33 protein-coding genes and 2 tRNA genes (2 of these 35 running past the window's edge) are annotated in these 57,671 nt (G+C 39.5%); 19 read left to right on the top strand and 16 right to left on the bottom strand.

Going from position 1 to position 57,671, the window contains the following annotated elements; genetic code table 11:
- Positions 1 to 351 carry the end of a translation elongation factor 4 gene (lepA, locus tag GJ691_RS09315; RefSeq protein WP_154366152.1) on the top strand. 1,446 nt of this gene lie to the left of the window's left edge, so the window shows 351 of its 1,797 coding nt (coding positions 1,447-1,797); the start codon falls outside the window, past its left edge; it ends in the stop codon at positions 349 to 351.
- 62 nt (positions 352 to 413) lie between these two features.
- Here lepA and GJ691_RS09310 read toward each other — a convergent pair whose 3' ends face one another.
- Entirely contained in the window at positions 414 to 785 is a 372-nt protein-coding gene (locus GJ691_RS09310) for a lipocalin family protein (protein WP_154366150.1), read from the bottom strand.
- Positions 786 to 1,089: 304 nt separating this feature from the next.
- Here GJ691_RS09310 and GJ691_RS09305 point away from each other — a divergent pair, with 304 nt between their 5' ends.
- Entirely contained in the window at positions 1,090 to 1,323 is a 234-nt protein-coding gene (locus tag GJ691_RS09305; RefSeq protein WP_154366148.1) for a GTP-binding protein LepA, read from the top strand.
- A 78-nt stretch (positions 1,324 to 1,401) separates the two neighbouring features.
- Here GJ691_RS09305 and GJ691_RS09300 read toward each other — a convergent pair whose 3' ends face one another.
- Entirely contained in the window at positions 1,402 to 3,261 is a 1,860-nt protein-coding gene (locus GJ691_RS09300; protein ID WP_154366146.1) for a cation:proton antiporter, read from the bottom strand.
- A 107-nt stretch (positions 3,262 to 3,368) separates the two neighbouring features.
- On the opposite strand from GJ691_RS09300, the gene GJ691_RS09295 reads away from it, so the two are divergent.
- The 5 genes from GJ691_RS09295 to GJ691_RS09275 all read left to right on the top strand — a co-directional run bounded on the left by GJ691_RS09295 (position 3,369) and on the right by GJ691_RS09275 (position 10,988).
- Positions 3,369 to 4,226, top strand: coding sequence for a universal stress protein (locus GJ691_RS09295; protein ID WP_154366144.1), 858 nt, complete (start codon positions 3,369 to 3,371; stop codon positions 4,224 to 4,226).
- Positions 4,227 to 4,229: 3 nt separating this feature from the next.
- Positions 4,230 to 6,455, top strand: a complete 2,226-nt coding sequence (locus GJ691_RS09290) for a SulP family inorganic anion transporter (protein WP_154366142.1) — start codon at positions 4,230 to 4,232, stop codon at positions 6,453 to 6,455.
- Between the two features lie 88 nt (positions 6,456 to 6,543).
- Positions 6,544 to 7,404, top strand: a complete 861-nt coding sequence (locus tag GJ691_RS09285; protein ID WP_154366140.1) for an MBL fold metallo-hydrolase — start codon at positions 6,544 to 6,546, stop codon at positions 7,402 to 7,404.
- 80 nt (positions 7,405 to 7,484) lie between these two features.
- A complete protein-coding gene (locus GJ691_RS09280; protein WP_154366137.1) occupies positions 7,485 to 9,107 on the top strand; it encodes a S8 family peptidase in 1,623 nt (540 codons plus the stop codon).
- A gap of 21 nt (positions 9,108 to 9,128) precedes the next feature.
- The gene (locus GJ691_RS09275; RefSeq protein WP_154366135.1) at positions 9,129 to 10,988 is read left to right on the top strand and encodes a M1 family metallopeptidase; all 1,860 of its coding nucleotides are present in this window, start codon (positions 9,129 to 9,131) and stop codon (positions 10,986 to 10,988) included.
- Between the two features lie 12 nt (positions 10,989 to 11,000).
- Here GJ691_RS09275 and GJ691_RS09270 read toward each other — a convergent pair whose 3' ends face one another.
- Together GJ691_RS09270 and GJ691_RS09265 are read right to left on the bottom strand one after the other, a co-directional pair.
- Positions 11,001 to 12,221, bottom strand: a complete 1,221-nt coding sequence (locus GJ691_RS09270; protein ID WP_154366133.1) for a M14 family metallopeptidase — start codon at positions 12,219 to 12,221, stop codon at positions 11,001 to 11,003.
- Positions 12,222 to 12,224: 3 nt separating this feature from the next.
- Positions 12,225 to 14,075, bottom strand: coding sequence for a glutamate-cysteine ligase family protein (locus GJ691_RS09265; RefSeq protein WP_154366131.1), 1,851 nt, complete (start codon positions 14,073 to 14,075; stop codon positions 12,225 to 12,227).
- A 197-nt stretch (positions 14,076 to 14,272) separates the two neighbouring features.
- On the opposite strand from GJ691_RS09265, the gene rnpA reads away from it, so the two are divergent.
- The 4 genes from rnpA (at position 14,273) to GJ691_RS09245 (ending at position 18,975) form a co-directional block, all read left to right on the top strand.
- Entirely contained in the window at positions 14,273 to 14,683 is a 411-nt protein-coding gene (gene rnpA / locus GJ691_RS09260; protein WP_343033472.1) for a ribonuclease P protein component, read from the top strand.
- Positions 14,667 to 16,295, top strand: coding sequence for a S41 family peptidase (locus tag GJ691_RS09255; RefSeq protein WP_154366128.1), 1,629 nt, complete (start codon positions 14,667 to 14,669; stop codon positions 16,293 to 16,295). The genes rnpA and GJ691_RS09255 overlap by 17 nt, the downstream gene beginning before the upstream one ends.
- 258 nt (positions 16,296 to 16,553) lie before the next feature.
- Positions 16,554 to 18,062: a S10 family peptidase gene (locus GJ691_RS09250; protein ID WP_154366126.1), complete on the top strand. Its 1,509-nt coding sequence runs from the start codon at positions 16,554 to 16,556 to the stop codon at positions 18,060 to 18,062.
- 43 nt (positions 18,063 to 18,105) lie between these two features.
- On the top strand, positions 18,106 to 18,975 hold the full coding sequence (locus tag GJ691_RS09245; RefSeq protein ID WP_154366124.1) for a fructosamine kinase family protein: 870 nt from the start codon (positions 18,106 to 18,108) through the stop codon (positions 18,973 to 18,975).
- Here GJ691_RS09245 and GJ691_RS09240 read toward each other — a convergent pair.
- Positions 18,972 to 20,165 (bottom strand): C40 family peptidase, encoded by a 1,194-nt coding sequence (locus GJ691_RS09240; RefSeq protein WP_154366122.1) that lies wholly within the window; start codon positions 20,163 to 20,165, stop codon positions 18,972 to 18,974. The two genes, GJ691_RS09245 and GJ691_RS09240, sit on opposite strands and share 4 nt — an antisense overlap.
- 95 nt (positions 20,166 to 20,260) lie before the next feature.
- On the opposite strand from GJ691_RS09240, the gene dcm reads away from it, so the two are divergent.
- From dcm to GJ691_RS09220, 4 genes are all read left to right on the top strand, one after another.
- A complete protein-coding gene (gene dcm, locus GJ691_RS09235) occupies positions 20,261 to 21,487 on the top strand; it encodes a DNA (cytosine-5-)-methyltransferase (protein WP_154366120.1) in 1,227 nt (408 codons plus the stop codon).
- 3 nt (positions 21,488 to 21,490) lie between these two features.
- Complete coding sequence (locus GJ691_RS09230) at positions 21,491 to 22,102, top strand: hypothetical protein (protein WP_218944428.1); 612 nt, start codon at positions 21,491 to 21,493, stop codon at positions 22,100 to 22,102.
- Between the two features lie 240 nt (positions 22,103 to 22,342).
- On the top strand, positions 22,343 to 24,610 hold the full coding sequence (locus GJ691_RS09225) for a glycoside hydrolase family 3 N-terminal domain-containing protein (RefSeq protein ID WP_179955072.1): 2,268 nt from the start codon (positions 22,343 to 22,345) through the stop codon (positions 24,608 to 24,610).
- A 125-nt stretch (positions 24,611 to 24,735) separates the two neighbouring features.
- Entirely contained in the window at positions 24,736 to 25,110 is a 375-nt protein-coding gene (locus GJ691_RS09220) for a hypothetical protein (protein ID WP_154366116.1), read from the top strand.
- Between the two features lie 11 nt (positions 25,111 to 25,121).
- Here GJ691_RS09220 and GJ691_RS09215 read toward each other — a convergent pair whose 3' ends face one another.
- From GJ691_RS09215 to rpiB, 3 genes are all read right to left on the bottom strand, one after another.
- Positions 25,122 to 25,562 (bottom strand): GNAT family N-acetyltransferase, encoded by a 441-nt coding sequence (locus tag GJ691_RS09215; RefSeq protein ID WP_154366114.1) that lies wholly within the window; start codon positions 25,560 to 25,562, stop codon positions 25,122 to 25,124.
- A gap of 2 nt (positions 25,563 to 25,564) precedes the next feature.
- Positions 25,565 to 26,473 carry a cation diffusion facilitator family transporter gene (locus GJ691_RS09210; RefSeq protein ID WP_154366112.1) on the bottom strand — a complete coding sequence of 303 codons (909 nt, stop codon included), beginning with the start codon at positions 26,471 to 26,473 and terminating at the stop codon, positions 25,565 to 25,567.
- Between the two features lie 63 nt (positions 26,474 to 26,536).
- Complete coding sequence (gene rpiB, locus GJ691_RS09205; RefSeq protein WP_154366110.1) at positions 26,537 to 26,968, bottom strand: ribose 5-phosphate isomerase B; 432 nt, start codon at positions 26,966 to 26,968, stop codon at positions 26,537 to 26,539.
- Positions 26,969 to 27,582: 614 nt separating this feature from the next.
- On the opposite strand from rpiB, the gene rnr reads away from it, so the two are divergent.
- From rnr to GJ691_RS09190, 3 genes are read left to right on the top strand one after another with little or no spacing between them, the layout of a single operon-like run.
- Positions 27,583 to 29,772, top strand: a complete 2,190-nt coding sequence (gene rnr / locus GJ691_RS09200) for a ribonuclease R (RefSeq protein ID WP_154366108.1) — start codon at positions 27,583 to 27,585, stop codon at positions 29,770 to 29,772.
- A gap of 60 nt (positions 29,773 to 29,832) precedes the next feature.
- The gene (locus GJ691_RS09195) at positions 29,833 to 30,513 is read left to right on the top strand and encodes a head GIN domain-containing protein (RefSeq protein ID WP_154366106.1); all 681 of its coding nucleotides are present in this window, start codon (positions 29,833 to 29,835) and stop codon (positions 30,511 to 30,513) included.
- Between the two features lie 8 nt (positions 30,514 to 30,521).
- Positions 30,522 to 31,196, top strand: coding sequence for a LysE family translocator (locus GJ691_RS09190; RefSeq protein ID WP_154366104.1), 675 nt, complete (start codon positions 30,522 to 30,524; stop codon positions 31,194 to 31,196).
- 41 nt (positions 31,197 to 31,237) lie between these two features.
- Here the strand turns inward: GJ691_RS09190 and GJ691_RS09185 are convergent.
- The 7 genes from GJ691_RS09185 to GJ691_RS09155 form a co-directional block, all read right to left on the bottom strand.
- Positions 31,238 to 31,308: transfer RNA gene (locus GJ691_RS09185), tRNA-Cys, on the bottom strand.
- A 75-nt stretch (positions 31,309 to 31,383) separates the two neighbouring features.
- Positions 31,384 to 31,454, bottom strand: a tRNA-Cys gene (locus tag GJ691_RS09180).
- Positions 31,455 to 31,511: 57 nt separating this feature from the next.
- Positions 31,512 to 31,871, bottom strand: a complete 360-nt coding sequence (folB, locus tag GJ691_RS09175; protein ID WP_154366102.1) for a dihydroneopterin aldolase — start codon at positions 31,869 to 31,871, stop codon at positions 31,512 to 31,514.
- A gap of 127 nt (positions 31,872 to 31,998) precedes the next feature.
- Positions 31,999 to 32,943 (bottom strand): PorP/SprF family type IX secretion system membrane protein, encoded by a 945-nt coding sequence (locus GJ691_RS09170; protein ID WP_154366100.1) that lies wholly within the window; start codon positions 32,941 to 32,943, stop codon positions 31,999 to 32,001.
- 18 nt (positions 32,944 to 32,961) lie between these two features.
- Positions 32,962 to 50,106: a T9SS type B sorting domain-containing protein gene (locus GJ691_RS09165; protein WP_154366098.1), complete on the bottom strand. Its 17,145-nt coding sequence runs from the start codon at positions 50,104 to 50,106 to the stop codon at positions 32,962 to 32,964.
- A 431-nt stretch (positions 50,107 to 50,537) separates the two neighbouring features.
- Positions 50,538 to 52,724 carry a PorP/SprF family type IX secretion system membrane protein gene (locus GJ691_RS09160; RefSeq protein ID WP_154366096.1) on the bottom strand — a complete coding sequence of 729 codons (2,187 nt, stop codon included), beginning with the start codon at positions 52,722 to 52,724 and terminating at the stop codon, positions 50,538 to 50,540.
- 13 nt (positions 52,725 to 52,737) lie between these two features.
- Positions 52,738 to 54,993: a T9SS type B sorting domain-containing protein gene (locus tag GJ691_RS09155; protein WP_246200152.1), complete on the bottom strand. Its 2,256-nt coding sequence runs from the start codon at positions 54,991 to 54,993 to the stop codon at positions 52,738 to 52,740.
- 268 nt (positions 54,994 to 55,261) lie between these two features.
- Between GJ691_RS09155 and GJ691_RS09150 the strand changes: the two genes are divergently transcribed.
- Complete coding sequence (locus GJ691_RS09150; protein ID WP_154366094.1) at positions 55,262 to 56,947, top strand: glutamine--tRNA ligase/YqeY domain fusion protein; 1,686 nt, start codon at positions 55,262 to 55,264, stop codon at positions 56,945 to 56,947.
- Positions 56,948 to 57,197: 250 nt separating this feature from the next.
- Here the strand turns inward: GJ691_RS09150 and GJ691_RS09145 are convergent, their stop codons facing one another.
- Positions 57,198 to 57,671: the 3' portion of an SPFH domain-containing protein gene (locus GJ691_RS09145; RefSeq protein WP_154366092.1), read on the bottom strand. 453 nt of this gene lie beyond the right edge of the window; only the last 474 of its 927 coding nucleotides appear in the window; its start codon lies off the right edge, out of view; it ends in the stop codon at positions 57,198 to 57,200.

The raw sequence follows: 57,671 nt of genomic DNA, 5'->3' as shown, positions 1-57,671 counted from the left end.
GTACGTGTGGATATTCTTTTGAACGCACAACCTGTTGATGCATTGTCCGCCCTTATCCACGCTGATAATGCCACCAATATTGGTAAGAAAATGTGTGAAAAATTACGGGAACTCATCCCAAGACAGCAATTCGACATTCCTATCCAGGCAGCTATTGGATCCAAGATCATATCCAGGGAAACCATAAAGGCGCTCCGAAAAGATGTTACCGCCAAATGTTATGGGGGTGATATTTCCCGTAAACGGAAGCTATTGGAAAAACAGAAAAAAGGTAAGAAAAGAATGCGCCAAGTAGGTAACGTAGAAATACCTCAGCAAGCTTTTATGGCCGTTCTTAAATTGAACGATTAAAAAAAAGTCCACTGAAAATATTCAGTGGACTTTTTTTATTTGAACGTTTGTAAGGTTATAGGTTACTCACGAATTGCAACGGTATATCCTTCTTCATCCTCTAAGGTATCGGTCCCCAAGAGATTTCCTATCGTAAATGAATCTGCCGACATTTCCACATCATCATAGACAACATTGTAAGAATCACCATCTTTGGCCCAAGTAAAAGTACTTTCAAAAATTTGTTGCGAATCTTCAGATTCTGTATAGGTCCCAGTTTCATCACTGTTAAAAACCCATACATCACGACTCGTGCTTGTATAGTCATTAATGGTAAAACTGGACTCCATTACCCAAGTACCAACGATTGCGTTTGATGAATCATCGTCATCTTTTGAACAACTGGTCATAGATAAAGTTCCCGCTACAACAAGGAATAGAAATAGTTTTTTCATACTAAGAATTTTGGTTTAGTTATTAAAATTGAAAAGCTAACGTAAAAAGATGCAAGAATATTCTTTCATGACACGGTTTAAGCCCAAAATTGTTGTGTAGATAGTTTAAATCAAAGAATAGGTGAATTGCAAATTTCCTTTACACATTAGACCCTTGTACATTAAAACCCAGATGAATACCTTATACATCAATATAACGGTCTTCGCACCTACTTTAAAATGAAAATAAATACGCCTACAAGTACTATATACGTGTGGTAAATCCATAAATCTACTTTATATTTGTGCTAAATTTCCTCCATTAATGACACTTTATATTGCACAGTTCACCGCTAAACATCGCCTTATCCAAGTAGAGGAAAATTCAGTATTCATGTGGAGGCAAGAGAGCGGGGACATTGATAATTCAATGCTGGCCGATAAGATAAAGAGAGAATCTTCGATTCATTTTTTCAATATGATAGCCGGTAAGAATTATAATATAGAGCTTGAGGATATTACAGTTACCATTTGGAAAACGGAACCCTTTAACGGGTAATCCAATTCTGGATAACGTATAGTGGTTCTATTCAAGCTATAAGAAATTTACCCTGTAACCTTTCTGTCTAACATTAAACTACTTTTGATCCACTTGGGCCTTAAGTGCGGCATCATCTATGTCGAACATTTTGCCTAAATACACCAATCGACTACCCTTTTTAACATCTTTGAGTTGATCACTGTGCGAAGAAATAATCTTAAGATCTCCATCAGAAGTCTTTAAAAAAATGGGGATAATATCCTTATCTGCCTTGGTAATCTCAATCAGGTTTAGATAGTGTTCCTGACCATTAATGGGAATCTCATGAATGGCCGGGTACCTTCTTGCAGCTTCCATTAACTTGATGAAATCATCGGTATGTGAAAATAGGCCTTCTTTTGGGTTATTGTCCGGATCGCCCATTTCATCGGTATCTACCAGACGAAATGAACCATTTTCACCAAACTGTTTTTCGAATTTTTTTATGGCAAATTTATTGATGTCCGAATTCCCGGTTAATGCCATAAGAAACCCGACATCGTTCAATTCAATATTATCGGTAAGGGAGTCCGAGTAGATATTCGCGGTAAAAGCTTCAAGACCTATTTTTTTGGCCTTATTGATGTTCGTTTCGTTATTGTCTATAAGCACTACATGCCTTCCGTTCTTTTTTAAATAATGCCCAATTAAACGGGAAACCTTAGAGGCACCAATGATAACGATACCTTCTGATTTTGTTAGAAACACACCTACTGCCCTTGAGAATAAACGTGCCGTAGTTGCATTGAGCAAGACCGTACCCAATACGATCATGAATACCAATGGTGTAATATATTCTGCATCGACCTCACCACGTAACATCAGTTTAGATCCAAAAAGCGAAGCGATACCCGCGGCAACTATACCCCGTGGCCCTACCCAACCAATGAACAGTTTTTCATTGAATTTTAAATTAGAACCCGATGCACTCAAGAAAACCCCTAAAGGTCGAATCAAAAACACGACGATTAGGAACAGGATTGCGGTATTCCAGTTATAGATCAACTCTAAGTCGGACATATTGATATTCGCAGACAGCAATATAAAAAGGATCGAAATCAAAAGTACGCTCAAAGATTCTTTAAAATATAAGAGTTCTTTAATGTTCGGTAAGTTCATATTACCCAAAACCATACCCATGACCACAACGGCCAGTAATCCGGATTCATGAGCAAAAATATCCGACTCAACAAAAACCAACAAAACCACCGATAAGGATACCACGTTGAGCAAATAATGGGGAATCAGGCTTTTCTTAATGGCAAAGGCCAATCCGTGTGCAAAAGTAAATCCGAAGGTGAAACCAAAGAGTAAAATCTTACCAAACTCAACAAGGGCGGTCATGGTATAGGCTTCGCCTTCACCTACACTGATAAACTCAAACACCAATACGGCGACCAAGGCACCAATGGGATCAATAAGTATACCCTCCCATTTTAAAACAGCGGAAACATCTTTCTTTAAGGGTATGTTCCTTAAAATCGGCGTTATTACGGTTGGCCCCGTAACTATGATCAAAGAAGAGAATAGAAAGGACATTTGCCATGTAATCCCAAAAATATAATGGGCCGCCAAACCTGCACCAAAAAAAGTAACCACGGAACCTACGGTAATCAATTTGGTAATAACGGGTCCCACGTTACTTACCTCGGAACGCTTAAGGGTCAATCCCCCTTCAAACAAAATAATACTAATGGCCAAAGAAACGAAATAATAAAGCCCTTCCCCTGGAAACAACCCTTTTTTACCGTTCCATATGGGTTCAATCAATTTACTGCCATCCAAGGTAAAAAGTGTAGATACGGGTCCAACCAACAATCCTATCAAAATTAGGGGCAAAATGGCCGGTAATTTTAGCCGCCAAGCCACCCATTGTGCGATGATTCCCAGTATTACGATACCTGCTAATTCAATCATGAATCTAATTTTAATGAAAAATACCCTTTTCTTACCTAATGTACAATTATACTATCTGGATTTTGCTTTATTAATATTATCTTATCTTGGCCCATCAAAGCATATATATGCCAACCCAAATACATCCTTTCAAGACCATTTTATTCGGATTTGCCTTTTCCCCTTCCCTTAAGGTGAACGTATTGGAAACAACCCGTATTGCCACTTTTTTCAATGCTAAATTGATCTTGTTGCATGTTGGGGAAAAAACCGATGGAAAACAAGACATAATAAACGGGATAATCGCAGAGACAAAGTATAACGATTTGCCCATAGAAATTACATGGCAAGAAGGGAAACCCTATAATGTGATTTTGGATACCTGTAACAAACAACATATAGATTTATTGATTCTAGGTGCATTACAGCATGAGAATATGTTCCAATATTATGTTGGGTCCATAGCCCGAAAACTAACAAGAAAGGTAAATTGTTCGGTGCTATTGTTGATAAAACCATCTGCCGTTCGGGTACCATGCAAACATATTGTTGTAAATGGACTTGATGCTCCGGATACTCCCGTTGCCATTACCTATGCCCTCTATGTAGCTTTTACCCTTGGCGCACAGAAATTAACTATTGTAGAAGAGATAAAACAAAAAGAGTTACATGTCACGGTCCAAGATGACCGTTCTTTAAAAAAAGTGAATTTGATGAAAGAACGTCTTAAACACCGGGAAGAATCGCGGGTACGAAAAATAATTGCCGACTTGCCAAGTGACTTGGCCAATAAAGTGAACATAAAAACCCAAAGTATATTCGGCAGGGAAGGCTATTCAATAGGTCATTATGCCGAAGTGGCCCGAGCCGATCTTTTGGTAATGAACGCGCCGACCAAAATTGGCCTATTGGATCGTATATTCCCCCATGATTTAGAACATATTTTGTCCGATTTACCAACCGACTTACTAATTATAAGAAGATAAGCATTGCCAAAAAAAAACGATAATAAAAAGAATTTCATAGCTGCTCTTCCAAAGAATATTTTTTCTGGTTTCGTGGTTTCCCTTATAGCCCTACCCTTGGGATTAGGACTGGCATTGGCCAGTGAAGCACCTCCCATTTCCGGAGTCATAGCAGCAATTATTGGGGGTGTAGTGGCCTCTATACTAGGAGGGGCTAACGTAACCATAACAGGACCTGGCAATGGTCTGGTCATTGTGCTCTTGGGGGCAATAACCACCCTAGGGGAAGGTGATATGTACCAAGGCTACCTGTACACCTTGGCTGCGATTGTGGTTTCAGGTATTTTGATGATTCTACTTGGTTTCATAAAAATGGGAAGGATGTCAGACTTTTTCCCTGCTTCCGCGATAGAGGGCATGTTAGCGGCAATCGGCCTCGGCATTTTGGCGAAGCAGTTTCATATCATGATCGGTCACAATAGTGAATCTGGCAGTATATTGGGGTTATTGGCTCAAATTCCAACCGGGATCTTCAATCTTTTCCAAAATTTTGACCTTCCTACTACCGTAGCAGCGATAATTGGCTTTGTTAGTCTGTTGATCATGATATTTTATTCTAAGATTAGGAACGAATATTTCCAATTGGTACCGGCCCCGATGTGGATCCTCATATTAACAGTGGGGTTGAGCTATCTATTGGGTGCCTTGAACATTCCATACCCCTTAGATGAATCCTTTTTGATCAACATACCGGACAATGTAGTTTCTAACCTGGCATTTCCTGATTTTTCAAAAGTAAGCCAAGGCAATTTTATACAAGCCGTAATCGCTATTACATTGATAGCGAGTATAGAATCGTTGTTAAGTATAAAAGCGGTAGACAAACTAGACCCCCAAAGTAGGCGGTCTAATGTGAACAAGGACTTAAAGGCACTTGGCTTGGCAACGACAATAAGCGGATTTCTAGGTGGATTGAATGTTGTTACGGTAATTGCGAGAAGCTCGGTAAACGTGAACAATGGGGCCACCAATAGATCTTCGAATTTTTTCCATGCTTTGTTTTTGGTCGTATTCATTTTATTGTTCCAAGAGCAATTGCGAAAGATTCCCCTTGCGGCCTTGGCCGCAATATTGGTTTATACCGGCTATAAGCTCGCCACCCCGAAAACCATTACGAAAATTGCCAAAATCGGTAGGGAGCAGATAATTATTTTCTTCGTTACCCTGATGACCACGTTAATAACGAATTTGATTACCGGAATAAGTGCGGGAATTCTTGTCACATTTATCATTCATGCCGTAATCAATAAGGATGTCGGGTTCTTTCTATCTAATTTTCTTAAACCGAACGTGCTCCTGTACAAAGAAAAGGACGTGGGCAACTTTTATGTGAGCGTTAAATACTTTTGCACCTTTATCAACTTTTACAAGCTCAAAGGGAAATTGGATATGGTTCCTGAAAACGAGGACGTGATATTGGACTTCTCACTCTGTAATTTTGTTGACCATACGGTTATGGAGGGGCTGGATAATTATTCCGAAACATTCGCCAAAAAAGGGGGCAATATCGAAATAATCGGTTTAGACCGTCATGAAACCGATTCGCATCATCCATTCGCCATTAGAAAAATACTTCCATTTGATAAGTTTAAACCCATTGAGCGTTATTTCACGAAAAGGCAATCCCTATTAAAGGCGACTGCCGATGATTTTAATTTGACCTATGCCGCCCAGCGAAATACGGATACCGGTTTTTTATGCGACTTCGTGTTTTTCAGAACACGGCAAATACCTTATATCTATAATACCCTTTCCAAAGAAAACAAAAGCTATATGTTGTTCGATGTAGAGTTCACCGAAGGTGAGTTCATCGCAAGGGAAGTAGTGAAAACAACGGCAATGCACATTAACTTGGATTTCGATATTCCTGTATTTACATTAGACAAGGAAGGCTTGCTTGATTTTAAATATGGCCTGGCCGGATTCAAGGATATTGAAATAGCCAACCATCCTGATTTCAACAAACGTTTTTTCCTTAGCGGATCGAACGCTGAGGGGATAACATCTGTCTTTTCAGACGAATTGATCCTCTTTTTGGAAAGCCATCCTTATTACCATATTGAATCTAATGGCTCATCTCTCCTTATACTAAAAAAGGAAAGATTAATGAGTGTTCAAGAGGTTAAGGCCCTATTATATTTCGGAAAACAATTCTATAAATTGGTTCAAATTCAGGAAATACATGTGTGATTTGTTAAAAACTATTAATTAAATAGGGGCTAGGATAAATAAACCCTGCGCTTTTATTAATTTGCAGTTTTTTTATGATTTCCCTCACATGATATTATATCCTATAGAGACTGGTAACTTTAAATTAGATGGTGGAGCTATGTTCGGCGTTGTTCCAAAATCCATCTGGAACAATACCAATCCTGCAGATAGTAATAATATGATAGACATTGCCGCTCGCAGTTTATTGGTCGAGGATGGTGAAAGATTGGTTCTCATAGATACGGGCATGGGTAATAAGCAATCCGATAAATTTTTCGGCTATTACCATCAATGGGGAGATCACTCCTTGGATAAATCATTGGCAAAACACGGTTTTCATCGTAATGACATTACCGATGTCTTTATGACACACCTTCATTTTGACCATTGTGGAGGAAGTATCCAATGGAACAAAGATCGAACAGGTTACGAACCGGCCTTCAAAAATGCACACTTTTGGACCAATAAGGATCATTGGCAATGGGCGATTGAACCCAACGTTAGGGAGAAGGCCTCTTTCTTAAAAGAAAACTTACTCCCCATGCAAGAGAGTGGGCAATTGAAATTCATAAACAGGGGGGAAAGCACTTTTATTGAAAATTCTGAATTAGGTTTTGACATATTGTTCGTAGACGGCCATACCGACAAGCAAATGCTTCCTATTTTACGATATAAAGGCAAAAACCTTGTCTTTGCCGCCGATTTAGTGCCAACGACCGGGCATATTCCCATTCCCTACGTTATGGGATATGATACCCGACCACTATTGACCATGGAAGAAAAAAAAGTGTTCATGGATAATGCCATTTCATCTGAATATCATTTGTTCTTGGAGCATGATGCCCACCATGAAATCTGTTCCCTTAAAAAAACGGAAAGAGGTGTACGTTTAGATAAAGTGCACACTTTTGATGAATTGTTCGGTTAAGACCTAATTTTGGAACTTTTGAAAAATATCTACAGTAAATACTAATCTTTAAACATAGACATTAATTCAATTTTTATACAATGAAACATAATATTTCCAAACCTTTGATCGGGTTTTTTACAGCTAGTATCTTAATGGGTTGCGGTGCAACCACCTTGATTTCTACCCCAGTGGAGAATATCGATTCCTTGCCACTGAAAGTTTCGGAATTGACCGAAAGTGAAAAAAAATCATGGAGCCATGCAGATTTATTGACCGATACCATTCCGGGTATGAGTGTTGATAAAGCATATCGTGAAATCATAGGGAAGAAAAAGGGAACTAAAATTATCGTAGCTGTCCTAGATTCGGGAATGGATCTTGAACATGAAGATTTGGATGATGTTTTATGGACCAATAAGAAAGAAAAACCCGGTAATAACATAGATGATGACAATAATGGCTTTGTAGATGATATTCATGGGTATAATCTCTTAGGTGAATCTTATGATGAGCAATTGGAATTTGCCAGAATCGTTCGTTTAAAAATCGGGGACGCGGAATTACAGGCAAAGGCCAAAGCCGAATTGGATAAAAAATATCCGGAAGCCCTAGCAAACAAACAACAGTACGAGCAGATATACCAAACCGTAAAAGGTGCGGATTCCGCAGTAAAAGAGCATCTAGGGAAATCAGAATATACCAAAAAAGATTTGGCCGCAATAGAGACAGAGGATGAAGCAATGCAAAGAAATGTTGCCGTTTTAACGCAAATGTTGACTTATGCCGATACTATTCCTGAAATATTAGAGCAATTGGAAGGTGGAATAAAACATTTCTCCGATCAGTTGAACTATAATTTAAATGCTGAATTTGACGGAAGAAAAGTCGTTGGTGACGATCCCTATGATATCATGGATACCAAATACGGGAACGGGAACCCCCAGAACAGGGTCGAGGACGAAAGTCACGGTACCCACGTTGCTGGTATTATCGCTGCAGAAAGGAACAACGGTATCGGTGCCAATGGGGTGGCCAATAATGTTGAAATCATGAGTATTCGTGCCGTGCCCAATGGTGATGAATATGACAAGGATATAGCTTTGGGTATACGCTACGCAGTTGATAACGGCGCAAAAATCATTAATTGTAGCTTCGGTAAGTCTTATTCCCCAAATGCAGAGTGGGTTTATGATGCCATTAAATATGCCGCTTCAAAAGATGTATTGATCGTTCATGCCGCCGGTAACGATGGAAAGGACCTAGATGACCCGAACAATCCCAATTTCCCAAATGACCAAATAAACAATGGTCCGGAAATTGCTGATAACGTAATTACTGTTGGGGCATTAGATCCTAAATATGGTTCTGAGATGGTAGCCTCTTATTCGAATTATGGAAAAGTGAACGTTGATATCTTTGCTCCGGGAACTGATATTTATTCCACTATACCTCATAATGAATATGAATTTATGCCTGGTACATCCATGGCCTCACCTGCAGTGGCAGGCGTTGCCGCTTTGGTTTGGTCGCAATACCCTAGTCTAAGTGCTTCCCAAATAAAGAAAATCATTTTGGAGTCTGGCCTTAGCACTGAGACAACTGTTGTTTTAGGGGGGGATTCTTCCAAAACCAATACTATGGATAAAATCAGCAAATCAGGTAAAATGGTAAATGCCTACAACGCATTGATCATGGCCCAACAAATAGCCCGTGGTAAATAAAACTAAACACTTGATTTGAATATGCAGTTAAAAAAAACAGTACTTCTTATAGTTCTTATGGCCTTAGGGGCATTGGGGCAAGCGCAAAACAACACACCATATTGGCAACAACATGTCGATTACACCATGAAGGTCGATATGGATGTTAAAAACTATCAATATGAGGGCACGCAGAAATTGGTTTATACGAACAATTCTCCCGAAGAATTGTCACGTGTATACTATCATTTATATTTCAATGCTTTTCAGCCAGGTAGTGAAATGGATATTCGCTTACAGAATATCGAAGATCCCGATGGCAGAATGATGGAGGAAGGAAAAAGTAGGATAGCTGCTTTAAAACCCGATGAAATTGGATTTTTACATGTTTCCTCCCTATTACAGGAAGGACAAAAAGTTGCGTTTAATGAAGAAGGTACTGTTTTGGTCGTTGAATTGGCCAAACCTATTCCCTCTGGTGGAAAAACCACTTTTGAAATGACCTTTAACGGACAGGTTCCTTTACAGATCCGCCGTTCTGGGCGAAATAACGAAGAGGGAGTTGCTTTATCCATGAGCCAATGGTACCCTAAACTGGCCGAGTATGATTTTGAAGGATGGCATGCCGATCCTTATATTGCCAGGGAATTTCATGGGGTTTGGGGAGATTTCGACGTTGAACTGACCATAGACAAGGGTTATGTTGTCGGTGGCACCGGCTACCTCCAAAATGCGCAAGAAATAGGGCATGGTTATGAGGCTCCTGGAACAAAAGTGAAAAAAGTAAAGGGTAAGACCCTTACCTGGCACTTTAAGGCTCCAATGGTTCATGACTTTATGTGGGCTGCAGACCCAAAATATGTTCATGACACCTTACAGGTAGAAAACGGCCCCCTACTCCATTTTCTATATAAAAACGATCCTGAAATCCGTGATAACTGGAAAAAACTTCAGCCTAAAACCGCTGAAGCCATGAAATTCTACAGTGACAATATCGGTAAATACCCTTATGAGCAATATTCAGTGATCCACGGGGGTGATGGGGGAATGGAGTATGCCATGAGTACCCTTATCACAGGCGGCCGTAAATTCGGTAGTTTGGTGGGGGTAATGACCCACGAAATGGCCCACTCTTGGTTTCAACATGTTTTGGCCACCAATGAATCCAAACATGAGTGGATGGATGAAGGTTTTACCACCTTTATCTCTACGCTCTGTATGAACAAGATCATGGAGCAAAACAAAGAGAATCCTTTTGAAAATACCTACAATGGGTACCGAAGGTTAGCGCTATCAGGTAAAGAGCAGCCCCAGACCACCCATGCCGATCGTTATGACAATAATTTTGCTTATGGGGTATCGGCCTATAGTAAAGGTGCTGTTTTCCTTGCACAATTAGGTTATATCATTGGGCAGGATAAATTAATGGAGACCCTGCATAAATATTATGACGATTTTAAATTCGAACATCCTACTCCCAACGATTTCAAAAGAACGGCAGAGAAAGTATCCGGAATGGAACTGGATTGGTACCTGACTGATTGGACACAGACTACAAATACCATCGATTACGGTGTAAAAGATGTAATAAATGAAGGTTCCAAAACAAAAATAACTTTGGAAAGAATAGGGCTTATGCCAATGCCTTTGGATATTCTGGTAGTATATTCAGATGGTACCCGTGAAACTTTTTACGCACCCCTTCGTATGATGCGTGGGGAAAAGGAAAACCCTTACGGGGATATTCAACGAACCACTTTGCCGGATTGGCCCTGGGCATATCCGACTTTTGATTTTTCTGTAGACAAGCCTATAGAGGATATAACGGCCATAATGATAGATCCTTCACAACTAATGGCCGACGTTGATCCGCAAAACAATTTGTGGCAAGCCAATAATTAGAAAACCGGGGGCTTAAATCGATTTTCGGGTAGTGATCCTATACCACCAGGTATTTCTATACATCCCGTTTTTAGCTGTAAGCTCCCGATTGTTCATTATAAAATGGGTCTTGTCTATAATGCGGTTCCTATAGCCTAAAAGGTGAAAAAATGGCCTTGTGAAGAAAGTAGCGACCCTTGTATTGACCATAAGGGATTCTTTTTCTTTATTGGCCCAAGAAAGACCGGGCAAATAATGTAAAAGGGTGCCAAATCTAATCCTTCTTAAAAAAGCGGATAAGGCGAGTACCCAAAATGGGAGTTTACGTATCAGAAAAAAGCCTTCACCACCTTGTTCCTGATACAAAGGCATAAAGATTATGGTATCTTTCTCCGCTTCTATGAACTCTTCATTTTCTATGGCTATGGGGGTTCCCTCAACCACTTCCTCAAAACTATGGAACCCAGCCATCATTTTAAATTCGCTATTATCATCAAGGGCATGGCGGTGAACTATTTCATAAAAATTGGAGTCGTTCCCAGCGGAATTTTGAAGTTGCCCATAGTACCCTTTAAAGTTATTGATGTTGGATTTGTTTAAAAATCCGCTATACACCATGGCCAACCAAGTAAATGCGATACTGTTCTTGATCGAAGCATCCTCGGTATGTTGACCCGATTCAAAACCTAAGGAAACATAACCCCTTTCATTAATGTAACTCAACAAAGGTCCTTCTAAATACTCCTCGATACCAAGAATTATGGGTACAGGGAATAGTTTTGAGAACCTCCTATTGATCAAAGCATCGTTAATGGTGATAAAAGGCAGTGTTTTACTAGAGGTAGTATGGTAATCGATAAAATAAAAAGGTCCTTTTTCAGTTTCCAAAATACCTTGAACCAGTATAAATATTTCCAGCAACTCCTTCTCTTCGTTCAAAAGATGTTCATAGTCACTGTTCTGAATCCTTTCGATTTCTGTTTTCGTCCAAATTCGGTTCAAATCCTTATCCAGATACCGCTTACCTTTTGATAATGCAGGTAAATTACCTTTAATGGCATAAAGACTACCATGATAACTGAAATCGCCTTTACCCAATTCCTTTAGGACATTTTCGAGGGCAGTAACCCCAGCTTGTTCGTTACCATGTATTCCCCCGAAAAATATCAAAACAGGCCCCGGAGTCTCCCCTTGGATTTGACCAATAAAACGTTTGGTCTTTACATCGATCTTGGGGCTCGGGGTTTCAGTCATCTGTCAAAGATCTTTGGAGGTGACAATACCGATCAACCTATTGTTACGTACTATGGGTAAGCAATTTATCTTATTGCTCTGCATAAGGGCCTGTGCCTCTTCCAATGGTGTAGCGGGATCAACAACTATCAAATCGCGTTGCATGATGTTCTTAATGGTTTCGCCATGGTCTTCGGGACGATCCAAATACTTTACAACATCTGTCCATGTAAGAAGACCTACCAAATCCATATGATCATTAAGAATGGGTACATGGTGAATATCCTTCCAACGCATCATGCTCAACACCAACTCTAAACTGTCATTTTCCTGGGCGGTGATCATTTTGATATTCATACGTTCCCCGATTTTCCTGTTCTCTTTGGGAACCCTGAACTCATCGCCTCTTGGTAATTGCCATGCATCGATCGCATAGCCCTTTTGCTGTCTTTCGTAAATGGTGGCAGTCAATATTTTCAGGGCGTCGGAGGTCTTATATTCTTTTTTTAATTTTCTGAATCCTTCAACCATCCATCGTGAACCATTGGTTGATCGTACACGATGTTTGATCATCCTTAAATAGTTTTCGGCATCCTTGGGGGCTACATTCATACTATATAATCCCCTATAAGCCATGGGTAATAAATGGTCTAGGATAAGATCGTGACTTGAGATCAATTTATTGTCCCAATAAAACTGGGCCGCCATTCCGTATCTAGCTGCATTGAAGAAGTTGCTCTTTATATCCTTGAAATCCATTTTGGTATGGATATTATCGAACTCTTTTGGTCTTCCTTTCATTAACCCCACCCAGAACATCATATTCGCGATCTCATCTGCCGTTGAAGGCCCGGATGGCAAATACCTGTTTTCCAATCGCATATGGGGTTTACCGTTGGTGGTGCCATAACACAGCCTATTCCATTTATAAACCGTACCATTATGCAATTTCAATGCTTTCAATTTAGGAACATTGCCTTCTTCAAGTTCCGTTAAACTATCGGTATCGAAATCAGTGGTCAGCAAGCTCCTGAATCGGATTACGGAATCCTTAAAGAAATCAACGACCGATCCTTCGGCCCAATCATTCCCAAAACCTACCCTAGATTCCCTCTCGTTAAGAATAAAGGTGCTTGCCCTTGTATCTACACTTTGTGCAAAAAGTGCAATACGTGATTCTTCCCAAAGCTCTCGACCCACTAACAAGGGGGAATTGGTGCATATGGATAAAACCGGACCGGCAATGGCCTGGGCCCAATTATAAGTTTCAGCAAAATTATTCGGATCTATTTGCAAATGCGCTTGAAAACTCGTGTTACAGCCTTCATAAAGGATTGAGTCGTGTTTAAGGTTCAACTCATCCACTCCTTTTATATGCAGTTCTATATCGTTTTTACGAACCTCGGTAATTGCTTCGTTCAGTACCTGATACCTCTTTACAGGTGTCATGTACGACAATTTTAAATGCTTTGACCTAATAGTGGGCAAAATACCCGTAAGAACCAATTTGGTATCGAATTCCTCGGCAGCTTTCTGGGCTTGATCCAAAAGTTCTTTCAACTTACCATGCAACTCTGAAAAGCATTCACCTTTGAATTCCACAGGCTCCAAATTAATCTCAAGATTATAAAGCGCCAATTCAGAAGTAAAATACTTTTTATTCAATTTCTCCAATATCTGATCGGCATTTTTCGCAGGTTCCCATTCTTCATTTACCAAACAAAACTCTTGCTCTACCCCTACTCTTGAAACATCTTTCTCGAACATGTCGTTCTCGAGCATCAATTCCAATGCTTTTATATCAGCGATCAGCTGTTTAAGGTACATTCCCTTGTTAGGATTGCCAATTAATTTCTCAACATTCAATTCTCCCATTATCAATTGTATTAAAGTCTGCAAGTTATTGCAAAATAGGCATTATTCCATACAAGATAGAACCTTTTTATGCTGCGTACAAATGACAATTGTCATAAAAACCCATGCAACGAATTTTCTTTACTTTTGCATCATGGTATAAAGAATGTCTTTATGCATATTTAAAATAGGGTTTTACCCCATTAAGTCAGGATTCCATAAAAACGAACAACATAGAAAAACACAACTTTACTTTTCCCAGAAAAGAAAAGTTGAAGAGCAAGAAGTTGATCGAACAACTTTTCAAGGAAGGAAAGCACCTCTCGAGTTTTCCTTATAAACTTATATATTTAAAAATGGACGAACCTATGGAAGTACGGTTTAAAACCGGGGTGGCCGTTCCAAAAAAGAATTTTAAAAGTGCCGTGAAACGAAATCGGATAAAACGATTACTACGAGAGACTTACAGACTTAACAAACATCTGGTTTTTAACAATAGTGAGGGAAACTTTACGTTTCTAATTTTATATCTTGGCAAAGACATGCCCACGTATAAACAGGTTGAAAAAGGCATGCTTGCAATTCTTCAGAAATTTCTAAATAAAATCGATAATGCAAAAGTTGATTAAGAAAAAGGTACTTATCCCGGTATTGGCGATAACTTTTTTACTTGTTGGTAGTAGTTTTAAAAGTGATTTTTTCGAAATAGCGAAACAAATAGAGATTTTTACCACACTTTTTAAGGAACTCAACATGAATTATGTTGATGAGACCAATCCTGCGGAATTGATGGATACTGCCATAAAAAACATGCTCAATGAATTAGATCCCTATACCAAATTCTTGAACGAGCAGGACGTAGAGGCGTTTAAAATAAACAACGCAGGGGAATATTCCGGTATCGGGGCAGTGGTTCGTTCATATAATGACCGATTGTTGGTCATAGAGCCTTATAAAGATTACCCTGCCGACAAAGCGGGATTAAAAGCAGGGGATGAAATAGTCAAAATCGGAAATATCAATGTCGCTGATTTTGATGATAATGCCAGCGAACTTCTTAAAGGTGCGAACAATTCCGAAGTGGAGATAACGTACAAAAGGCAAGGTAAGACGAACACCACAACCATTAAACGTGAATCCATAGAGGTAGATGCCGTACCCTATTATGATATGGTAGATGCGAAGACTGGCTTTATCGTCTTGGCCAAATTCAATGCCAAAGCTTCTGCGCAAACCAAGGATGCCTTGTTGGATCTTAAAGGAAGAGGTGCGGAAAAGATTATTTTGGACCTTCGTGGAAACCCTGGGGGATTACTATCAGAGGCCATTAACGTAACCAATCTTTTTGTTCCAAAAGGGGAGTTGATCGTTACCACCAAATCAAAAGTTAAAAAATTCAATTCGGAATACAGGACCAAACATAAACCCGTTGACACTGAAATTCCCTTGGTGGTTTTGGTTAACGGCAACAGTGCTTCGGCCAGTGAGATCGTTTCCGGAAGTCTTCAAGATTTAGATCGTGCCGTGATCATGGGTGCCCGTAGTTTTGGAAAAGGTCTGGTTCAAAGGCCTATGAAACTTACTTATGGAACGCAATTGAAAGTAACCATTAGCCGATACTACACTTCTTCAGGAAGGTGCATACAATCCTTGGATTATTGGAATAGGGATGAAAATGGCAATGCGGTAAGACAAACACAATTCAATGAATTTAAAACAAGGAATGGACGTAAGGTCCAAGACGGTGGTGGGGTTTTACCCGATATTCTTATTGATGAACTGAATACCAATTCGTTATTGAAGGCATTGGATGAAAACAATATTGTTTTTGATTATGCAACCGATTACTATTACACAAATAGTATTGAAAGTGTAAATGATTTCTCCTTATCTGACACAGACTTCGATACGTTCAAATCTTTTGTCGCCCAAAGTAATTTTGCTTATGAAACAAAGTCTGAAAAAGCCATTAAAGAAGCGATGTCAAGTGAGAACGATGATATTCTGGGTGATTCAGTAAAGGAAAACTATAGATCTTTATTAAATGAGATTGAAAAAAGTAAGTTAATCGCTTTGGACAAATATCATAAAGAGATCAAGAAAAAATTAGAGGATGAAATCATAAAAAGATACTTCTACCGTGAAGGGTTATTTACGTATTATTTGAACCATGACGAGGCTATCTTGGCAGCAAAAGAGTTATTGGCCAACGATAACAAATACAAAGGCATATTGCAATAAATATTACACGAAAACCCTTTTGGTTAAATATTCTTGTTTTCAATTTATAATAGTCACTCCCTATCCTTTTTGGAACTAATCGAGACTTGACATTGTATTTTTAGGTTTTATGAGCTTTATTTCCACAGAATTGGAAGTAAGACCGAGGAATAATGGTCATGATTAAGTACTTTTAATTCACCGAATGCCTTCTAAAGGAAAATCAATATACCAGATAGACATTTTACGGTACAACGAACACATATTCCGACCCAGAAAATGAAAAAACTACTACTTGCCCTTTTTATTGCATCGCATATTTCTTTAATGGCACAAAAAGATAAAGAAGACCCTAAGGTAGAACCCATTCCAAAACCCCAAAGTTTCGTTACTACCCATAAAGGGGTTTTTGGTGGCAAGACCTTAACGTATAAGGCTACAGCCAAGGAAACCTATCTAAAAAATGAAAAAGGAGACTCTATAGCTTCCATATGGTCGGTCGCATATACCCAAGATGGTATGGTAAATAGTGCCCAAAGACCTGTAACGTTTATTTTCAATGGGGGTCCGGGTTCTGCTTCTGTTTGGTTACATATGGGTTTGTTCGGCCCAAAGATCGTAAAGGTCGACTCCGATGCCAAAAAAGATGATGGTGCCGCTCCTTATGACCTAAAAACCAATGAAAATGGTCTTCTTGACCTCACCGATATGGTATTTATAGACCCTGTAGGTACGGGTTATAGCCGGGTTGTTGGCAAGGGTAAAGAAAAAGACTTTTGGGGTTTAAAGGAAGATGCTTCTTCGGTTGCCCAATTCATACGATTATGGATTACCGAGAACAAGCGGTGGTTTTCACCTAAATATATTGCAGGTGAAAGTTACGGAACTACGCGTGCCGCAGCTGTAGGAAAAGCATTGGAAGGGAACGGGCAAAATATGGCCTTGAACGGACTTATACTTATTTCCCAAGCACTGGATTATGACGGTTCAACATCAATACATAACAATATTACCTCTTATGTAACCTATTTGCCCAGTATGGCAGCTACGGCCTGGTACCATAAAAAGGCCGGACAAGGTAAAAACCTAGCGGATTTTATAGAAGAGTGCCGTAAATTCACTTATGATGTTTATACTCCGGCATTATACCGGGGATCTTTATTGACCGATAGTGAAAAAAACTCCATAGCTGAAAAAATGTCCTATTTCATTGGATTGGACAAAGACTATATCCTTAGGTCTGACCTTCGTATTCTAATGCATCGTTTTCAAAAACAATTATTGGCAGATAAGGGACTTTCAATAGGGCGGTTAGATGGGCGTTTCATGGGTGATGAGGCCGATAAGCTTTCAGAAAACCCACATTTGGGAGATGCCTCCAGTTATCAAATAAGCTCGGCGTATACCGCTGCCTTGAACCATTATTATGCTTCTTCATTACATATAGAAATGGACAGGCCTTATCTGACCTCAAATAGCAAAATCGGTAGCAAATGGCGCTGGAGAACCGTACCTGAAGGCAGTTACTGGGAGCCCGCACCTGTAAATGTTTCCAGATCCTTGGGTGAAACTATGAGGCGCAATACCGATATGAAGGTCTTGGTGGCCAGTGGATATTATGATTTGATCACCCCGTTTTTTGATGCCGAATACACTTTTGCCAGAAACGGTATCGTAAAAGAAAGGGTTACCATGACCTATTATGAAGCAGGCCATATGATGTATGTTCATGAACCGGATTTAATAAAATTATCGAAAGACATTCGGGAGTTCCTAACTACTGAATAAATTCAACTACCTTAAATTAGGTAATTAGAAAGGTAAGTAAACTATGCTATCCTCAGGTCTTAAATCCCATTTGGGACAAATTTTGGAAAGTACCATCCAAAAGGTCGAAGTTGTAAGTGGAGGCGATATTTCGAAGGCATATTGTATATATACACCAACACAACGTTTCTTCTGTAAAGTAAACAACAGCGCTTTTGCAATGGAAATGTTCATTGCGGAAAAAGATGGTATAGAGATCATTGGCCATAGTAAAACCATTAGCGTACCGCAAATTTTAGGATGTGGGGAATTTGAAGGAAATTGTTTTTTATTGATGGAATTCATAGAAACCAAAAAACCGACCCAAAAGGATATGGAGACCTTTGGTCATCAATTGGCCCAAATGCATTCTTTCCCTGTTGGTGATTCCTTTGGTTGGAAACAGAACAATTTTATCGGAAGCCTACCACAATCAAATACCTATCATACTGAATGGACATATTTTTATGTACATGAGCGTTTGGTTCCCCAACTTCAAATGGGCTTGGATAAAAAGTTGTTGCACTTCAATGAAGTTCCTACAGAAAAATCACTTTTAGAAGGTTGTAAGGGATTCTTTCCGGAAATTATACCAGCCCTGCTCCATGGTGATCTCTGGAGTGGAAATTATCTCATAAGTAACGAAGGTATCCCTTATTTGATCGATCCAGCAGTGTACTACGGACACGCTGAGGTAGATTTGGCCATGACACGCCTTTTTGGTGGTTTTGGAACTTCATTTTATAACGCTTATGCAGAACATTTCCCTATCACCAAAGGTGTTGGGGAACGAACCGATTTATACCAATTGTATTACCTCTTGGTACATTTGAATTTATTCGGAAGATCTTATTACCCTTCAGTTATGAGGTTGCTCAGAAGATATTTTGATTAATCTTTGAAAATCGGGGTATTCACTAGATTTATCAACCCGTCTTCCTCTTCTTTCAAAATACGTTTGGAACGTAAATATCGATCTCGATTCCACGGATCAAAATTAGGGGCATTCGGATCCATACTACTTATACGCACCATATTCGAAGAATGGATAAATTCATTATTACCGATCCACATACCCACATGCACCACTTTTTCAGCTGTGGAATCTGTTGCCTTACGACCAAAAAACAACAAATCCCCTTTGATCAAGTTCTCAAAGTTTTTGGTAGAATCGATGGGCTTACCGGTATGTACCTGCTGTGAAGCATCACGGGGAATGACCATTCCGTTCAAAAAATAGATGGTTTTTGTGAATCCACTGCAATCCACCCCTTTGGTCGATGTACCTCCCCATAAATAAGGAACTCCCATTAATTTTTTAGAAGTCGCCACCAAGGATTCCGTTGTCGTATTCAGGTGCCCTAACCATTGATCATAATGCTGTGCCTCATCGGTAGCTACAAAAGCCGTTCTCCCATCAGGGTACCTAACTTCAAAAAAATCGGATGCCTTACCTATTGTTTCCAAAACCGCACCTGCCACAATATCTGAGACGACCTGTGATTCTTTATCGCTTTTGGAATAGGTATGTCCATACGTTTTTGTATAAATGATCTTTTCTGATGATTTCCACTCCACTATCGATAAGGAATCCATTAATTGAATACCTCCGGCATCGACCCACGAAAGATATTGGTCGGGGGTTTGTATTAAAAACCAATCCCCTTCTTTTTTATAAACCTTGACCGGTGTGCCCAAAGTAGCTTGTGTTGCCAATTCGGCAGAATGTTTAGGTTGGCTACGTAGATTGGCCACGGAAATGTTAATAACGGCTTGGGTTTCCCCTTTAAGTCCCTTCGAAGGCAACAACTGGACACTATCAATAAAATCGATTTTGTTAGCAGTTAACTTCAATTTTAAGGCATCGACCGCATTGGGTAGGTTGCTTTCCCCTTTTAAGATGTAAGAATCACTACTCCTAATAGCCTCTATATTAAAAAGGGCTACCCGTTTATCCGGTGCGTATTCATTTTTTACATCGGTGATCTGTTGCTGAAAGGGAATGCCGGCATCCTCCTTTACATTACATCCTTCCAACAAGAAAAAGATTATGAATACATACCTGAAAACGCACTTGAAAGTCATATACATCTATTTTTATTCAAAAGTAGATAATGATTTTTATCCTTCCCATTTCAATGTGCTATTCTTTTAACCGTTTTTCGCTAATTTAGCCTCCAATGGAAAAATTAAAGGTCATAGAACTCTTCGCGGGAGTCGGTGGTTTTCGATTAGGGCTTGAAAGCACGGGTGGTTATGAGGTGGTTTGGTCCAATCAATGGGAACCTTCAACAAAAACCCAACATGCATCAATGGTTTATGAGGCCCGGTTTGGTACCAAAAACCATAGCAATGAAGATATTTCTGAAGTTAAAACAGATGACATACCCAATGCCGATATTTTAGTCGGTGGATTTCCGTGCCAGGATTATTCCGTGGCGACGACTTTGCAGAACTCCAAAGGATTAATTGGTAAAAAGGGCGTTTTATGGTGGTCTATACATCGTATTCTTTCAGAAAAAAAGGCACCTCCCAAATATTTATTCCTAGAAAATGTAGACCGTCTGTTAAAATCCCCATCGACGCAACGTGGGCGTGATTTTGCCATAATGCTCAAAAGCTTGGATGATTTAGGATATGCGGTAGAATGGAGGGTAATCAATGCAGCGGATTACGGAATGCCCCAAAGACGTAGACGCATATTTTTTATAGGATACCATAAATCTACCCCGTTATATAAAAGGCTGAACAAAGCGGATAAAAAAGACTGGATTACCACAGATGGTACCATGGCAAGTGCTTTCCCGATAAACAGTACATTGGAACAATTTCACGATTTCACCTTAACCAACGATTTGGTGGAGATTTCAGAGCACTTCAATAAAGGGGAAAAGTTATCCCCTTTTGCCAATAGTGGTGCCTTTATTAATGGAAAAGTGTTTACGGCAAAGACGACTCCAAATTATGACGGAGTACGAACGGTATTAGGTGATGTACTTCAAAATGGAGAAGTTACAAAGGAGTTTTTTGTACCATCGGAAGAATACCCCAAGTGGGAATATTTAAAAGGGGCCAAGAGGGAAATTAGAACGGCAAAAAGCGGTTTTGAATACAACTATAGCGAAGGGGCCATGGTCTTCCCCGATGCTTTGGACAATGCCTCCCGTACCATTATCACCGGGGAAGGTGGTCGTAGTCCATCACGCTTTAAACATGTGGTACAAACCAACAAAGGGTTGCGAAGGTTAACCCCTGTGGAACTGGAACGGTTGAACATGTTCCCGGACAATCATACACGATTGGATGGCATCTCGGATACGAAACGTGCTTTTTTTATGGGCAATGCTTTGGTCGTTGGGGTGGTTGCACAAATAGGAAAAACACTCTTCGGTAAAATCAACAACTAAATTGTGGATGCGAGTAATTTTAAAAGTGATCTACAAAAGGAAACGCAGCTTTCTACGCTTTTAGATCGCCTTTACCATAAACACTTGAGGTTTTATGATTTTGAACGCATTTCGGACCTGAATCTACAGCTTAAGGGTGTGGACTTGATCTTTACGAAAAAAAGTAATCAAAAAGCGTTTTATATTGATGAAAAAGCACAATTGGATTACATAAATGACGATTTACCCACATTCGCTTTTGAGCTGAGTTATCAAAAAAATGGAAGTCTAAGACAAGGCTGGCTGTTTGACCCTAGTAAAAAAACCGATTTCTATGCACTGGTTACCGCCATCTATTCCGATGAACCCCAGCGCTATACGTCCTGTAAAATCACAATGGTTAACCGAGCCAACCTTCTTACCTTTTTAAAAACAAAAAACCTCACCCAAGAAACCCTGGAAAACTATCAAAAAGAAACCAATGGAAAGCACGGGAAGTTTGTATTGAAAGAGCTGCATTCCCATCAGGAAGGATATCTGTATTCATCAACAAAGAACAAAGCCGAAAAACCCTTGAATCTGATATTGAAACTCGATTTTTTGATAGAAAACGGAATTGCCAAACGTTTGATTTAAATGTTTTTATATTTTCATGACCCTTCTAATCAGTTATGTAATCTAGGCTAAAATCCGTCCCAAATCATTACTTTTAAACATCGACTTTGTGTTTGTGCACAACGTACAAAACACCATTTTCATTATTCATTTTTTTAAATGACTTCTATGCGGTTATTCAAATATATTACTACTACCATAGCATGTTTAAGCCTCATAACGGTATGCTATTCTCAAAAGAAGAAGGATAAACTACCCTATATGGATAGTAATCTTGAGGTTGAACTCCGAGTCAATGATCTGTTGGGCCGTATGACATTGGAGGAAAAAATCTCACAGATGCAGATGGTAAGCTTATCTTCCTTAGGATTCGATAAAAATGAAAAAGTAAGTCCGAGTTCTTTGGATAGTTTATTTCAAGGACAAAGCATTGGTTGTCTGGAGAGTCCGTTTATAGGAGTAGACCAAATCGCAAAGCTTTCTGAAGCTGCGGATGACTATCTTCGTAATAATACAAGACTGGGTATACCTGCCATTCAAATTGCAGAATGCCTGCATGGGCAGTTGGCCTTTGGCGCTACCATCTTTCCACAGGCCATTGCGCAAGGAAGTACTTGGAATACCGAACTTGTACAAAGAATGAGTGCCCATATTGCTTACGAAGCGAGCCTTTCTGGTGTTGATCAAGCCTTATCGCCTCTTTTTGATTTGGCGAGGGACCCAAGATATGGTAGGGTTGAAGAATGTTATGGGGAAGACCCCTTTCATGTAGCCGAAATGGGAAAAGCTTTTGTAATCGGTATGCAAGGAAATCCAGAGGTAACAAAAGAACATATACCGGATAATAAACTTATGTGTACGGCTAAACACTTTGTAGCCTATAGCACACCGATTGCAGGTATTAATTTGGGACCTAATAATGTTGGACCAAGGGATTTGAGGGATTTACACTTATATCCTTTCAAAAAGGTAATACAGGAAGCAAACATTTATTCGGTTATGCCTGCCTACAATGAACTTAATGGCATTCCACTACATAGCAATGAATATCTTATGAAAGATATTCTTCGTAATGAATTGGGTTTTAAAGGCTATGTATTTTCTGATTATGAGGCTATTTGGATGTTAGAACATTTTCATAAAGTAACCCATGACAAGAAAGAGACCGCTATTGGAGCAATAAAGGCAGGTATTGATCTTGAAGCACCAAAACCCTATGCATTTTCAGAATTGGAAGAACTTATAAAAGATGGTAAAATAGATATCTCTTTAATCGATCAAGCAGTTACCAACATTCTTACCGCAAAATTCAAAGCAGGTCTTTTTGAAAAACCTTATAACGCCCCTAAAAAGGTTTCGGAAATGGTTCATACACAAGAAGCAAAAAACCTTGCACTTGAAGTAGCCGAGGAATCTATAATACTTCTAAAAAACCAAAATGACCTATTGCCTTTAAAATCTTCCAACCTTAATTCAATCGCTGTTATAGGTCCCAACGCGGATCAGGTTCAATATGGAGATTATAGTGCCACTAAGGACAATGCATCTGGGGTAAACATTTTAGAGGGAATAAAGAATTATGTAAACAATACTATTAAAGTAAATTACGCCCAAGGGTGTACCATTACAGGTCTCGATAATAGTAATATCCCTGCAGCCGTGGCAGCAGCAGAGCAAAGTGATGTTGTTGTTTTGGTGATTGGGGGAACAAGTATGACCTTATCGGGTATTGGATGGGGAAAGGATATTCCCGGTGATTATGCAACTTCGGGAGAAGGTTTTGATAGAACCTCCTTAACACCTCCAGGCATTCAACCAGAATTGATTAAGGCCATATATGATACAGGTAAACCTATAATATTGGTCATGGTTCATGGGCGTGCCTATTCAATTGAATGGGAAAAAGAACATATACCTGCTATTGTCGAGGCATGGTATCCTGGGGAAGAAGGAGGAAATGCCGTTGCGAATATCCTTTTTGGGGAAGTGAATCCGTCAGGAAAATTACCGGTTTCGGTACCAAAAAGTGTAGGGCACGTGCCAACTTTTTATAATACGAAACCCTCAGGTAAGGGTTTTTATTACAAAAGGGGAACAAAAGAAAAACCAGGAAGGGATTATGTATTTTCCTCACCGGATGCCCTATTTCCCTTTGGTCATGGATTAAGTTATACCCAGTTCGAATATTCCGATTTAAAAGTTGAAAATACAAAGCTTGATAGGAAAGAGTCCGTAAACATATCAATGGTTATAAAGAACATTGGTATAAGAAAAGGCAAAGAAGTGATCCAGGTATATATCAACGATAAAGTCAGTTCGGTTACCACTCCTATAAAAGTTTTGAAAGAATTTAGGAAAATTGAGCTGAAACCATCTGAGACCAAGAAGGTTGAATTTTCCATACCGATTGAAGAACTCGGTTTATGGAATAAAAATATGGAATATTCGATAGAATCGGGAGAATTCGACATCATGATAGGCAGTTCCTCTGAAGACATACGCCTTACAAAAACCATAATGATCAACTAGGAAGGGTTCCTATTGTTGAAAATTAGATCCAATTACCTTATTTAATAAAATTTATTTTAACTTAATTCATTGTTAATCAATACTTAAAATTTGTTTTTATAAGAATTTTCCACTACTTTGGAAATATGATCAAAATAGATAAAACAGAGAATTTAGAATTTTTAGAGAAGTCCATTCACCATTTGGAAGCAACTGGTTTTGAAAATATCAAAGCTGATATGGAAGGGTACGAAACCCCAAAATCTTACATTCGAAAAGAAAGCGGTGTTAAAATTACCCCGGACATCGTAGCGCTGAAAAACGGAATCAAATATATTTTTGAAATCAGCCTAAAATCTGAAAAGCCGTTGCTATTGAAATCTAAATGGTTGTTTTTGGATACTTTGAGTCGACTAAAATCGAATCGTTTTCGAATTATCACTACTAAAGGGCATTACAAATTCACCAATAATATGCTTGAAGATATTAACCTTACCAACAAATCACCCATTCGTATTTAGATAGTTTCCAATTACTTTTTTAACATACCTATATGGGGAATACCATCTTCTAGATATTCTTGCCCAATTTCTATAAATCCTAAAGAATTATAGAATTTCTTAAGATACTTCTGTGCTGATATCTTAATGGTGGTTTCTTTGAAATTATCCAGAACAGCTTGTATGGAAGCATTCATAATTTCATAACCATAGCCATATTTTCGTTCTGATTCCTTGACTACCACACGACCTATACTGGCTTCTTTAAAATAATCACCAGGTTTGAATATTCGGGTGTAGGCGACTACTTCGTTGTTTTTCATTCCAAGAACGTGAAGTGCTTTTTGATCTTTTTGATCTATATCTTGGTATACACAGTCCTGTTCAACCACAAAAACTTCGGACCGTAGTCGTAACGTGCTATATAGTTCTTGTATTGAAAGTGCTTCGAATTCTTTTACTACTAGGTCCATTATTAATCTTGTACGATTATCTGTTTGGCGTCGCATTTACCAAATTCAGGCTGAATATTAACATGATTAATTCCAAAGTTATGGTATACCTCTTCCTCTATTTTATCTAAAATAATATCAAACTCGGAAAGTTTTATATCTTTTTGAAAATCTATATGGGCCTCAAGATGAACCTCATCCTCGTTCAATTGCCAAATATGCACATGGTGCACATTTTTTATAGGATCAATTTTACTAATGGCCTCAACGATATTTTGAACATGAATGGTACTTGGTGTAAATAACATGAGTACCCTAGTGGATTCTTTTAAAAGATCGTATCCCATGAATATTAGGTAAACGGCTATAGCCAAGGTCAAAGTTGGATCAACCCAATACATTTGAAAGAATTTCATTAACAACCCCCCTATCAATACGGCAACAGAAGCCAACATATCGGTTAACAGATGTAAATAAGCCGATTTCATATTCATATTATTATCAGCATGTTTTTTCAACAATAAAACACTGAAACCATTGGCTGCAATTCCTAAAAGGGATAACCAAATAACAAGGTTAGATTCAATAGGAATAGGATTCAAAAAACGCTCTATAGCTTCTTTTATCAATATAATGGCAACGATAATCAATGTAGCGGCATTTACGAAAGCTGCAATGATCTCTGCCCTTTTATATCCGAATGTTTTATTGGTACAAGCCTTCTTCTTTGAGAGGATGGTCGCAACATAACTCACGATCAACGAAAGTACATCGCTGAAATTATGGAGTGCATCTGACAATAGGGATAAACTACCTGAAATAAGTCCACCAATAACCTGGGAAACCGTTATAAGAATATTCAGGAATATAGATATAATAAGGTTCTTTCCTTTTAGGTCTGTATGGGCATGTGAATGATGATGATGTGCCATAAGAATAATTAAAAGGTTCGATGAAAAAAATTCATCAAATCGAAATATATAAAAATCTGCTTTTTATGAACAAGGTATCTTTTCAATACGTCTTTCATGCCTTCCGCCCTCAAAATTGGTATTCAAAAATACCTGTACCATTTCCAAGGCTTGGGGTAAAGAAATATATCTTGCCGGTAAACTCAAAATATTCGCATCATTGTGTTCTCGGGCCAATTGCACGATCTCTTTGTTCCAACAAAGGGCACAACGTATTTTTTGGTGTTTATTGGCGGTCATTGACGCACCATTGCCACTGCCACATATTATAATGCCAAAATCCACTTTTTCTTGCTCAACATCTTCTGCAACAGGATGCACAAAATCAGGATAATCTACACTATCACTACCATTGGTACCATAATTAGTGACTTCAATATCCATCGATTTTAATAGACCTATAATTGCTAGTTTATATTCTGTTCCCGCGTGATCGTTACCTATAGAAATTTTCATGATAATAAAATAAGGGTATGTTATATACAAAGGTACAATAACATTGTTATCCACAATAATAAAGAAGCTTTCACGTTAATAGTATATTATAATCAAATTACAATGTTATTATCTCTCCTTTATCATTTGTTAACTTGTTTATAAATAAGTAGAAAATAGTAGTATCTAAATTTTGTTATTACCATTCCTTTTTGTTGTACAAAACAATACTATAAGAAAAGAATTTACTTCTTAGAAAATAATAGGAAGATATTAAATTAATTCTGTTCGTAGTTAACAATAAATCAACTTATACTTATCAATAATTTAATGTTGAAACAGGTTATCAATATGCGTTGATAAAATTTATAATCCCCTGATTCATAAAAGGAATATGAAATGATAAGTTGTCAATAAACTTTTTTAATACTATAAACCTACTTTTTAAACCTTTTTTTATAACCACTATTAACAAGCAATCATAAACATCATTTTGTTTTTTAATTAATAAAAGAAAAATAGATATATATAATATATGTTGATAACATTGATCAATGTAAAATAAAGCTTAAGGTAATATGTATCATATAGGTAATGGATTATAATTTGTAATTTTCCACTCAAATAGAATTTTAATGTCGAAGAAGAAAAAGAAAGCAAGAAACCATAGAATAAACGAAATAACCAAAGGAATTTTTACCGTACTTGAAAAAGACCCTAAAAAAGGTTTCACTTATAAACAAATAGCCGAAAGAATCGGTGTTACTGATGCCAATGAACGCAATCAGCTAATAAAAAAACTTACCCAACTTAAAGAGAAAAAAAGAATTTTGGAAGAGACCAGAGGTCATTTCAAAGCAGTGCCATCCACTAAAACATACCATACGGGTAAAGTAGATATTACAGGTAGAGGCAATGCATATATTATTGTGGAAGGAATGGATGAAGATGTTTTCGTTCCTTTTAATAAATTAAAGAAAGCTTTTCATAAAGATACCGTTGAGGTTTATATTTTCCCGAAAAGGAAAGGAAAAAAATTGGAAGGTGAAATTACCAAGGTCTTAGAAAGAAACAAAACCTCTTTCGTGGGTATCGTGGATATGCAAAAGACCTTTGCTTTTGTAAGACCTTCAGATTTTAGAATGTACACCGATATTTTCGTACCAAAAGAAAAAATAAACGGTGCCCAAGATGGTGATAAGGTAATTGTTGAAATAACGGAATGGCCAGATAATACGGATTCCCCTTTCGGATCCATTACCGATGTTTTAGGTAAACCTGGGGAACACCAGACAGAAATACATTCAATTTTGGCGGAGTATGGTTTACCTTATGAATTTCCTAATGAGGTTGAGCAATATGCCAATAAAATAGATACATCTATAAAACCTGGGGAAATAGCCAAAAGAAGGGATATGAGAAAGGTACTTACCTTTACGATAGACCCTAAAGATGCAAAGGATTTCGATGATGCCCTTTCTTTTGAGATTTTGGATAATGGTAATTATGAAATAGGAATACACATTGCCGATGTATCGCATTATTTAAAACCGGATACTTTATTGGATGATGAGGCCTATAATAGGGCAACCTCGGTTTACCTTGTAGATCGTGTAGTACCCATGTTGCCCGAAGTACTTTCGAATAATGCCTGTTCTTTACGACCAAACGAGGAAAAATATACATTTTCCGCAATTTTTGAATTGAACGGTAAAGCACAGATCCAAAATCAATGGTTCGGTAGAACCGTTATAGATTCCAATGAACGCTTTGCCTATGAAGAAGCGCAGCATATTATTGAGAATGGTAATGGTAGTATACCTGACGAAATATCTATTCGTGGAGGAGCTTACACGGTTTCAGATGATGTTGTAAAGGCTACTTTGATAATGGATAAGTTAGCGAAGATCATGCGGGATAAAAGAATGCAACAAGGCGCTATTTCCTTTGATAAGGTTGAGGTTCGTTTTAATTTGAACGAAAACAATGAACCTGAAAGTGTTTATTTTAAAGAAGCCAAGGATGCCAATAAATTAATTGAGGAATTTATGTTACTTGCCAATCGTAAAGTAGCTGAGTTCATTGGAAAACAGAAGCCAAAGAAAACCTTTGTTTACCGAACACATGCCGATCCCGATGAAGATAAGTTAATTGCCCTGAATTCGATTATTTCAAGGTTCGGACATAAGTTGGACTTTAAAGACAAAAAGTCGATAAGTGCCTCTTTAAACCAGCTTCTCGAGGATGTTAAGGGTAAAAAAGAACAGAATTTGGTAGATACCCTTGCCATTCGAAGTATGAGTAAGGCCATTTATACCACCGATAATATAGGCCATTACGGTTTAGCCTTTGATTATTACACTCATTTTACTTCCCCAATTCGTAGATATCCCGATGTAATGGTACATCGTTTATTACAGCATTATTTAGATAATGGTGCTTCAGCCAAGGAAGAAGTATATGAGGATAAATGTAAACACTCTTCGGATATGGAAAGTTTGGCGGCCAACGCGGAACGTGATTCCATTAAGTACATGCAGATCAAGTTTATGCAGGATCATCAGGACCAAGAATTCGTCGGTGTTATTTCAGGGGTAACCGAATGGGGCATCTATGTCGAGATTATCGAGAATAAGTGCGAAGGCATGGTACGAATACGTGATATAAAAGGGGATTATTTTATCTTTGATGAAAAGGAATACGCCATTGTTGGTGAGCGTACCAAACAATCATATCAATTAGGGGATGAAGTCATAGTAATGGTAAAAAATACAGATCTTATAAAACGCCATCTAGACTTTTCACTCATCGGAAAGAACGAATAAATTCGTTTTTTGGAATAGAATTTGTTTAAGTTAGTATGAAAATACCTAAAAACTGAAACAATGAAAAATTTGGTTTGGCTTGTGGTGCTCTTATTTATTTGTCAAATATCAGTAGCTCAGGACGATAAAATTACCCAGGATCTCCAACCATTTTCAGAGGTGAAAGCTTTTGATGGTTTGTCTATAAATTTAATCAAATCCACTGAAAATAAAGCTGTTATTTCCGGCGTAAATACGGATAATGTTGTGATTGTCAATAATGCTGGCATTTTAAAAATACGAATGCAGATAACTAAAATATTCAGCGGTTATAGAACTTTTATAGATCTGTATTACACGGATAAAATAGTGGTAGTAGATGTAAATGAAGATGCAAGGATTTCTTCTCAAGAAGCCATTACCCAGGATGTTTTGGAACTTAAAGCACAAGAAGGAGGCGAGTTGAATATTAATGCCAATGTAGAGCAATTGTTGATAAAAGCCGTTACGGGTGGGGTTATAAAAAGTTCTGGAACGGCTAAACTACAAGACGTAGCGATTAATACAGGAGGCGTTTATGAAGGAAAAGATTTGATTACAAAGTTTTCTACCATAAATGTCAATGCAGGTTCTAAAGCAGAAATTTATGCTTCTGATTATGTAAAGGCAACCGTAAAAGCCGGTGGAGAGGTTTTAGTATATGGCGACCCCACAAAAATGGATGAAAAAACAGTATTCGGTGGAATAATAACTAGAATGTAGGATTACTAATGTTAGATGATATACAAGCAGCGATTCCGTTGGGCTTTTTACTGAGCTTTATGATCGGTCCGGTGTTTTTCGTGCTTTTGGAAACCAGTGCCGTTAAAGGATTTAGGGCAGCTTTGTCTTTTGATATAGGTGTTATATTGGCCGATATTCTTTTTTTAACGTTAGCTTATTTCAGTAGTTTTCAATTACTCGAGAATTTAAGTAACCAACCTGGTCTGTATGTTTTTGGTGGGGTAATATTATTGGTCTACGGTATTACTACGTATTTTAAAACCGATGTAAAAAAATCGAAACCTTCATTAAGAACTAAAAAGAGCGATTATCTAAGTTTGTTCGTAAAGGGATTTTTATTGAATTTCATCAATATAGGAGTACTTGTGTTCTGGTTGGGTATCATTATCGTAGTAGGGCCTAGTTTAAACAATGACCCCAATCGTATTGTTGTTTTCTTTGCGGCTATGTTGGGAGCTTACTTAACCACCGATATCTTTAAGATATTATTGGCAAAACAATTAAAAAGAAAACTTACCTATAAAAGAATTTCTCGCATTAAAAAAGGTTTGGGAATAATACTTATCATTTGTGGTTTGGTCCTTATTACAAAAGGATTTTTACCAAAAGATAAATTCAATATTGAAAAAGGAATTGAGCAGATTGAACAGATAAGGGAATAGTTTAAAATAAAAAAACTCCTTGAAAAAGGAGGTTTTTTAAGAGGCATCGAATGGAATCGAACCACTGTATAAGCCCTTGCGGGGCCTAGCCTAGCCACTCAGCCACAATGCCATTTTTTAGGGTTGAAATTTTGTAGCTAATCCATCAATTTCAAAAAGACTCTTTAAAAACTTAATGAGATTAAAGAGGCATCGAGCGGATTCGAACCGCTGTACAAGCTTTTGCAGAGCTGTGCCTAGCCACTCGGCCACGATGCCATTTTAGTTTTGGAAGTGCAAAGGTAGCATCTTATTCTTAGGTTTCAAAACTATTGTTTATGATCTTTTAGAACGTAAAATCGTAGTCACCATTTCAACATCACCACCTATTGGGGGATTTATTTTAGAGACGGCTACTTTTATTTTTGAAACAGTCATTAACTCCTTTAATACCCTATCTATGATTCTTTTTGCTACATGTTCGAGTAATTTGGAAGGAATACCCATTTCCTCTTTAACGATGCGGTTTATATGAACATAATCAACGGTATCAATAAGATTATCCGATACGGCGGCTTTCTTTAAATCTGTCTTTACAGAAATATCGACACGATATTCACTGCCGATGATACTTTCCTCTTCCAAACACCCGTGTTGGGCATGTAACCTAATATTCGTTAATTTTATTATCCCCATTGGTTTACTAAAAATTTCTGGCAAAATTAAATCAATCTAATGAGAAAAGGTCTCAAAAATGCCAATTTTAGTTTAGTAATATTCCCTAATTTCATTGAAGCGAATCGGTTTTGTTGCTTGATTCTATTTAGTACGTACACCTACAATTACTGATTCCTTGGAAAAGGTCTACACCTAATGTTACAACATGGGTTCCTGTACTATAGCCAAGTATTTCGTTCAGGATAATCTGATAAGAGTAACCAAAATAAAAATTATTCTTTTTAAGTCCCACGATTGGAGCAATATACAGTGGATCACCAATCTGGTCGTTCAAGAAACGATAAGTTACACCGGCATAATAATAATCCTCAAAATCGTACCATCTGAATTTTACGTTCAAATCGGTCACCGATCTACCATCACTTTCAAAAAGTTGGAAGAAAACCGAAGGTTCTATTTCCATTCTACTGTTCTTGTTCTTGGTATATCTATACCCCGTATATGCATAATAATTACGTAAGGTATTAGGTTCAAATACAGGATTGAATTTGGTAAGATCCTTATTCAAAATATTAGAAGCATTCAAACTGAAGTAAAACTTGTCATAGCGATACATGACCCCAACGTCAAAGTTGTGGTTGGTCGTGGCCCTATCATCGGTTACACTGGGATCCAATGCATCGAAATTTTCAATATCTATTCGAAATTGATTGAAGTTATACGACAATCCGAAAGACAGAAACTCATCATCATAACGATCTAGGGTTAAGTGATGGGCAAATGACAATCGGGCACCTCTTTGTTTGGTTTCACCATTACTATCGTTATATAACAGTGCACCTATTCCCGATCTTTCACCAATACGCATGTCGGCGGCCAATGATTGGGTGTCTGGGGCATCTTCTATACCTACCCATTGTGTAAGTCCGTTTACACGAATTTTTACATGATCACCAATACCTGCATAGGTCGGGGACATTACAAAAGGGTTATCTGCCAAATACTGTGAAAGTTGGGGTATCGTAAGTTCTTGGGCCTTTGCGAAAAAAGCACTTACAAGAAGCAGAACTGTTATAAAATTTGTACGCATTATCGTATTAGGTTAAGTTTAGCGATATAGGGTAAAGTGACCAATAAATTCTCGATCGTCTGATTCTCCTTGTAGTTTAATTATGTACCAGTAATCACCAGTTGGTAGTTCGGCACCATGATATATACCATCCCATCCGTTTTTACTTACTACATTGTCTTCAACTACTCTACCATAACGATCATAAATTTTAATTAGTATCTCTGGATAAGCCTCAATATTATCGGGTATCCATTTATCATTTTCTCCATCACCATTAGGCGTAAAGAAGTTTGGAATTTCAATATCTATGAATTCCATGGCAATATTGGCTATGACCTCACAACCGTTCCCATCAACGACCCTAACTATATAAGTATCAGTTCTATTGATGATGTATGTGTTATCGTCACCATTGTCCTTATCTCCGAAGTAGAACGTGTATTCACCACTTCCTCCCGTGGCAATTGCTGTTATTTCGTTGATATTGTTGTTTTCCAATACCAAGGTCAATGGTTCAAATCCTTGAATTTCAAATTCGACGGTATTTACGCAACCATTACTATGGGCAATGGTCAATGAATGTGTTCCAGGTGCCAAATTGCTATAGTCAGGGGTCAATTGCATATCAGCTGGATCTGTTGAATCCAATGCATATAATATATCACCGGCAATGGAAGGATCTTCCAAGGTTACTACAATATAATTGTTCGGGGTATCACCGGTACATTCATATATAGGTTCAACAGTGGCATGAAGGTTTTCACCTGCGCCAACCTCAACAATGATATTGTCCTCACAACCATTGGCATCCCTAACGAATAGCAAGTAACTACCTGCAGCGACATCTGTAAAATCGAACTGGTCTTGTACAAAGTTCGATTTATCATTTAGACTGGTGCTATATGGGGCAGTACCTCCTGTTATCGATACGGTAATTGTTCCGTTGGCTTCACCTACACAAATCTCTGGAGTTGAAGTGCCTGAAACTTGTAACATTTCCGGTTGGCCTATAGTGTATTCCAAGACTTCGAAACATCCGTTCATATCTTGGGCAATAACCGTATAGTCACCAGGTGCCAAATCGGTAAAGGTGTTTTCCGTGTCGAATTGGTTAAGGTTAGGGGAAATCGCATATTGATATCCACCTGAACCACCCGAAAGGGTAACGGTAATACTACCATTGGTATCACTGAAACAACTGACATCTACAACCTCTTCGGTATAGGTCAACGGTTCTGGTTGGGTAATAATAACTTCCTCTGCCGGAGTGGTACAATCCTCACTGGTTACATTCACGTAATAGGTACCTGCGGAAAGTCCAGTGAACTTACCAGAACCTTGAGGACCGGCTATGCGTGTTGCAATGCTCAAGGATGCATCGGTATACAATTCATACTGATAGTTACCTAAACCACCTGCTGCACTGGCATAGATGATTGCCGTAGCCTCACCATTACAATTGATTACAGCGGCTGACGTGTCTACGGTCAACGCAAGGGGTATAATCGCTGTTTCAGTTATGGCATTGGAACGTACAGATTCACAAGCACCTCCTAGATCACGTACATAGTACTGGTGTGATCCCGAGCCTAGCATACCACTTTCCGGTAAAGGCATTGGATTGCTGGTCATAGGACTAAAAGTAATATTATCCAAGCTGTACTCATAAACACCGCTTCCGCCTGTGGTACTTAATTCGAATTCTACTCCCGTTGCACAGGTCAAAGGATCGGTACGGATCAATGTTGCTTCAATAAGGGTAGGCTCTGTAATGGTAACCTGATTGGTTTCTACATCACAGTTCCATCCATCGGAAACGGTAATACTATAGATACCTGCGCCTAGATTTGTGAAATCACTGTTACTTTGCTGTCCCGAAGTAAATTCAATAGTCGTACCTGAAGCATCGTAATAGTTCAATTGGTATTCATAGTTTCCACTTCCGTTCAATACATTCACAGCGGAAACGCTTCCCGTGGTATCGCCATAGCATGTTAATGCAGTGCTTAACGGAGTGGCATTTGCTGTTACTGGTGTTGGCATATCCAATAAAATCGGATACGCATTTGTTATGGAACAACCTCCTGCATCTACTATGGTAACGCTATAGTCACCAGCAGACAAGCCTGAGAATACTGCACCGGTTACATCATTCAAAGTACCGGAGGAATCTCCTGTTGTGGTATTGGTCAAGGTAATATCATAAGGAGCTATTCCACCTGTTGGGTTCACCCTTACTTCCCCTTGATCATCGGTACATTCAACCCCACTAAGAACAGTTGTTGTCTCGGTCAACGCCATATCGGGCGATGAAATGGTAACAATATTCGTTTCATCAGAACATAAAGGAGCAGCGGTTTCGGTAACCGTTATATAATAGTTACCACCTGAAAGTCCGGTAATCATTCTTGGATTTACACTTGTATCAGTACTTACCGAAGAACCAATAGGGTTATCGTTACTATCAAAGACTTGATAATCGTAAGTTCCTGCATAGCCATCAATAGTTAATTCTATTGAACCATTGCCATCACCAAAACAAATAACCGGATCTATAGAAACTGCGGTTACCTCGATCAAATCATAAGGCGCTATCTCATAAGGCAGTGTATCAACATAACATCCGGTTGTTGTATCCGTAATACGGAACGTATAACTACCTACGGCAGTCAGATCAAACTGTGTTGTTGTATTCAATGCTGTTGCCACTTCAGTGCCGTTAGGGTTTCCTATTGGCAACAATTCATAAGTATATGTATTGGCCACATCACCATTGTCATTCACGGTTATCAACACTTGTTCAGGTCCTGCACAAGAAATATCGGTAATTGTGCTAACCGTAGCAGTAAATGTGTTCAATGGTTCAATGGTCACTAATGCCGTATCCGTACAACCATTATCATCTTTTATGGTTACCGTAATGGTCTGTGTAGAACCAGTATCCAATATGGTAAAAGTATTCGAAGTAAAGAAATTGGTACCATCTATACTGAAGGTATAAGGTGCTGTACCATCAATACCGGTTGCAGTAATAACTGAACTCGATGCCGTATTATTAGGATTACAGGCAAAATCAGTTGCTGTTGCGGTTACATCAACGGCAAGAGGTTCATCAATTACCACCTGTTGTGTATCTGAACATGCTTTGCCGGAACTTACCGTAATATCATAGGTTCCTTGGGGCAAACCAGTGAATAAGTTACTGGTCTGTACCGTTGGTGGGTTCGTTCCATCATCCAAAGTATAGGTATACGGTGGATTATCATTGGAAGGAGCAAGGATTATCTCGATTGATCCGTCAGCACCTCCATTACAGGAAACATCTTCTTTGTTCCAAGTAAATACAACTGGTGTAGGTGTTTCAAGGGTAATTGGGGCTTGTGCATCACAACCTGAAGCACTGGTATCATAAACTAAAGCTGTATAAGTACCAGGGGCAAGTGAGTTAAAGACATTGGATGCCTGTCTAACTCCACCTGTCAGACTTGTACCACCATTATCTAAAAGGTCATATTCATAATTTAGGGACCCGCCAGTTCCTGTAATAGTAATTACACCATCATTAAGGGCACAACTAGGCTGTACTGTTGCAGCAGGTGTTAAACCAAGTGGCGGTAAAATCTCTATGGTATCGGTTCCTGTACATCCGTTGGCATCCCTTACGGTAACGGTATAAGTTCCAGGTGCAGTTACAGTGAATGTATCGCTAGACTGATATCCGTTTCCAATACTGTATTCAAGTGGTGCAATTCCAGCACTACCAATTACGGTAAATGTATAGGATGTTCCGTTGGAGGTACATTGGTCAGTTGCATAAGTAGGTGCCGTTACCGTAGGCATAGGATCCTCTGCAATGACAATATCAATCATATCGGTACAATCCTTGGCATCTTTTACCCAAACATCCCAGTTAAGATTGGATGAAGGGTTAAGGGTAGCACTTGCATTAGTAGTATAGTCTCCAAGGTTTGGAGTTACACCATCCTCCACGAAGGCATAGGTATATGAACCATTTCCTCCGGTTGCTTGTACATTTACTTGGGCACCAATAATACAATTCGCGTTGATATTGCTTAGCTCAACTAGATTAATAGCAGCATCTGGTGATCCTATGGTAATCGTGTTCGATGTAGCCGGACAGAACGGCGTATCGGTTGCAGTAAGAACTACATAGAAGTTTCCTGCGGGCAATCCGGCTATGCTTAAGATACCTGGAGCTACACCCGTATTGGTAATTAAAGTTGATGTTCCATCACTGTTGAAGACCTCATACGAATAGTTTCCATTATAGTTAGTAACATTGATTTCCATAACCCCATCATTGTCCCCGAAGCAAGTCACTGGAGAAACAGGAGTTGCGACAACCTCAATAAGGTCGTAAGGAGCAATAGTATATGGAGCAGTGGTGAAATAACAACCGGTCACATTATCGGTTACCCTGAAGGTATAATCCCCTGGGGTTGTCAACGTAAAGTCGGCAGAATAGTTTCCTGCTCCTGGCGTTTGCACTGGCGCACTACCTGTTGGTAACAATTCAAAAGTGAAATCACCTGAACCACCGGTAACTGTTACTCGTGCAACTTCATCATTGGCACAAGTTATAGCCGTTTGTTGGCTAACGGTTACATCGGTTATGGTTGGTAATGGGTTTATGTTAACCGTATCAAAATTGGAACAGCCATTGGCATCCCTTACGGTGGCAGTTATCGTTTGTGTTGCTCCCGTATCGATTACATTGAAGGTATTTGTTGTAAAGAAATTTGCTCCATCAATGCTATATGTATAAGGAGCAGTTCCCGTAGTTGGTACGTCTATGGTCAGTACTGAAACATTGACCGTGTTATCCGGAGCACAGGCAAAATCCGTGGCACTTGCAGTGACAACCAATTCCGTAGGTTCATCAATGGTAATACTGTCAGTAGCTATACAACCTCTTTCCGAGGTAACTGTAATAGCGTAAGTTCCTTGGTCAATACCTGTGAAACTACCGGTATTATTTGTGATAGCGGGATCTGAACCATTATCTATGGTATAGGAATATGGTGGATTATCATTCACTCCGGTAGATGGGGTCACCAAACTAACCGTAATCGTTCCATTGGCAGCACCGAAACAAGTAATATCTGTTTTCTGGGTGGTGTTCAGGGTAACTGGGGTTGGTTCTTCCAAAGAAATTGGAACATCAACACTACAGTTAGGGGTTCCTAATGTATCATCGGTAACCCTTACGATATAGTCACCAAAAGCAACTCCCGTAAATTGGTTTCCTGTTGCGGCTATTCCGGTCGTGGTTAAATCCGAGCGTAACAATTCAGCGGTAAACGAACCTGAACCACCATTTACAGTAAATTCAATTACACCATCGTTAGTAGTACATGTTGGTTGGGAAACAACCATAGCGCTTGCTGTTAATTCAGCATCAATGGTAATGGTTTCAGTTTCACTACAGTTATTGGCATCCCTGATCTCTATGGAATATACATCTGCGGTGAGACCTGTATAGGTATAAGGGAAACTGGCAATGCTTTGGAAAGCACTTCCATTGATACTCATGGTATATGGTGCTACCCCTGTATTTATGGCATCCAATGAAACGATGATACCGAAATCCCCTTCATCGGCACAAGCATCAACTATGGCTAGTGAAATGTCTGGTGTTGTATCTGTGGCGACGGTTATGGCATAAGGAACTGCAATGACACAACCATTGGCATCTTGGACATATATATCCCAATTTAAACTTGTAGTAGGATCCAATTCCACGGTGTTGTCAAAAGGATAAACACCAGGGTCACCGGCTCCACTTATGGCCGCACCATATGAATATGGAGCGGTACCACCTGTTGCTTGCATAGTAACAATAGCGTTGGTTTCGTTACAATTGGCATTTATATTACCAAGTAAGTTCAACACTAATGGCTCTGGGGCATCGATGGTTACACTATTCGAAGTGGCAACACATTCAGGATAAGCGGTTTCGGTAATCTGTACGGTATAGGTACCTGCGTCTAGCGTTGAGGATGCTGTAAAAGTATATGGGTCTGCAAGGGCAGTATCCGTACCGGAAGCACCAACTACAGGAGCACCGGTATTATCCAATACTTGATAGTTGAACGTTCCTGTGTAACCTGTTAGGGTAACACTTATTTCCCCATCAAAACTATCACTACAAGTAGCATCCGATACCATGGTAGCTGTAACATCGATTAGGTTATAGGGAGCAATGATATGTTCAACGATGACCGAACAGTTTGTTACGGTATCCGTGATTTCGTAAACATAGGTTCCAGGAGCAGTCAATACAATATTTGTGGGATCTGCCACTGGGTTACCACTTGGAAGTTCCGCATACGTATAGGTACCTGAACCATTTGATGGTACAAGTTCTATTATTTCCGCTCCATTGGAACAATCAATAACCTGTGTTTGGTTGATTGAAGCCATAACTTCCTGCATGGCCGGAATAACAACTACTTCAGTATCCAAACAACCATTGGCATCCCTTACGACAACATTTACATCGGGCGATCCAAAAGGTACCTGGTAGGTATTTCCTGCTTGGAAATTAAGACCATTATCAAAGCTATAGACATAAGGTCCTGTTCCCGATGGATTTCCAGGAGTGGCATCATTGATTGTTACGGTAATCGTACTGGCCGTATCATTACAACTAAAGGCTGAAGCCGAAGCGGAAATATCCAATTGGGTAGGTTCATCTACATCAATTGATTTAACATCCTCACAACCTTTGGCTGAGATTACGGTTACATTGTAGGTCCCTTGTGAAAGTCCGGTAAAGACATTGGAAGGCTGTGTCGTTGTGCCTCCATCCAAACTATATTCATAAGGAACATCGATGTTTCCGGCATCCAATGTTACGGTTATGGTACCATTGGTTCCTCCAAAACAACTTACATCGGTAGCGGCCAAAGTAAATGTTGGATTTACAGGAGCTGGTAACGTTATAGTTACTGGGGTAGTACAATGGGTAGTGGTATCCTCCACTTCAAACGTATAAGCGATGGAATGTGTTAGTCCGGTAAATACGCCTGAAACCTGGGTAGGTCCTGCAGGGGTAATTTGGGTGTAACTATAGTTTCCTGAACCTCCATTTGCGGTAATCGTAACCACACCGGAATCGGCAGGGTCACAGTTGTCGGCAGCCGTGATGTTCGCATTTAGATCCAAGGGAGGATAAATAGTGATATCCTTAGTTTCTCCACAACCATTGATATCGGATATGGTGAAGGTATGGTAACCAGAACTCAAATTGGATATCGTCATGGTATCCCCAACCGAACTTAAACTACTTGCTTGGGGCGCAGCACCATCTACACTGATGGTATAAGGAGACATTCCTACCACATCTAATCTAATATCCACCTCAAAGGAACCTTCAGTGGCCGTACATTGGTTAGTGGAAGCTACGCTTATCTCTGGTGATGGATCTTCGGTAATCGTTACCTCCATTTCAGGGGAGATACATCCGTTTGAATCTTGCGCATAAACATCCCAAACCAAACTTGTCGATGGATCAAGTATAAATGTAGACCCTTCTGGGAAAGCTACAGGAATGGCAGCACCAGCAATAACATAAGCATAGTTATACGGTCCTGTACCACCGCTGGCCCTTACGGTTACCTCAGCATCATTATTACAATTGGCGGCAACCTGACTTACGAAATTCAAGGCGACTGGAGTAGGTTCAAGGATCCTGAATGTTTCGGTTGTACTACAAGAAGGTAGTGTTGATTCCTCTACAAAAATTATATAATCTCCCGGTGGCAAATCATTCACCGTTAGGGTTTGTGGTCCACCTGCAGGGCCAGGGCCTATAGTTCCACTATATATACCAGAGCCAACAACGGGTGTATTGGAAACAGCATTTAGTATTGAATAATCGATATTGGTAACACTTGGGTCATAATTGTCCACAGTAAAGGTCATAGTTCCGTCTTCTGCTGTGGCGCAAGTAATATCCGTAGAGTTGTCAATATTTACAGAGATTGATGAAACATCAGGAATAACCACTTCTTGATAACTAGTACAATGGTTTATATTATCTACGGCCTCAATGATATAGGTCTGTCCTGGATTTAAACCAGTGAATGTTGCGACTTCTTCATTAACACCTCCAGGAACCTCAGATGTAGGGGCTGTTCCAATTCCATAAATCTGGAAACTGTAATCACCGGATCCACCAGACGCTGTTATTTGCGCTGTACCTCCTGTAGGACAATCTGGGGGAGGAATAAATGCGGTCATGCTTAAATATGGGTTCGATAGTACACGTACCGATCCTAAGTCACTTTCGCAACCGTTGGCATCGACAACCCGTACATAGTAATCACCAAAATCAACACCATCAAAAGAATGTGTGGTACTGGCAGATGTTGCAGGATTAGGATCTCCACTGGATAGGGTAACAATATTATTAGCACTATCATAAAGTGTATACGTAAAGTTGGCAACACCTCCGGATGTAATGGTAACATCCACGCCACCAGGAACATTGCCTCCACCAGGAACGTTACTACAGGTTACATCCCTAGAAGTTATTCCCGCAATAATTTGGACAGGTTCCCCTATTGTAGCATCACTGGAATACTCACAACCTCTTGCATCCCTCACCACAAAAGGATAAGTAGCTGCAGTAAGTCCGGAATACGTTGTGGTTGAGGTAAATGCACTACCATTAAAACTTATCGTATAAGGAGCGGTTCCGAAATTGGGGTCCACATCGATAAATACAGAGCCGTCAGCCCCTCCAAAACAAGCTACATCGGTTACGACAGGAGTTGCCTGAGGAGTGACTGTTGGGGTAATATTGATTTCATTGGTTTCAACCGTACAATTATTGGCATCGGTGATCAAAAACTGGTAAGTTCCTGCGGCTGCCGCCCCATTATAGGTAAAGGTACTTCCTGCTATGACTGTGGTTGCACCATAGCCACCACCATTGAATTGTACTTGATAGTTTGCGTATGGGGTATACCCACCAGAAATAGTTACATCAATTATTGCATCACTAATACAAAATAAATCCTTAGTCAATGATGCCGTTGCAGCCAATTGAGGCTCGATAAGGATACCGTTAAGCGCATTCGACACACAACCATAGGCATCTGTAACTTGAATATCATATGTGCCTGGAGTAAGGTTCGCTATGGTAAATGGATTACCAACGACAGCCGTTTGTGCCCCACCGTTCATGGTATAGGTGTAAGGAGCGACTCCATCGGTAATACTTACTACCAATGACGCTTGGTCAGTACCATCATAGCAATAATCCGTTGCTGGTTCCAACGCAATTGTCGGGGTTTCAGCAGGGTCTAAGGTAATGGGTTTATCAATGATACATCCACCTGCATCACGTACATAAATATTGTAGGTACCCGCGGGAACATTGTTAAATGTATTTGAACCTTGGTAGGCATACACTATGGTAGGACCAACCGTATTTTCCAATTGATATTCATAACTACCCCATCCATCTGTGGCTGTAACGGTAATACTTCCATTTTGGATACAGGTAACAGGTGTATTGGTAAAGGTGAAATCCAACGCAGCTGGCGGATTTTCGATAACCATGCTGGTCGTTGTGGAACAGTTGGTTGTATCATCCGTAATGGTTACCGTATACGTATCGGCTGGATAACCAGATACTGGAATAGGAGTAATTGTATTCACTGTATTATCCGATAGTATAACAGTGGATGCACTGTTTTCAACCGTATAACTATAGGTAGTTGCAAAATCACTGACCGTAAAGGTAAACGCACCATCAGCCGCACCAAAACAACTTACGTTATTGGTTAATTGGGAAATAGCCGTTACTTGGGGTATATCTACCACGGTATAGCTTTCTTCCAATTCACATCCTTTGGCATCGGTCACCTTGAAGGTATATGTTCCAGGAACCAAACCGATAAACACGCCTGTTGTTGCCCCTGTTACATTGGTAGTTGCAGCAGCGGGAGCCGTGATTTCATAATTAAATGGTGCATTGCCGTCAATAACGGTAATTGTTACATCCGAATTTATGGCAGGACAGGTTGGTGCCGTGGCAACAAATGTCAGATCTGTTGGTGGGTCCAGCGGATCTATTACAACGGCTGGGGTAATTGCTATACATCCATTGGCATCTTTTACGGTAATGGTATAAGTGCCTGCTGTAATTCCTGTATTGAAAGTATCCGATACTTGGAAGTTGACACCATCCAAACTATAGGTGTATCCTGGAGTTCCACCAGAGTAATTTATAACTTGTAAGGTTGCTGAGGTATTGATACATGTATAATCCTGAACAACGTCAATGGTTCCTGGCACGAGGACAGGAGGAGCAATCAAATCTACGCTATTATTGGTTACACAGCCTTTGGCATCGGTAACCGTATAATTGTAGGTGCCTGCAGCCAAACCGGCATAGGTGGTTTGTGTTGAAGGGGCACTACCATCGAATACGATCTGATAAGGTGCTGTACCTCCGGTAATATTTAAGGTTACACTACCATCCGCACTTGTAGTACATAATGGGTTGGCAACTACCTCAACAACGTTAGGCGGATTATTGGCTGTTATCACCACTTGATTTGTGGTCACGGTACAACTTTCCGTATCCGTGATTATAAATTCATAGGTACCGGCCGTTGTGGTGGTATATGAGAACGGATTGGAAGGAACAGCTGTACTGGCTTGTACAGAGCTACCATCCCGTAGTACTTCATAATTGAAGGTTGGGTTTCCACCACTTACTGAAATACTTATTTCAGCATCCGGTGTTGCGCTACAATCAAGATCTTTGACCAAGTTAGCAGAAGCTGCCAAGGTTGGGAATACATCGATAGTGGCTGATGCAGAACAGTTTTTACTATCTATTACTTCAACGGTATGGCTTCCAGGTGCCAAACCAGTAAAATCAGCTTCACTTTGGTACGCTCCGCCATTCAATCTATATTGAAATGGAGCCGTTCCACCTGAAGTAACATTAGCGGTCAATATGAGTCCTGTAGTACTATCATAACATAGACTGTTCGCACTAACGCTTAACACCGGAGCAACAGCTGGATTTAATGTAAAACTATCGGTAATCGTACATCCATTGGCATCGGTAACATTCACCGTATAGGCCGCGGAAGTATCTGTAAGCCCGTTAAGGATTCCTGTGGAATTCGTTGTGTGTACCGAACTTGGGTCAATGAATTCATAAGAATAATTGCCCCATCCTCCCGAAACATTAACGGTAACCGAACCAGAATCCAAACATGTTGGGTCTGTAGGTACAATACTGTCGATGACCAATGCTGATTGTGGATCACTTACCGTGATTGTGGTGGTACTGGTACAATTCGTTGTTTCGTCTGTAACTATAATCGTGTAAACACCCGCGATCAGGCCGGTTTGATTGATTGTTGCAATTGTTTGACCTGTTACCGGTGTACCACCATTAATAGTGTATTGGAACGATGTGGTAAAGCCACTTACGGTAAAGTCTATCGCACCGTCAGCTGCTCCCATACAGGAAACATTGTTGACCAATACCCCTACAACATCAATTGGGGTAACTGGGTCTATCGTATAATTTTCGGTATAGGTACAACCGTTGGCATCAGTGACCAAGAAGGTGTAGGTATCTGGAGCAAGTCCGGCAAATACACCAGTAGTTGCACCTGAAATATTTGTGGTTGCAGCCGCTGGAGCTGTAATTTCATAGGCAATTGCTCCTGTACCCCCTGTTACTGTAAGGGTAACGTCGGAAGTTTCCGTAGGGCAATTTGGAGGTGTGGCAACAAAGGATATATCGGTTGGGGGATCCAATGGCAATATCGTGACCACATTCGTAACGAAGGTACATAAGTTGGCATCCCTTATGGTAATGGTATAGGTACCATCGGTAAGTCCGGTAAAGGTATCCGAAGGCACAAAATTAATACCATCGATACTGTACATGTAACCAGGGGTTCCACCGGAAACGTTTTGGGCTTGAATAGTCCCTGTTTGCAAGCAGGTATAGGGTTGTGTCAATACTGCATCCGCAGTTATCGAATCAGGAGCTGTTAAGGTGACACTTCCGCTGAAAGTACATCCTTTGCTGTCCTGTACAATGTAATTATAGGTGCCTGCAGCCAGTCCTGAGTATAGGGTTTGCGATGAAAGTCCCCCACCATTAAAATCCACCTGATAAGGTGCTGTTCCAATGTTGGAATCGATAACCACTTCAACGCTTCCGTCTGCAAGTCCATTACAAGTTGGATTCACTGGGTTCGTTGTTGCTGTTGGATTTGTAATAGGGTCTACAACAACCGTTGTTTGGGCTGTACAACCTTCGCTATCGGTTATCAAGAAGGTATAGGAACCATCCACAGCAGTTGTATAGGTAAATGTATTACCTGTAACTGGGATGCTTGCGCCACCATTTACTTGATATGAAAAAGTGGAATAACCACCATTTATGGTTATATCTATGACAGCATCCGGTGAGGTCGTGCAATCCAATTCTTTGGTAAGAACTGGGGAAACCGATAATTGTGGTTCTATTATTACCGTATTGGAGGTGGCAGTACATCCATAAGCATCGGTAACTACAACCGTATAAGAGCCCGGTGTCAAGTTATTGAATACATTTCCGGTTTGCGTTGGCCCTCCGTTCAAACTATAAGAATAGGGAGCAACTCCGTTTGTTGTTGTTGCAGTTAGGCTTACTCCACTCGCTGGATCAAAACAAAGGTCCGTAGTGGCGTCAAGTGATATCGTTGGGTTAGTTGGTGTGTCAATGGTAAAAGTATCCGTTACAACGCATCCTCCGGCGTCTGTTACTTGAATGGTATGGATTCCAGTTTGATTGAGTCCAGAAAATATATTACTGGATTGTGGACCAAGGACAACGGCATCGGGTTGTGTAATTTCATAGGAATAGCCTCCCCAACCATCGGTTGCTGTGATGGTTACTGAACCATCTGCCGTACAAGCCAGTGGGGTAACATTAAAAGTAAAAGCCAATGAATCCGTTGGTTCGTTTACGGTTATGGTCTGTGTGTCGGTACAGTTGGTTACCTCATCGGTGACGATAATGGTATAATCGCCTGCAGAAAGCCCCGTAAGGTTAATAGTGTTTGCAGTTTGTGCAGTTATTGAAGTGGCACCGTCAATGCTGTAAGCGTAGCTGCTTGAAAAACCATTTACGGTAAAGTCAACAGCCCCATCTGAAGCCCCTACACAGGTAACATTATTGACCAAGGTGCCTGCAACCGTAATTGGTGATACAGGAGTAATGGTAAAGTCTTCTGTGTACGTACATCCTTTGTTGTCAGTGACCCTAAAGGTATACGTACCTGGTGCAAGTCCGTCAAAATCAGCTGTCGTTCCGGATGTGGAAGTAGCAGCTATGGATGAAGGAGCAATAATATCAAAAACATAAGGTGTATTCCCGTCTATTACGGTAACGGTAACATCTGAAGTCTGGGTAGGACAATTCGGGGCCGTAGCGGTAAATGTCAGGTCGCTAGGCTCATTTAGAGGTTCTATCGTAATGGCAGGGGTTGCGAACGTACATCCATTGGCATCCCTAACCGTGATGGTATAGGTGCCATTGGTCAAATTCTCAAACCTATGGGCGTTTGGAGTTGTATCGGGAATAAATGTAACACCGTCAATACTGTAGGAATACGGCGCGGTTCCCCCTGTTACGTTCTGGGCTTCGATAATGGCATCTTGTAAACAAGTATAATCTTGAACTATAGCGCTAATAGCATTCAATGCAGCTGTTGGTGAACTAATGGTAATATCCTCGGTATAATCGCATGAGGCAGTACCAAAAGTTTGATTGATACGAACCGAATAATTACCGGCAGCTAAATCCGTAAAATAACCAGAGTTATTCGTATCTATTTCGGTAGCGGTATCATCACTCAAAAAATAGGTTATAGTATAACCGTGGTCATCGGTCAGATTGAATTGGATTTCACCTGTTGTGTCACCGAAACATTGTACATCGGTAATGGTAACAGGGTCATATTCAGCAGCTGGCCGTAGTTCAATCGAAACCATATTAGAGAAAACCGGGCAGTTATTGTCGTCAACTACAACAAAAGTGTAATCGCCAGGAGCGAGTACTTCGAAAGTGGTATTGGTTTGGAATTCGGTTGACGGAATATCATTTATCGTTGCGTATGAAGTTACTGTTGTTCCGCTTTCATTCACATATTCCCAAATAGCGTATACATGAGGGGCTTGTCCACCTGTTGATTCCATAAGTATGGTTCCTGGATCACAAGTAATGGCTTGAAGTACCCGGGCATCCAAGTCCAGATCATTTTCATCGATAATCGTGATTTGTTCGCTGTAGCTACATCCGTCATCGGTACGAACAACAGCAATGTAATCACCTGGATTAAGACCTGTAAAGGTGAAATTATTGTTGGTTTGGGCAGATTCGCTATCGACCAAGGTTCCTTGACCGCTATTTGAACCATCATCCAATCGAATTTCATATTCATAGTTGGCATCGGCATTGGTAACCCGAATGGTCGCCGTTCCTAGAACGGTACAGTTCGCGGGGGTAACCTCTACTTCATATTGTACATCCCTTTCAACAATACCGATAACCGGCGTTTCGAATATACAAGCATCATCAATTGGGTCTCCGGCATTGTCCAATTGTGTTACCTGTACCCTATAAGCACCGTTTTCCCCAGTTCCAAAATCGAAACTAGGACCATTGTTGGCACTAAAAGGAATTAAGATGTTACCAGTAGCATCATCAACCAATTGATACCCATAACCCGCACCTAGATTGGTGATGGTTATATTACCTGGAGTGGTACAAATGATGTCGTTGTTGGTGTATTCTATATCCAATGTATTTTGGAATACATTGAAGTAAAAACGACTGGTACATCCATTTTGGTAGGTTACCGATAACCGATATTTACCTTCACTGGATACTAGATAGTTGTTTCCTGTCCCTTCTTGGCTCCAGGTACAACTCAGGTTTTTATTGGCGCAGTCATCACCGGCATCGGTACAACTACCTTCGTCCAACTTTTCCCAAATAATGCTCTGGGCGTCAAGTATGTTTACTTGTATTTGTCTTGTATCCCCTACTCCACAAAGAAATAATTTTGGAAGTAGATCATTATCAACACTACATTGCACAATTTCCCCGGCCAGGTCATTGGAAGGGTCGGTATCACTATTTACGGTATTGAAATATTCAATTACCGGGTTAGGAATAGTGCCAGAGCCATAAGGTACAACAGTGATTATTTCTTTAAAGCCTTTACAGGGGTCAGTCGCGATTTTATCTACGATATAGGTTCCTACTTCGGTAACCGACATGGTACTCGGGTCGTTATCTGGATCACCATCGGTAATTACGGTATCCGTAGAATCAAAAAGGTTGTTACCGTTATCATCCCTTACCCATACATAACCATCGAAGTTATCACCGGCATCTAGGATAGCCTCTGTACCACAAAGCTCAACGGTACGGGAGAAATTACAATCGGAAAGATCATCCAATAAAAAGTTGGTAGCTCCTGGGACAACAAATCCACAAGCATCAAAATCCGTGACACTGGGGTCATCGGTAATTTGGGCCGTATTTTCCACTCCATGATAGGTAGAGTAAGCTAAATTCTGGATTAGGTCGGAACAGGCGTCGACAAAATCGAAACAGTTTTCGGCCACTTTTACCCGCATACGAATGGAATAAGGGGTTAAGCCTTGCTCCACTAGGTTATTTGGAATAGAAAATTCCACGGTATGGGTTATGGTATCATAGGTGTAAGTTACGCCTGTAGGGAGAACAAAATCGGAATCTACAAAATCAACACCATTGGGTGGCGAAACGTTTACAGGAAGAACATCCCTGATTACATAACCATCTACATCATCATTACCGATATTCTGAAAAGAAAGCACATAGTCCAACGTTTGTCCCAAATGCACTCCTTGTCCCGTAATATCAACACCTCCAGGGGTGTTTACTTTCTTCTCCAATACAATATTAGGTTCAATAATCTCAACATCAAAAGAGGTGAAGAATACATCGTATTTGTCTTGGGTAGAGCTAAGCCTTAACGTTGCACTTGTGGCATCGTTGGGTATAACATTATTATTAGGTCTATTGGTAACCGGGAATAAATCTACGTCCCAACCTAGAGTGTTTATACTGTTCGGATTCCGGGTCATTACAATATCCGGATCAATGGTAATGTTCGAATTGAAAAAGTTGTTAGCCGGATTTTGTGTGCTATTAAGGGCGCTAAAAGAACCATTTGCGTTGATTTCCAAACCATCACCACGAATCTGATTATCCCCCTCAAGGGCAGCGATACCGATGTTGGCATTTACATTAAAAGGTGCCGGAAGGGTTGTAAAACCACTGATAGGGATATCTACATCCGGGGCTGCTGAGGCAATCCCGGCATACCCATCAAAAGTCGTAATGAATTTACTACCGGGCAGGTTTGGGTTTTCATAAACGATTACCAAGTTCCAACCACCGGAAACACCTCCGGAAATACTACTTCCAGAGCTGGCAAGTACATTGGCAACGAAATATTCCCCATCGGGATTAGCAAGCCCGGAAACAATCGAAGTTACATCTTTATAACAGGCATACGGACTATAATAACCGAAATCGGTATCACCGGCCCCGTCAAAAAGAATTTCATCTGCGGTGATATCTTGATAAGTACCACCTGGCACTTGGAATTTTATATTATCGATATTGCTTCTATCCGAATTCACGTAAACGGCGGACCAATATAAACCTGCATAGCGCACAAGTGAGCAACCTTCATCGGGTATATCCAAAGTGGCACTACTAGAGCTGAAAGTACTGGGGTCGCTATCAACATCAATATATTGCATGTTGAGGTTATCGTTTGCTTCGGATGAATTTCCGGTTAGATTATAAGGCGTATTAGGACTTATTGTGTCTGGAATCCAATTAGCTTGAGGGTTCCATATCCACCACCATCCCCATCTTTCCCAAGCACCTTCCCAATGGGGGTCTACCTGTCTGTTAACAATGTTATTGCCAACAAAGGTGATTTCACCTCGTATATCCGCTTCGTAACGAACATCAAAATCGTTTTTAACTTGAGAAAATGAGGTATAGATACCTAAAAAGAGAAAAAATGCTAATAATGGTATTTTGGGCGACTTTATTTTCATTAGGTCAGTAAGTTTGGTTCTAACGGTATTCAGTTGAGTCTAGATTTCAATAGTTGCAAACGATCCGAAAATGGATCACTGAAAACTACCACTAACAAATATTACCCTTAAAAGTGAGCCCTAAAATTTAATGTTGTAGTTCAATGGTTTTATGTTGTGAAACGCTAATTGCCTAAGGTTTATAAATTCGTTAACCGTTGGATTACAAACGATTTGCCTTCTTGTAAGAAAAATTTATTAAGAAGACCCCAAATAGCCCAAAGTGTTTTTTATTGGTGAATAACAATAGTAGAATGGAAATTTCCCAAAAAGAAAACCTAAAGAATTATTAAAGTTGGTGTTTCTAAAAATAGGATGCTATGGTTTGAACCTTTTAGCAGTTATAATCATACTTCAATTAAACGTAATCAAAAGTTTTATTTTGTTCTGTTTTATGCTATTTGGCTTGGTGTAACACGCATGATCCACATTTTATCATCGTATGAATCATTTAACCTAGTGTAGTAAGATATAAGTGCATTATTCCATGATTGGTGTCTCTTTAGGTAAACATACCTGTAGTTATTTTCTGGATTTATAAAATAACTGGCGTGTAACCCGTATGAGTTCAATAATTTCACAAAACGTTTGGCGTTATTCGGATTGGCAAAAACATTGGCAATTAAATAGTAACCGGAATCTACCCCATTGATTATTTGGGTTTTCGGTTCCAAACCGTTCGCTGCGACCTTATCTTTAACGATTACATTTTGTTGAAGGACATCTGTATTATACCTTTCGGATTTTTCCTTTATCCTATTTGAGTTTTCAACATAGGCTTCGTTGGTATAGCGATTATCAACATTCATGATCCATGTAACACCATCATAGGTGCCATTTACATTGTTGTTATGGGCAGCAACAGCTTCTTGCCAAGTATCATAACGATCTAGGTATACATATTTAAGACCGTTATTGGGATTGTCGATGTAATCGGCAGAAATACCTTTTTGTTCAAGTCCTTCAATGAAACGGTCCATATATACCCCACCTTTATACACATTGGCCACAACATAGTAACCATCTTCTACTCCTTCCAAATCACGGAATTTACGGCTCTTAATGGTCTTTTTGGTAATGTTTTGTGTTGGGGTATTATTTTGAACCCTATCCTTGGCTGATTCAGGTTTTGTAGTATATTTTGTTTCGTTGGAGGCAACAGCATCTTTTGCTCTATTTGGAGTAATCGTATTATTGAATACAGGTTTTTTGTTATCTGTAGATTCAATGGTATTTACCTTATCATTGACAACTGCTATCGTTCTGTCTTTTGAATCATTATTAGACGAATTGGTATATTTCGTATCGTCTCCCTGTACCCTACCATCATTGCTTGCGTTATTGGCCGCTATCTCTATATCCGAATCTTCACCAAGGAACATGGTTCTCGCTTTATCTTCAATATCAGGTCTATTACCGTTCGTTTCATTACGGACCATTCGCATAACCATTTCAAATCGCTTCTGAAGATCGTCTTTACGGTTGGCTTCTAAAGAATCTTGCCTAAACATCAATTCTTCTATAATTGCATCATTTTCCGCTAATTTTCTCTTAAGGTCTTCAAGATCATCCGAGCTTGCCATGGTATCTTCCCTAAAGGGCTCATCAGAATCAACAAGCTCATTGTCTTTTTCCAATAGTACACGGTCCTCGGTTAAATTAGGTGTAAATGAATATGCAAATGATATTTCATGGGTAACTCCAAAATCATCAAAGTTGCTAGACAGACCTTTTTCCATGGTATACCCCAATGAAAGTCGTTTGCTTAAGTTAAAACCAACGCCTGCAGAAGCTCCATAAAAGCTATCGTAGCCACCTTGCACCCAACCTATTTTTGGAAGGTCGAGAATAAGACTACCGCCTAGAACAACATCATCTTCCCCTACTTTCCTTGCACGGGCCAACGGCATTAAACGTCCACTTTCTAGGATACCTGTAGCGTTTTCAAACTCATGGGTATATTGTAAATGACCTGAAAAGGTCTTGTCTTTGAATTCAGTTACCGATTCACTTGTTTTAAGATTATAGTCGAAAAGATTTTCTGCGAACAATCCGAAATCGAACTGCCCATAAGAAATATTGAAACCTGGTTGAAAGGACAAAAGATTACTATCTTGAAGTCCGGCCAAATAAGGATCTTCCTCAACCGTAGTAACACGGTTTTGATCAAACCCACTATTGTAATAGGATACATTTGCACCGAAGGTAAAATTACTTTTATCACTTAATTTAACACCATAGGCGTAATTTGCCAGAACCCCGAAGTTAGATACGGTACCTTCCCGTTGGGAATAAAGACTTAAACCCAAACCGGTTCTGTCACTGATCCTACCACTATAACTTAAAAAGTAATTCTGATTGTTGTCATCAAATTGTACCGATTGGTTTCGGTGTAAAAGATTTATATAAGAAACATCTTCCCTAACTGTTGAAAACGTAGGGTTAATTAAGAATCGGTTATACTTCAATAAGTTCTGCGAAGGAACATCATACGTAACGAATGGTGAGTCTTCTTGGGCACTGACCTTGGTCAATACCATAAAAAGCATGAGTATATATATAAATCTATTCTTGAACATTGTATTAGTTAATTTATCTAATTACAGTTATGGTACCTTGTTTCAAGATTCCCTGGGCATTACGTATTTTGTAATAGAATACCATGTTTTGCTTTGGAAATGCTTGTGAAGAGGATGGCCATGAATTTTTATAATCATATTCATTCAAAAGCTCCTCTCCTTTTTCGTTATAAATGATAACGTTAACGTCTGATTTATTTGAATACGAATTAGGAATTACCCATTGGTCGTTTATACCGTCACCATTTGGACTGATAACATTGGGAATCTTAAAGGTATCTAATAGGGTAACGTTAATTTGTCTAATTATTTCACAGTTATCGATATTTGCGATAAGTGTGTAGGTTCCTTCTTCGGTTACTGTCACTGAAGAAAGGGAACTTAGTTCATTATTTGCGGCATCGTACCAACGGTAAGCGGTACCACCACTTGCAGTAATAGTTCTTGAAGTGCCTTCTGGCAATACAACATCACCTTCAGGGTCTAAAGAGATTAAGGATTCGTCGAGCGATGAAATTGTAATTTCATTGGAGTTCAAAGAACAACCGTTTCTTTCTAAAACCAATCGGTATATGCCAGTGTCGTTTATATCAAATGAACTGTCTGTGGTATTTACCGTAACCCCATCTTTTTGCCACTCAAAGGATTCACTTGTTAGATCGGTAGTGGTACTTAGGGTTACTGTGTCCGATGAACTACAATACACGGCACTAGTACTTTCGATGGTCAAAATTTCAGATGTTAGGAGTTGTACCGGTAATGTATTGCTGGTTGCCGTATAAGTAGAAATGCTTCCATCTACCGAATAATCCCCGTTTTCAGTCGTATCGGTTAAACTGATTGAATTACTGGTGGCTCCGGCTATATTCGATCCGTTCAATTTCCATTGAAAATTAAAATCAGAAAGTATATCAGCTGTTACATCAATAGTGGTTGCATCGGATAAAATAGCATTTATGGTTTGTATTTGAAGTACCATATCGGTTGATTCACAAGCAATATAACTAGAGGCATAATCCGTAATGATCTCAAAAGAATCCGGAACAATAATAGTTGTGGTTTCAGAATTCTTAATGGTACCTGGACAAGTGCCCCCACCTTGGGTTACCTCTACATAATAGGTGCCCTCTTGATTGGTACTGAGGGTAGCATTGGTTTCGCCAGTTATTTCGGTACCATTCCTGTACCATTTGTACGTTGGGGATATGGCAGAGGTGGTAACACTCAAATTTTTCGTTTGGGTTGGTAATAGTACTAGATTCTCTTCATTTTCCCTTGTAACGGTAAAATCATCTGCATTTGAAAATGTAATGGCGGCAGAGCGTTCATTGCATATAGAGCTGGAAGAAATTTCAATTTGATAATCCCCGGCAAAATCGGCATTGTTGGCATCAACGGTATATGTTGATGAGGTGGCCCCGGCAATCTGGACGCCGTCTTTGAACCAAATATAATTCCATGAGGGATCTGTGGTATTGATACTTAATGTTTCCGTTTCGCCGGCACATAGTATATTTTTAGATGGTGGATTAATGAAAATACCTTCACCACCTGAGCCTATGGTAACATCAACAATGTTAGAGTCCGTATTTGCAGAACCCGAACATGCATTACCATAATCAATAATGGCATAGTACATTCCTGAAGTACTAACAGTTAAAGTATGTCCTGTTTCACCGGTAATGGGGCTGCCGCTCATATACCATATATACTGATAGGTATCTGGATTGGCAACATTGTCTACCTGTAGGGTAATAGGCCCTGTTGAACATACCATTCCCGGTGGCACGCCACTGCCATCGTCACTGATATTTATATTATTGGTAACATCCATATAATACATGGCATAAGCGGTAGAGGCGCTACTGGTATAAGCGGGGTCTGTAGACCGAACCCTCATTTTAAAACCATCTCCCCTTGTATCTGTAGGAATAGCGAATTCCGCATCGAATTCTTTTGAAGTATTACTGTTTTGATCACCTACCCTTGTTAATTCAACAGGATTGGTAAAATCACCATCCTTATCGGATAGCTCCAGGATAAATTCATTACCACTATTTGCGGTACCAGCCCAGGATATATTAACATAATACTGGTTAAAACCACCAACACCTGCGCATATGGCGGTCCATGCATCATTACCTGATAAATTTGGATTGTCTGCGGCTTCAGGTGCATTGACAAGAATTTGTGCTGAGAGTTGGTTAAAACCAAATAGCATAAAAGCGATTAGAATAAGACGGGCATGAAAATTTAATGTAGATTTCATAAGTAGTGCTTTTTAAATATCAATAATTTACCGTCTGACTGGGTTGATTTGGGGTTCATTTTTAAGGATTTACAGTTGGGTATGCTGTATTTCCATTTTATTGTGTTAGTATTCAAAAACAAATATTAAACTTATTAACAGTGTAAAAAATATATTGTTGTGCTGCATACTATTTATGTTGTGAAATCCTACTATTTGTATGCTAGGGCATTTAATAGCCTGTAATCCCTGCAATTTTGCTACATTTGCTCTGCTTAAAATAAGTCAGATGAGTGAAGCGTCAAAATCATTGAATTTCATTGAACATATAATAGAGGAGGACCTTAATAACGGTTTTTCAAAGGATAAATTGCGATTTCGTTTTCCGCCAGAGCCAAATGGTTATTTGCATATAGGTCATGCCAGTTCAATTTGTCTCAATTTCGGATTGGGAATACGTTATAATGCTCCGGTTAACTTGAGGTTTGATGATACCAATCCAGTAAAGGAGGAACAAGAGTTTGTAGATGCAATAAAAAGGGATGTTGAATGGTTAGGTTTCCAGTGGGATACCGAACGGTATGCTTCCGATTATTTTCAGCAACTATATGATTGGGCCGTTTTGTTGATTGAAAAAGGAAAGGCATATGTAGACAGTCAATCTTCAGAAGAAATGGCCGATCAAAAAGGCACACCGACCGAACCGGGTTCACCAAGCCCTTATCGTGACCGAACCGTAGAAGAGAATTTAGAGTTGTTCGAATCTATGAAAAGGGGTGATTTTAAGGAGGGTACACATGTACTTCGTGCTAAGATAGACATGTCATCTTCGAATATGCTGATGCGTGATCCCATTATGTATCGAATTCTTCATAAGGCTCACCATAGAACAAATACCGATTGGTGTATTTATCCGATGTATGATTGGACACATGGGGAAAGTGATTATATTGAGCAGGTTTCACATTCAATATGTACATTGGAGTTTTTACCACATCGTGAATTATATGATTGGTTTTTAGACCAAGTTTATGATAAGAAATCGGTAAGGCCCAAACAACGGGAATTTGCAAGACGAAACTTAAGCCATACTATTGTTAGTAAGCGTAAACTGTTGAAGTTGGTAGAGGAAAACGTTGTTAACGGTTGGGATGATCCAAGAATGCCAACGATTTCCGGACTTCGACGTAGGGGATATACTCCAGAGGCCATTCGTAATTTTGCTGATACTATAGGTATAGCCAAAAGGGAAAATTTAATAGATGTTTCTTTACTGGAGTTTCATGTACGTGAACATTTGAACAAGGTGGCACCTAGGGTTATGGGCGTCTTGGATCCTGTGAAAGTTGTTATTACGAATTATCCTGAAAACGAAGAAGAATGGTTAGAAGCTGAGAATAATCCTGAAGATGAAAATGCAGGATCAAGGCAAGTTCCATTTTCTAGGGAAATCTATATTGAAAAGAATGATTTCAGGGAAGAGGCCAATCGTAAGTTTTTTAGATTGAAACTTGGGGGTGAGGTACGGTTGAAAAATGCCTACATCATAAAAGCGGAAAGCTGTACCAAGGATGCAGACGGGAACATTACCGAAATACAATGTACGTATGATCCTAAAAGTAAAAGTGGAAGTGGTTCGGAAGAAAGCCTTCGTAAAGTGAAAGGTACTTTACATTGGGTTTCCATTAAGCATGCTTTGGAGGCCGAGGTTCGTGTATATGATCGTTTGTTCTTGGACGAAAGCCCGGATACCCATAAGGATAAAGATTTTATGGAATTCATAAATCCTGATGCTTTGAAAATAATCAAGGGTTATTTAGAGCCAAGTCTTAAATCAGCTAAAATTGAAGATCGGGTGCAATTTCAAAGATTGGGGTATTTCTGTGTGGATCAAGATTCTACTCCTGAAAAATTGGTTTTTAATAAAACGGTCGGTTTAAGGGACACTTGGGCGAAAATCCAACAGAACAACTAGTATCGATATTCTTGATCAAATATAATATATCAATCGGTATTATCTATTCAAAAAGCCTCTTTTAAATGTGTTCTAAGGCATTTTTTAAAATGGACAATATATGAGATAGGTCTTGTGTTAGAAGTGTTCTTAAATCTTCTTACAATCAAGAATTATGATTTAATGGCCTAAAAAGATACCAATAAGAATATTTTACATAAAAAAACCACTTATAAGCTATAAGTGGTTTTCTTTTTTATTTGAAGAAAATTTATTTTTCTTTTTTGGTGTTCGTCTTTTTCATTTGTTCCCCTATCATGTTACTTGCAGTAAATGAGGCGACCATATTATTCAACATATCACTACCTGCTTGTGGTGAATTCGGAAGAAGGATTAAATTGGTGTTGGTTTCCTCACCGATAGATTGTAACGTATCATAGTGCTGGGTTACGACAATTAGGGCAGAGGCTTCTTGGGAATTTATTCCAACCTTGTTCAAAACCTCAACGGATTCTTCCAAACCTCGTGCGATTTCCCTACGTTGATCTGCAATACCCTGTCCTTGTAATCTTTTACTTTCTGCCTCGGCTTTTGCTTTTTCTACTATAAGGATCCTTGCGGCATCACCTTCGAACTGGGCCGCAATTTTTTCTCGTTCAGAGGCATTAATTCGGTTCATTGCCGCTTTTACCTGGGCATCAGGATCAATATCGGTGACTAAGGTCTTTATGATGTCGTACCCATA

This window comes from Maribacter luteus, assembly GCF_009674825.1.
Taxonomy (GTDB): domain Bacteria; phylum Bacteroidota; class Bacteroidia; order Flavobacteriales; family Flavobacteriaceae; genus Maribacter_A; species Maribacter_A luteus.
The sequence above is the reverse complement of the archived record's forward strand: the minus strand, read 5'-3'. Positions and strand labels throughout refer to the sequence as shown.

Bases quoted from the DNA above. Each gene is read 5' to 3' on its own strand.
- GJ691_RS09310 (WP_154366150.1), bottom strand. From the start codon at position 785: ATGAAAAAACTATTTCTATTCCTTGTTGTAGCGGGAACTTTATCTATG.
- GJ691_RS09305 (WP_154366148.1), top strand. From the start codon at position 1,090: ATGACACTTTATATTGCACAGTTCACCGCTAAACATCGCCTTATCCAA.
- GJ691_RS09300 (WP_154366146.1), bottom strand. From the start codon at position 3,261: ATGATTGAATTAGCAGGTATCGTAATACTGGGAATCATCGCACAATGG.
- GJ691_RS09295 (WP_154366144.1), top strand. From the start codon at position 3,369: ATGCCAACCCAAATACATCCTTTCAAGACCATTTTATTCGGATTTGCC.
- GJ691_RS09285 (WP_154366140.1), top strand. From the start codon at position 6,544: ATGATATTATATCCTATAGAGACTGGTAACTTTAAATTAGATGGTGGA.
- GJ691_RS09280 (WP_154366137.1), top strand. From the start codon at position 7,485: ATGAAACATAATATTTCCAAACCTTTGATCGGGTTTTTTACAGCTAGT.
- GJ691_RS09275 (WP_154366135.1), top strand. From the start codon at position 9,129: ATGCAGTTAAAAAAAACAGTACTTCTTATAGTTCTTATGGCCTTAGGG.
- GJ691_RS09270 (WP_154366133.1), bottom strand. From the start codon at position 12,221: ATGACTGAAACCCCGAGCCCCAAGATCGATGTAAAGACCAAACGTTTT.
- GJ691_RS09265 (WP_154366131.1), bottom strand. From the start codon at position 14,075: ATGGGAGAATTGAATGTTGAGAAATTAATTGGCAATCCTAACAAGGGA.
- GJ691_RS09255 (WP_154366128.1), top strand. From the start codon at position 14,667: ATGCAAAAGTTGATTAAGAAAAAGGTACTTATCCCGGTATTGGCGATA.
- GJ691_RS09250 (WP_154366126.1), top strand. From the start codon at position 16,554: ATGAAAAAACTACTACTTGCCCTTTTTATTGCATCGCATATTTCTTTA.
- GJ691_RS09245 (WP_154366124.1), top strand. From the start codon at position 18,106: ATGCTATCCTCAGGTCTTAAATCCCATTTGGGACAAATTTTGGAAAGT.
- GJ691_RS09240 (WP_154366122.1), bottom strand. From the start codon at position 20,165: ATGACTTTCAAGTGCGTTTTCAGGTATGTATTCATAATCTTTTTCTTG.
- dcm (WP_154366120.1), top strand. From the start codon at position 20,261: ATGGAAAAATTAAAGGTCATAGAACTCTTCGCGGGAGTCGGTGGTTTT.
- GJ691_RS09225 (WP_179955072.1), top strand. From the start codon at position 22,343: ATGGATAGTAATCTTGAGGTTGAACTCCGAGTCAATGATCTGTTGGGC.
- GJ691_RS09220 (WP_154366116.1), top strand. From the start codon at position 24,736: ATGATCAAAATAGATAAAACAGAGAATTTAGAATTTTTAGAGAAGTCC.
- GJ691_RS09215 (WP_154366114.1), bottom strand. From the start codon at position 25,562: ATGGACCTAGTAGTAAAAGAATTCGAAGCACTTTCAATACAAGAACTA.
- GJ691_RS09210 (WP_154366112.1), bottom strand. From the start codon at position 26,473: ATGGCACATCATCATCATTCACATGCCCATACAGACCTAAAAGGAAAG.
- rpiB (WP_154366110.1), bottom strand. From the start codon at position 26,968: ATGAAAATTTCTATAGGTAACGATCACGCGGGAACAGAATATAAACTA.
- rnr (WP_154366108.1), top strand. From the start codon at position 27,583: ATGTCGAAGAAGAAAAAGAAAGCAAGAAACCATAGAATAAACGAAATA.
- GJ691_RS09195 (WP_154366106.1), top strand. From the start codon at position 29,833: ATGAAAAATTTGGTTTGGCTTGTGGTGCTCTTATTTATTTGTCAAATA.
- GJ691_RS09190 (WP_154366104.1), top strand. From the start codon at position 30,522: ATGTTAGATGATATACAAGCAGCGATTCCGTTGGGCTTTTTACTGAGC.
- folB (WP_154366102.1), bottom strand. From the start codon at position 31,871: ATGGGGATAATAAAATTAACGAATATTAGGTTACATGCCCAACACGGG.
- GJ691_RS09170 (WP_154366100.1), bottom strand. From the start codon at position 32,943: ATGCGTACAAATTTTATAACAGTTCTGCTTCTTGTAAGTGCTTTTTTC.
- GJ691_RS09165 (WP_154366098.1), bottom strand. From the start codon at position 50,106: ATGAAAATAAAGTCGCCCAAAATACCATTATTAGCATTTTTTCTCTTT.
- GJ691_RS09160 (WP_154366096.1), bottom strand. From the start codon at position 52,724: ATGTTCAAGAATAGATTTATATATATACTCATGCTTTTTATGGTATTG.
- GJ691_RS09155 (WP_246200152.1), bottom strand. From the start codon at position 54,993: ATGAAATCTACATTAAATTTTCATGCCCGTCTTATTCTAATCGCTTTT.
- GJ691_RS09150 (WP_154366094.1), top strand. From the start codon at position 55,262: ATGAGTGAAGCGTCAAAATCATTGAATTTCATTGAACATATAATAGAG.